Origin of the sequence: Brevundimonas sp. UBA4553 (assembly GCF_002387245.1) — a bacterium.
Classification (GTDB): Bacteria; Pseudomonadota; Alphaproteobacteria; order Caulobacterales; family Caulobacteraceae; genus Brevundimonas.
The window spans coordinates 1-55278 of record NZ_DGLD01000011.1 but is presented as its reverse complement, the minus strand read 5'-3'; the positions used below and the strand labels follow the sequence as shown (position 1 = coordinate 55278).

Annotated in this window: 54 protein-coding genes and 1 pseudogene (1 of these 55 only partly in view); 19 read left to right on the top strand and 36 right to left on the bottom strand. The window is 67.9% G+C overall.

Annotation, left to right across the window (positions count from 1 at the left end; translation table 11 throughout):
- Together B4A39_RS07305 and B4A39_RS07300 are read left to right on the top strand one after the other, a co-directional pair.
- Nucleotides 1-1417, top strand: the 3' portion of a protein-coding gene (locus tag B4A39_RS07305) for a cation:proton antiporter (protein WP_312217482.1). Its footprint begins 443 nt before the window's first position; only the last 1417 of its 1860 coding nucleotides appear in the window; the start codon falls outside the window, past its left edge; it ends in the stop codon at nt 1415-1417.
- A gap of 228 nt (nt 1418-1645) precedes the next feature.
- A complete protein-coding gene (locus B4A39_RS07300) occupies nt 1646-2305 on the top strand; it encodes a TetR/AcrR family transcriptional regulator (RefSeq protein WP_292034847.1) in 660 nt (219 codons plus the stop codon).
- A gap of 117 nt (nt 2306-2422) precedes the next feature.
- On the opposite strand, the gene B4A39_RS07295 is transcribed toward B4A39_RS07300, so the two are convergent.
- Nucleotides 2423-3550, bottom strand: a complete 1128-nt coding sequence (locus tag B4A39_RS07295; protein ID WP_292034846.1) for an aromatic ring-hydroxylating oxygenase subunit alpha — start codon at nt 3548-3550, stop codon at nt 2423-2425.
- A 120-nt stretch (nt 3551-3670) separates the two neighbouring features.
- On the opposite strand from B4A39_RS07295, the gene B4A39_RS07290 reads away from it, so the two are divergent.
- The 3 genes from B4A39_RS07290 to B4A39_RS07280 all read left to right on the top strand — a co-directional run bounded on the left by B4A39_RS07290 (nt 3671) and on the right by B4A39_RS07280 (nt 7372).
- A complete protein-coding gene (locus tag B4A39_RS07290) occupies nt 3671-4594 on the top strand; it encodes an alpha/beta fold hydrolase (protein ID WP_292034843.1) in 924 nt (307 codons plus the stop codon).
- A complete protein-coding gene (locus B4A39_RS07285) occupies nt 4591-5211 on the top strand; it encodes a class I SAM-dependent methyltransferase (protein ID WP_292034841.1) in 621 nt (206 codons plus the stop codon). Before B4A39_RS07290 ends, B4A39_RS07285 begins: the two co-directional genes overlap by 4 nt.
- An 85-nt stretch (nt 5212-5296) precedes the next feature.
- Entirely contained in the window at nt 5297-7372 is a 2076-nt protein-coding gene (locus B4A39_RS07280) for a transglycosylase domain-containing protein (RefSeq protein ID WP_292034839.1), read from the top strand.
- A 9-nt stretch (nt 7373-7381) separates the two neighbouring features.
- On the opposite strand, the gene B4A39_RS07275 is transcribed toward B4A39_RS07280, so the two are convergent.
- From B4A39_RS07275 to B4A39_RS07265, 3 genes are all read right to left on the bottom strand, one after another.
- The gene (locus B4A39_RS07275; RefSeq protein ID WP_292034836.1) at nt 7382-8095 is read right to left on the bottom strand and encodes a M48 family metallopeptidase; all 714 of its coding nucleotides are present in this window, start codon (nt 8093-8095) and stop codon (nt 7382-7384) included.
- A complete protein-coding gene (locus B4A39_RS07270; protein WP_292034833.1) occupies nt 8061-9341 on the bottom strand; it encodes a polyhydroxyalkanoate depolymerase in 1281 nt (426 codons plus the stop codon). The genes B4A39_RS07275 and B4A39_RS07270 overlap by 35 nt, the downstream gene beginning before the upstream one ends.
- 96 nt (nt 9342-9437) lie before the next feature.
- On the bottom strand, nt 9438-10058 hold the full coding sequence (locus B4A39_RS07265) for an SCO family protein (RefSeq protein WP_292034830.1): 621 nt from the start codon (nt 10056-10058) through the stop codon (nt 9438-9440).
- Here B4A39_RS07265 and B4A39_RS07260 point away from each other — a divergent pair.
- Together B4A39_RS07260 and B4A39_RS07255 are read left to right on the top strand one after the other, a co-directional pair.
- Nucleotides 10039-11646, top strand: coding sequence for an ActS/PrrB/RegB family redox-sensitive histidine kinase (locus B4A39_RS07260; RefSeq protein ID WP_409449572.1), 1608 nt, complete (start codon nt 10039-10041; stop codon nt 11644-11646). The two genes, B4A39_RS07265 and B4A39_RS07260, sit on opposite strands and share 20 nt — an antisense overlap.
- A gap of 50 nt (nt 11647-11696) precedes the next feature.
- The gene (locus B4A39_RS07255) at nt 11697-12251 is read left to right on the top strand and encodes an ActR/PrrA/RegA family redox response regulator transcription factor (RefSeq protein ID WP_292034828.1); all 555 of its coding nucleotides are present in this window, start codon (nt 11697-11699) and stop codon (nt 12249-12251) included.
- A gap of 57 nt (nt 12252-12308) precedes the next feature.
- On the opposite strand, the gene mmcB is transcribed toward B4A39_RS07255, so the two are convergent.
- Genes mmcB through thpR form a run of 3 tightly spaced genes read right to left on the bottom strand, consistent with a single transcriptional unit; the run spans nt 12309 to nt 13884 of the window.
- Complete coding sequence (gene mmcB, locus B4A39_RS07250; protein WP_292034825.1) at nt 12309-12755, bottom strand: DNA repair putative endonuclease MmcB; 447 nt, start codon at nt 12753-12755, stop codon at nt 12309-12311.
- A 26-nt stretch (nt 12756-12781) separates the two neighbouring features.
- Nucleotides 12782-13348, bottom strand: a complete 567-nt coding sequence (locus B4A39_RS07245; RefSeq protein WP_292034822.1) for a GNAT family N-acetyltransferase — start codon at nt 13346-13348, stop codon at nt 12782-12784.
- Complete coding sequence (gene thpR, locus B4A39_RS07240; RefSeq protein ID WP_292034819.1) at nt 13345-13884, bottom strand: RNA 2',3'-cyclic phosphodiesterase; 540 nt, start codon at nt 13882-13884, stop codon at nt 13345-13347. The genes B4A39_RS07245 and thpR overlap by 4 nt, the downstream gene beginning before the upstream one ends.
- A gap of 125 nt (nt 13885-14009) precedes the next feature.
- Here thpR and B4A39_RS07235 point away from each other — a divergent pair, with 125 nt between their 5' ends.
- Nucleotides 14010-14759 (top strand): Bax inhibitor-1/YccA family protein, encoded by a 750-nt coding sequence (locus tag B4A39_RS07235; RefSeq protein ID WP_292034817.1) that lies wholly within the window; start codon nt 14010-14012, stop codon nt 14757-14759.
- Nucleotides 14760-14829: 70 nt separating this feature from the next.
- On the opposite strand, the gene B4A39_RS07230 is transcribed toward B4A39_RS07235, so the two are convergent.
- Complete coding sequence (locus B4A39_RS07230) at nt 14830-15168, bottom strand: DUF2794 domain-containing protein (RefSeq protein ID WP_292034812.1); 339 nt, start codon at nt 15166-15168, stop codon at nt 14830-14832.
- A 132-nt stretch (nt 15169-15300) separates the two neighbouring features.
- Here B4A39_RS07230 and B4A39_RS07225 point away from each other — a divergent pair, with 132 nt between their 5' ends.
- A complete protein-coding gene (locus B4A39_RS07225; protein WP_292034873.1) occupies nt 15301-16098 on the top strand; it encodes an enoyl-ACP reductase FabI in 798 nt (265 codons plus the stop codon).
- A gap of 4 nt (nt 16099-16102) precedes the next feature.
- Here the strand turns inward: B4A39_RS07225 and B4A39_RS07220 are convergent, their stop codons facing one another.
- Nucleotides 16103-16507 (bottom strand): VOC family protein, encoded by a 405-nt coding sequence (locus tag B4A39_RS07220; protein ID WP_292034810.1) that lies wholly within the window; start codon nt 16505-16507, stop codon nt 16103-16105.
- Between the two features lie 72 nt (nt 16508-16579).
- Here B4A39_RS07220 and B4A39_RS07215 point away from each other — a divergent pair, with 72 nt between their 5' ends.
- A complete protein-coding gene (locus B4A39_RS07215) occupies nt 16580-17749 on the top strand; it encodes a benzoate/H(+) symporter BenE family transporter (protein WP_292034806.1) in 1170 nt (389 codons plus the stop codon).
- Here B4A39_RS07215 and B4A39_RS07210 read toward each other — a convergent pair.
- The gene (locus B4A39_RS07210) at nt 17709-17876 is read right to left on the bottom strand and encodes a KTSC domain-containing protein (RefSeq protein ID WP_292034803.1); all 168 of its coding nucleotides are present in this window, start codon (nt 17874-17876) and stop codon (nt 17709-17711) included. The genes B4A39_RS07215 and B4A39_RS07210 overlap by 41 nt on opposite strands.
- Before the next feature lie 192 nt (nt 17877-18068).
- Here B4A39_RS07210 and B4A39_RS07205 point away from each other — a divergent pair, with 192 nt between their 5' ends.
- A complete protein-coding gene (locus B4A39_RS07205; RefSeq protein ID WP_114817138.1) occupies nt 18069-18242 on the top strand; it encodes a YegP family protein in 174 nt (57 codons plus the stop codon).
- Between the two features lie 45 nt (nt 18243-18287).
- Here B4A39_RS07205 and B4A39_RS07200 read toward each other — a convergent pair whose 3' ends face one another.
- The 4 genes from B4A39_RS07200 to ffh all read right to left on the bottom strand — a co-directional run bounded on the left by B4A39_RS07200 (nt 18288) and on the right by ffh (nt 21857).
- Nucleotides 18288-19007 (bottom strand): glutathione S-transferase N-terminal domain-containing protein, encoded by a 720-nt coding sequence (locus B4A39_RS07200; protein WP_292034794.1) that lies wholly within the window; start codon nt 19005-19007, stop codon nt 18288-18290.
- 81 nt (nt 19008-19088) lie between these two features.
- Nucleotides 19089-19622 carry a ribosome maturation factor RimM gene (gene rimM / locus B4A39_RS07195; protein WP_409449575.1) on the bottom strand — a complete coding sequence of 178 codons (534 nt, stop codon included), beginning with the start codon at nt 19620-19622 and terminating at the stop codon, nt 19089-19091.
- A gap of 105 nt (nt 19623-19727) precedes the next feature.
- On the bottom strand, nt 19728-20279 hold the full coding sequence (gene rpsP, locus B4A39_RS07190; RefSeq protein WP_292034790.1) for a 30S ribosomal protein S16: 552 nt from the start codon (nt 20277-20279) through the stop codon (nt 19728-19730).
- Between the two features lie 27 nt (nt 20280-20306).
- Nucleotides 20307-21857 (bottom strand): signal recognition particle protein, encoded by a 1551-nt coding sequence (ffh, locus tag B4A39_RS07185; protein WP_292034788.1) that lies wholly within the window; start codon nt 21855-21857, stop codon nt 20307-20309.
- A gap of 297 nt (nt 21858-22154) precedes the next feature.
- Here ffh and ppc point away from each other — a divergent pair, with 297 nt between their 5' ends.
- On the top strand, nt 22155-24851 hold the full coding sequence (gene ppc / locus B4A39_RS07180; protein ID WP_292034785.1) for a phosphoenolpyruvate carboxylase: 2697 nt from the start codon (nt 22155-22157) through the stop codon (nt 24849-24851).
- On the opposite strand, the gene corA is transcribed toward ppc, so the two are convergent.
- Nucleotides 24852-25817 carry a magnesium/cobalt transporter CorA gene (corA, locus tag B4A39_RS07175; RefSeq protein WP_292034781.1) on the bottom strand — a complete coding sequence of 322 codons (966 nt, stop codon included), beginning with the start codon at nt 25815-25817 and terminating at the stop codon, nt 24852-24854.
- Between the two features lie 189 nt (nt 25818-26006).
- A complete protein-coding gene (locus B4A39_RS07170) occupies nt 26007-28109 on the bottom strand; it encodes a M3 family metallopeptidase (protein WP_292034779.1) in 2103 nt (700 codons plus the stop codon).
- A 203-nt stretch (nt 28110-28312) separates the two neighbouring features.
- On the opposite strand from B4A39_RS07170, the gene B4A39_RS07165 reads away from it, so the two are divergent.
- The gene (locus tag B4A39_RS07165) at nt 28313-29176 is read left to right on the top strand and encodes a glutamate racemase (protein ID WP_292034777.1); all 864 of its coding nucleotides are present in this window, start codon (nt 28313-28315) and stop codon (nt 29174-29176) included.
- Between the two features lie 451 nt (nt 29177-29627).
- On the opposite strand, the gene B4A39_RS07160 is transcribed toward B4A39_RS07165, so the two are convergent.
- The 3 genes from B4A39_RS07160 to B4A39_RS07150 all read right to left on the bottom strand — a co-directional run bounded on the left by B4A39_RS07160 (nt 29628) and on the right by B4A39_RS07150 (nt 31217).
- Complete coding sequence (locus B4A39_RS07160) at nt 29628-30023, bottom strand: hypothetical protein (RefSeq protein WP_292034775.1); 396 nt, start codon at nt 30021-30023, stop codon at nt 29628-29630.
- A gap of 188 nt (nt 30024-30211) precedes the next feature.
- Entirely contained in the window at nt 30212-30517 is a 306-nt protein-coding gene (locus B4A39_RS07155; protein WP_292034774.1) for a hypothetical protein, read from the bottom strand.
- Nucleotides 30518-30713: 196 nt separating this feature from the next.
- Nucleotides 30714-31217 carry an S-type pyocin family protein gene (locus tag B4A39_RS07150; protein WP_292034772.1) on the bottom strand — a complete coding sequence of 168 codons (504 nt, stop codon included), beginning with the start codon at nt 31215-31217 and terminating at the stop codon, nt 30714-30716.
- Nucleotides 31218-31351: 134 nt separating this feature from the next.
- On the opposite strand from B4A39_RS07150, the gene coaBC reads away from it, so the two are divergent.
- Nucleotides 31352-32575: a bifunctional phosphopantothenoylcysteine decarboxylase/phosphopantothenate--cysteine ligase CoaBC gene (gene coaBC / locus B4A39_RS07145; protein WP_292034770.1), complete on the top strand. Its 1224-nt coding sequence runs from the start codon at nt 31352-31354 to the stop codon at nt 32573-32575.
- A 12-nt stretch (nt 32576-32587) separates the two neighbouring features.
- Nucleotides 32588-33037 (top strand): dUTP diphosphatase, encoded by a 450-nt coding sequence (gene dut, locus B4A39_RS07140; RefSeq protein WP_292034768.1) that lies wholly within the window; start codon nt 32588-32590, stop codon nt 33035-33037.
- Nucleotides 33038-33040: 3 nt separating this feature from the next.
- Here the strand turns inward: dut and B4A39_RS07135 are convergent, their stop codons facing one another.
- The 4 genes from B4A39_RS07135 to dnaK all read right to left on the bottom strand — a co-directional run bounded on the left by B4A39_RS07135 (nt 33041) and on the right by dnaK (nt 38005).
- On the bottom strand, nt 33041-33949 hold the full coding sequence (locus B4A39_RS07135) for a DMT family transporter (RefSeq protein WP_292034766.1): 909 nt from the start codon (nt 33947-33949) through the stop codon (nt 33041-33043).
- Nucleotides 33950-33954: 5 nt separating this feature from the next.
- Nucleotides 33955-34704, bottom strand: coding sequence for a 4-hydroxy-tetrahydrodipicolinate reductase (gene dapB / locus B4A39_RS07130; protein WP_292034763.1), 750 nt, complete (start codon nt 34702-34704; stop codon nt 33955-33957).
- Nucleotides 34701-35909, bottom strand: coding sequence for a molecular chaperone DnaJ (gene dnaJ, locus B4A39_RS07125; RefSeq protein ID WP_292034761.1), 1209 nt, complete (start codon nt 35907-35909; stop codon nt 34701-34703). Before dnaJ ends, dapB begins: the two co-directional genes overlap by 4 nt.
- A 185-nt stretch (nt 35910-36094) precedes the next feature.
- On the bottom strand, nt 36095-38005 hold the full coding sequence (dnaK, locus tag B4A39_RS07120; protein ID WP_292034760.1) for a molecular chaperone DnaK: 1911 nt from the start codon (nt 38003-38005) through the stop codon (nt 36095-36097).
- 269 nt (nt 38006-38274) lie between these two features.
- Between dnaK and B4A39_RS07115 the strand changes: the two genes are divergently transcribed.
- Both B4A39_RS07115 and B4A39_RS07110 read left to right on the top strand, forming a co-directional pair.
- A complete protein-coding gene (locus B4A39_RS07115; protein ID WP_292034758.1) occupies nt 38275-38898 on the top strand; it encodes an alpha-ketoglutarate-dependent dioxygenase AlkB in 624 nt (207 codons plus the stop codon).
- Between the two features lie 74 nt (nt 38899-38972).
- Nucleotides 38973-39878 carry a dienelactone hydrolase family protein gene (locus B4A39_RS07110; protein WP_292034756.1) on the top strand — a complete coding sequence of 302 codons (906 nt, stop codon included), beginning with the start codon at nt 38973-38975 and terminating at the stop codon, nt 39876-39878.
- Nucleotides 39879-39941: 63 nt separating this feature from the next.
- Here B4A39_RS07110 and grpE read toward each other — a convergent pair whose 3' ends face one another.
- Both grpE and hrcA read right to left on the bottom strand, forming a co-directional pair.
- Nucleotides 39942-40523, bottom strand: a complete 582-nt coding sequence (grpE, locus tag B4A39_RS07105; RefSeq protein ID WP_409449576.1) for a nucleotide exchange factor GrpE — start codon at nt 40521-40523, stop codon at nt 39942-39944.
- Between the two features lie 41 nt (nt 40524-40564).
- Nucleotides 40565-41653, bottom strand: coding sequence for a heat-inducible transcriptional repressor HrcA (gene hrcA, locus B4A39_RS07100; protein WP_409449577.1), 1089 nt, complete (start codon nt 41651-41653; stop codon nt 40565-40567).
- A 50-nt stretch (nt 41654-41703) separates the two neighbouring features.
- On the opposite strand from hrcA, the gene rph reads away from it, so the two are divergent.
- Entirely contained in the window at nt 41704-42420 is a 717-nt protein-coding gene (gene rph, locus B4A39_RS07095; RefSeq protein WP_292034752.1) for a ribonuclease PH, read from the top strand.
- A 67-nt stretch (nt 42421-42487) separates the two neighbouring features.
- The gene (locus B4A39_RS07090; RefSeq protein ID WP_292034750.1) at nt 42488-42937 is read left to right on the top strand and encodes a hypothetical protein; all 450 of its coding nucleotides are present in this window, start codon (nt 42488-42490) and stop codon (nt 42935-42937) included.
- Nucleotides 42938-43062: 125 nt separating this feature from the next.
- Here the strand turns inward: B4A39_RS07090 and pnp are convergent, their stop codons facing one another.
- The 11 genes and pseudogenes from pnp to B4A39_RS07035 form a co-directional block, all read right to left on the bottom strand.
- Complete coding sequence (pnp, locus tag B4A39_RS07085) at nt 43063-45297, bottom strand: polyribonucleotide nucleotidyltransferase (RefSeq protein ID WP_292034748.1); 2235 nt, start codon at nt 45295-45297, stop codon at nt 43063-43065.
- Nucleotides 45298-45597: 300 nt separating this feature from the next.
- The gene (gene rpsO, locus B4A39_RS07080) at nt 45598-45867 is read right to left on the bottom strand and encodes a 30S ribosomal protein S15 (protein ID WP_292034746.1); all 270 of its coding nucleotides are present in this window, start codon (nt 45865-45867) and stop codon (nt 45598-45600) included.
- 47 nt (nt 45868-45914) lie between these two features.
- Nucleotides 45915-46847, bottom strand: a complete 933-nt coding sequence (gene truB, locus B4A39_RS07075) for a tRNA pseudouridine(55) synthase TruB (protein ID WP_292034744.1) — start codon at nt 46845-46847, stop codon at nt 45915-45917.
- Nucleotides 46847-47308 carry a 30S ribosome-binding factor RbfA gene (gene rbfA / locus B4A39_RS07070; protein WP_292034743.1) on the bottom strand — a complete coding sequence of 154 codons (462 nt, stop codon included), beginning with the start codon at nt 47306-47308 and terminating at the stop codon, nt 46847-46849. The genes truB and rbfA overlap by 1 nt, the downstream gene beginning before the upstream one ends.
- 62 nt (nt 47309-47370) lie before the next feature.
- Nucleotides 47371-48063: a DUF2459 domain-containing protein gene (locus B4A39_RS07065; RefSeq protein WP_292034740.1), complete on the bottom strand. Its 693-nt coding sequence runs from the start codon at nt 48061-48063 to the stop codon at nt 47371-47373.
- Nucleotides 48064-48068: 5 nt separating this feature from the next.
- Nucleotides 48069-48593 carry a hypothetical protein gene (locus B4A39_RS07060; protein WP_292034738.1) on the bottom strand — a complete coding sequence of 175 codons (525 nt, stop codon included), beginning with the start codon at nt 48591-48593 and terminating at the stop codon, nt 48069-48071.
- A gap of 148 nt (nt 48594-48741) precedes the next feature.
- Nucleotides 48742-51777: a translation initiation factor IF-2 gene (infB, locus tag B4A39_RS07055; protein WP_292034736.1), complete on the bottom strand. Its 3036-nt coding sequence runs from the start codon at nt 51775-51777 to the stop codon at nt 48742-48744.
- A 79-nt stretch (nt 51778-51856) separates the two neighbouring features.
- Nucleotides 51857-52561, bottom strand: a complete 705-nt coding sequence (locus tag B4A39_RS07050) for an RNA-binding protein (RefSeq protein ID WP_292034735.1) — start codon at nt 52559-52561, stop codon at nt 51857-51859.
- Between the two features lie 18 nt (nt 52562-52579).
- Nucleotides 52580-54310, bottom strand: a complete 1731-nt coding sequence (nusA, locus tag B4A39_RS07045; RefSeq protein ID WP_292034733.1) for a transcription termination factor NusA — start codon at nt 54308-54310, stop codon at nt 52580-52582.
- Nucleotides 54310-54906: a ribosome maturation factor RimP gene (gene rimP, locus B4A39_RS07040; RefSeq protein WP_292034732.1), complete on the bottom strand. Its 597-nt coding sequence runs from the start codon at nt 54904-54906 to the stop codon at nt 54310-54312. The genes nusA and rimP overlap by 1 nt, the downstream gene beginning before the upstream one ends.
- 140 nt (nt 54907-55046) lie before the next feature.
- A pseudogene (locus B4A39_RS07035) lies at nt 55047-55278 on the bottom strand (chemotaxis protein); the annotation flags it as partial.

The window sequence follows — 55278 nt, the reverse complement described above, 5'->3', positions numbered from 1 at the left end:
GCTGGCCGCCCAGGGACGCGTCAACAGCGAGACCGGACGCGCCACCTTTGCGGTCCTTCTGGCTCAGGATGTCGCCGTTGCGCCCATCCTGATCACCGTCACCGTCATGACCACCCTGGCCCAGAGCGGATCTGCGATCGAACCTGCGGAACTGGGCCGCGCCCTGTTCACCCTGGCCCCCGCAGCGGGCGGTCTCTTTCTGATGGTCCTGCTGGGGCGGCTGGTGCTTCGTCCCATGTTCCGCTCGGTCGCCCGCGCCCAGCACCGGGGCGAGGGCCGTGAGCTCTTCGTCGCCGCCTCCCTGCTGGTCGTGGTCGTCGCCGGCCTCGGCGCCCAGGCGGTCGGTCTGTCGATGAGCCTGGGCGCCCTCGTCGCCGGCGTCCTGCTGGCCGAGACCGAGTTCCGGCGCGAGGTCGAGGTCGCCATCGATCCGTTCAAGGGCCTGTTGCTGGGCGTCTTCTTCATCGGCGTCGGCATCGGTCTGGATCTGGACGCAGTCGCGGCCGACCCGGCGACGGTGCTGGGTCTGGCCGGAGGCCTGATCCTGCTCAAGGCCCTGATCATCTATCTTCTGGCCCGCGCCTGGGGCCTGGCCGGACGGTCGGCGATCGAAACCGCCCTTGTACTGGGGCCGGCAGGGGAGTTCGCCTTCGTCATTCTGTCTACAGGACTGGTCGAAGGTCTGGCCACGCCGGAACTGACACGAAAGGCCATGCTAGCCGCCACCCTCAGCATGTTCGCCGTGCCGCTGCTGGCGGTTTTGGCCCGGTTCCTGACCCGCCGCGTCACACCCACCGTGGACGCCGAGATCAAAGCCTTGGCGCCCGACGCCGCAGCCTTGTCGGAAGAAGCCGTGCTCATCGTCGGCTTCGGCCGCGTCGGCCGGCTGGTGGGAGAGTTGCTGGCCGAGCATGGGCAGAGGTTCATCGCCCTGGACGCTGATCCGGCATCGGTCCGCGCGGGCCGCGCCGAGGGCTTCGAGGTTTACTACGGCGACGCCGCCAGACCGGAAATGCTCAACGCCTGCGGCCTGGGATCCGCGCGGGCGCTTATCGTCACCATGGATAGTCCGACTAAAGTCGATGAGGTGGTGAGAGCGGCCCGCGCGCTGCGCCCCGAACTGATCCTGATCGCCCGCGCCCGCGACGATCGCCACGCCGCTCGCCTCTATGCCCTGGGCGTCACCGACGCCGTGCCAGAGACCACCGAAGCCAGCCTGCAGCTAGCCGAGAACACCCTGGTCGATCTGGGCGTGCCCATGGGACTGGTTCTGGCCTCGATCCACGAGCGCCGGGACGGATTTCGCAAGGTGTTTCAGGCGGCCGCGCCCGACGGCCGAGGCGCCCGCCCGACCCGCGCCTTCCGCACCGCCCGATCAGCATCCGGACCGCGCCCGACACCAACAAAATCTACGTAATAATCCTTATGTTCATTGACGTTACGGCCAAGCTTCAGCAAGATTTCGCATCGGTTCGTGACCCATTTTGGTCAATGTTCGGTGATGAAAGTTCGTCTTCCCCCCAGGGACGTCGGTTGTCGTCTTGTGCGAGGTTCACGCCGAGGCGGCGCAGACCTGGCCTGACACGGCCTTCGTTCCACCAGACCGGCGGGCGTCATGCCCTTCCCGAGCCAGAGTAATTTACGAATGCGCGACATCACCCAGCCCGCCCCCGAGACTGTCGAGACCGAGGGCCAACCCCGGATGAATCGCCGTCAGGCGGCCAAGATCCGCACCCGTCAGAAGGTGCTGGACGCCGCCCGCGCTCTCTTCGCCGAGCGCGGGTACGACGCCGCCACCATCCGCGACATCGCCAAGGGCGCCGGAATGTCGACCGGCGCGGTCTTCGCCAACTTCCAGGACAAGGCCGAACTGTTCGAGTGCGTCTTCGCCGAGGAAATGGCTGGCCTGCTGCAGGACATCCAGACCGCCGCCGGTCACGAGGGTCGCGTGGCCGACCGTCTGGCCGAGGGCCTGACCGCCGGCTACCACCGCTCGCTGGAGCACCTGCCGCTGATGCAGGCGATGATCGCCCGCTCGTGGTTCCAGCCAGCCGCCGCCGACGAGCGCTCGCGCATGTTCGTCAAGCCGATCGTCCAGGCCATCGTCGCCGTGCTGCAGGGCGGCATCCGCGACGGCGAGTTGCGTCAGGATCTGGATCAGATGGTCATGGGCCGCATGATCTGGGACGTCTTCATCGCCAACTTCCGCTACGCCGCCTACGACAACTGGGGCATTGAGGAACTGACGCCGCAAATCCGCAAGCAACTGGACCTGATCCTGTCCAGCCAGCTCGCGCGCCAATAGCCGCTAGGGGCTGACGCGGCCCCGGACTGCTGAACAAAAAGGCCTCTCCCCAACGCGGGGAGAGGCCTTTTTCTTAGCCCCGGACACGGAGCCGGCTGACTGTGGCCAGCCCCGCGTTCAGCTCTTCCAGCGCAGAACCACTTCTTTGATGGGATTGATGAAACCGCGGCCCTCGGCGCGGCTTTTGATCCACTCACGCTTCAGCTGCTGATACCACTTGGCCTGCTTGTCGGCGTCGTCGATCCAGATCAGGGCCGGATCGTATTTCAACCCCTCGTTCTGCAGGTTCACCATCCCGCCGTCCTGCTTCAGAAAGGCGACGACGCCCATGCGCAGGAAGGGCTTGGCCACGTTGAACACCCAGTGGTCGGACCAGAATATCTGGGTGATGCGGGTCTTGTTTTCCGTCACCGGCGTCAGGCAGGTCAGGGCCAGCACCTGCTTGGCGCCCACCTGGATATGCTCCCAGCGATAGCCCGGCAGACGGAAGGTGATCTCGGTCGCCGGAGCCCCGCCCAGGATTTTATAGAGGCGGCTGTTCGACGACGGCGCGTGACGCACCATGGCCCAGCCATAGTCACGCGGCGCAAAGGTCTTGGCCTTCTCGTGCATCGAATGTTCCGACCGCCACCACCACTGCTGGTGGACAAAGGGGCCGTGGGCCGGATCCATCAGGCCGACGACCGCGTGGTCGATATGACTGTCGAAATCCATGGCCTCGACCAGCTTGGCCTCGCCCTCGGCGCCGGGGAAGAGCGGCGGCTCGTGGTCCGGTTCGGACGGGTTGCGCGCGTCCGACGCCATCCAGACAAAGACCAGGCCCTGGCTCTCGCGCACCGGATAGGATCGCACCCGGATTCGATTGGCCTCAAAGGCCTGATCCTCGACCAGGGACGGAATGGCGGCGCAGACGCCGTCGGGGCGGAAGCGCCATCCGTGATAGGGGCACTCGATCGTCTCCCCCTCGCCCGGCTTCTCGACCAGACGCCCGGCCGACAGCGGCGCGGCGCGGTGGGGGCAGATGTCGCGCATGGCGTAGACCTCGCCCGCACGCGTCCGGCCGATCAGCACCGGCTCGTCCATCACCTCATAGCGTTTCAGGCTGGCCACCGGCACGTCGCGCGCCAGGGCGACGAAATACCAGGCGTCGCGCACGAAGCCCTTGCCAAAGGCGGTCGGGGGGGCCTTGGCTTCGGGCGCAGCGGAAGCGGTGGACGGAACGGGTTCGGCGACGACTGGCTTCATACCGCCTCTCTATCAAGAGACACCGCCCCTGTCGTCGGCGTCGATAAGGGATCACAAAAAGAACTTTACATTACAAAGTATCGTATCTATATCGGAAGTCATCACTCGGGGAGCCACGCCATGAAACATCGCACCGCCTTCGCCGCCGCCCTTCTGGTTCTCGCCTCGGCCCCGGCCGCGCTCGCTCAAGATGGCCATGTGAACCATGCCGCTCACGGCCACGCCCACGCCCCCTTCGCCTCCGACCGTATCCACGTCGCCGTCGAGGGCCAAGGCCCGGACGTCATCTTCATCCCCGGCCTCAGCTCCTCGCCCGCCGTGTGGCAGGGAACGGTCGACCATCTGAACGGCGCCTACCGCGTCCACCGCGTCCATGTTCAGGGCTTCGCCGGCGCGCCGGCCAAGGGCAACGCCAGTGGTGCGGTCGCCGCTCCCGTGGCCGAGGAGATCGCCCGCTACATCCGGGAGCAGGGGCTGAACAAGCCCGCCGTCGTCGGCCACTCCATGGGCGGCACCATGGGCATGATGCTGGCCGCGCGGCATCCCGATCTGGTCGGCAAGCTGATGGTCGTGGACATGGTCCCCTTCATGGGCGCCATGTTCGGTCCGCCCGGAACCACGGCGGAAGGCGTCGCGCCCATCGCTGACCAGATCTTCACCGCCCAGTCGACCGCACCGCGCGACCAGTATCTGACCCAGGCCAAAGCCGCCGTCACCGGCATGATCAATACCGAGGCCGCCCGCGCCGGTCCCTTGCAGGACGCCGAGACCAGCGACCAGCAGGTTTCCGCCGCCGCCTTCCGTGAACTGATCGTCACCGATCTGCGCCCGGAACTGTCCAAGATCACCGCCCCGGTCGAGGTGCTGTATGTCAAGTTCAACGACCCGCGCATGACCGACGCCATCACCGACACCATCTATCAGATGTCGTTCGCGACCCTGCCGGGCGCCCAGCTGAAGCGCATCGACGACAGCGCCCACTTCATCATGCTGGATCAGCCTCAGGCCTTCTACACCGACCTCGACGCCTTCCTGACGAAGTGACCCATCCCGCCGCAGATCGGATCGTCGGTCTGTATCAGGACAAGGCCGCAGACTGGATCCGTGACCGGGGCGCCGTCCTGCGTCAGCACGAGGGAGACTGGGACGAGGTCGCTTGGCTGGATCGCTTCACGGCGGGTTGGCCGTCCGGCGGGCGCGTTCTGGACGTCGGCTGCGGCTCCGGATGGCCCATGGGCGCGGCCCTGCTGAGGCGCGGCTTCGACGTGATCGGCCTGGACGCCTCGCCCGGCCTGATCGACCATGCCCGCCGGACCCTGCCAGCAGGCGACTGGCGCCTCGGCGACATGCGCGACGGCCTGCCAGAGGGCGACTTCCACGGCGTGCTGGCCTGGCACAGCCTGTTTCACCTGACGCCGGAGGCGCAGGTTCACGTATTGCCCGCGCTCGCCGCCCGCGTGGGCGAGGGCGGGCAGCTGATGTTCACAGCCGGCCCCGCCCACGGCGAGGCGATCGGCGAGTGGTGCGGAGAGCCGCTCTATCACGGCAGCCTGGCGCCTGAGGTCTATCGCCTCGTGCTGACCGGGGCTGGATTGACCGTCGAGAACAGCGGGGCTCAAGGCGTCTGGCTGGCCCGGCGCGCCATTCTTTCGGCGAAATAGATGCTCACGCTCATGTGAACTCAAGCGGGGCGTTTTCTGCGGCCGCGTGACCGGCTAGGGTCTCGTCGCTGCAAGAGGGACTTTCATGGCGCGTAAAGACGGCGGACCTGACCGCAATGAGCAAGGCGGCGGCAAGAAGCGTCGGTCCTTCCTCGGCAACCTGCTCTACTGGGGCGCCGTGCTGGCGGTTTGGGGCCTGATCTTCGCGGTCGTCTTCTTCGCCATTTTCGCGCGCGATCTGCCGGACACCTCGACCCTTTACGACGTCGAGCGCCAGCCCTCGATCACCTACCTGGACCGCTCCGGCGCCCTGATCGCGGTGCGCGGCACCCAGATGGCTCCGCCGGTCGATCTGGACGCCCTGCCCGACTATGTCCCAGCCGCCTTCGTGGCCATCGAGGATCGGCGCTTCTACCACCACCCCGGTTTCGACCCGATCGGCATGAGCCGCGCCATGGCGCTGAACCTCAAGGCCGGTCGCGTGGTGCAGGGCGGCTCCACCATCACCCAGCAGCTGGCCAAGAACCTGTTCCTGACGCCCGATCAGAACATGAAGCGCAAGGTTCAGGAACTGATGCTGGCCGTCTGGCTGGAGATGAAGTTCACCAAGAAGGAAATCCTCGCCCTCTACCTGAACCGGGTCTACTTCGGCGCCGGCGCCTACGGCATCGAGGCCGCTTCTCAGCGCTACTTCGACAAGAGCGCCGACAAGCTGACGGTGGGCGAAGCCGCCCTGCTGGCCGGCCTGCTCAAAGCGCCCTCGCGCTACTCCCCGGTGTCGGAAAGCGAGCGCGCCGCCACCCGCGCCAATGTTGTGCTGAATGAAATGGTCGAGGTCGGCGCCATCACCCCCGCGCAACGCGAGGCGGCCGTGGCCGAGCCTGTCCGCGTCTCGCGCACCCTGGCCAGCCAGCACGCCCAGTATTTCATCGACTGGCTGGACAAGCAGATCCGCGGCCTGGTCGGCGAACCGACCGAGGACATGGTGGTCGAAACCACTCTGGACCTGACCCTGCAGACCGACGCAGAGCGCGCCGTGCGCCGCACCCTGGACCGTGACAAGGGCCGGGGAGTCGAACAGGCCGCTTTGGTCGCGCTGGACGGCGAAGGCCGGGTCCGCGCCATGATCGGCGGCGGTTCCTACGCCGACAGCCAGTTCAACCGCGCCACCGACGCCCGTCGTCAGGCCGGTTCGGCGTGGAAGCCTTTCGTCTATCTGGCGGCGGTCGAGGCCGGCTACACCCCGACCACGCCGGTCGTGGACCAGCCCGTGACCATCGGCGGCTGGTCGCCGCGCAACTATTCCGGAAACTTCTCAGGCCAGATGACCCTGGCCCAGGCCGTGGCCCAATCCACCAACACGGTCGCCGCCTATGTCGCCGATCAGGTCGGCCGCGACAGCGTGGCCCGCGCCGCGCGCCGCCTGGGCGTCACCAGCGAGATCGGCCTGCAACCCTCCATGGCCCTGGGCGCCGTCGAGGTCAGCCCGCTGGAGATGGCCCAGGCCTATGACGCCTTCGCCAACGGCGGCAAGCGGGTCCGGGCCTATGGCATCAGCCGCATCCGCACGCCGTCGGGTCGCGTCATCTACAGCCACGGCGCCGGCGAGAACGGTCAGGCGATCAACAATCCGTCGCTCTACTACATGAACCAGATGCTGCGCGGTGTGATCACCTCGGGCAGCGGTCGCTCGGCCGCCATCGGCGGGCGCGACATCGCCGGCAAGACCGGCACGACCTCGGACTACAAGGACGCCTGGTTCGTCGGCTACACCGGCGGCTTCGTCGCCGCCGTCTGGGTCGGCAAAGACGACAACAAGGCCATGCGCGGCGTGACCGGCGGCTCGTCCCCCGCCGCCATCTGGCGGGGCTTCATGGAGGCGGCCCTGCCCAAGCTGGCGGTCCAGCCCATCCCCAACGGCCCGCCCCTGCCCGAGGGCTGGGTCGCGCCCGACCCGATCGGCGACATGATGGGCCAGGTCCAGGACCCGTACGCTCAACCCGTGGACAGCGAGCCGGGCCCGGCCATCGTCGATGGGCAGCCGATCCCGACCCCCGCGCCCCTGCCCAATGATCAGCCGGTGGTGCGGCCCACCTCCCCCCAGCCGGCGCCCAAGGAAAGCCCCCGGGGCGAAAACAGGCCGGAAGCCGTCTTCTTCTAGAGGATCGCCCTAGCGCCCCACGGCGTGCAGCGCCGCGCCGTGGTCGCGCAGCCATTGGCGGAAGGGCCGATGGTCGCCGACCAGTCTATGCACCACCGCCCAATAGGCCGGGCTGTGGTCGGCGTGGACCAGGTGGGCGACCTCGTGCGCGGCCAGATAGTCAGCCACCTCTGACGGGGCCATGATCACGCGCCACGAATAGCGGATCGAACGGTTGTGCGGGCTGCACGAGCCCCAGCGCGAACGGGTGTCGACGATCGACACCTTGACCGGTTTCTGACCCAGCGATTTCAGGTGCACCTCGGTGCGCGCGACCAGAAACTCACGCGCCGCGCGCTTGAACCAGTTCTCGACCCGGCGTGAGAAGGCCTCGCCTTCACCGCCCGAGCGGATCACCGGCCCCTCCGGCGTCTCGACCAGACGCGCCGCCCCGGCCCCGCCGACCGCTTCCAGCCGCACGATCCGCCCCAGCCATGACACCTCGCCGCCGGGCTCCAAGGGGGCGCCCACGACCCTCGCGGCCAGGCGATCCCTGATCCAGTCCGACTTGGTGCGCGCAAAGGCCACGACCTCGGTCAGCCGTCGCTCGGACGGAGCCACGGCCACGGCTTCGCCGGCGCGGGCGTCGATCCGGATGGACAGCCTGCGTGCGCGGGGATTCACCGACAGGCGAAGGGCGCCTCCGCCCTCAAGCGGCAGCCGCTGGCCGTTCCGATACTGCACTCAGGCTCTCGTTCTGGGCGATGAAGTCGCGCACGCGCGGATAGATTTCGTCGCGGAAGCGGCGGCCGTTGAAGACGCCGTAGTGGCCCACGCCCGGCTGGACGTAGAGCAGGCGTCGCTCGTCAGGGATGTTCGGCGTCAGACCGTGCGCGGCCTGGGTCTGACCCACGCCGGAGATATCGTCCTTCTCGCCCTCGACCGTGGCCAGGCCGATGTCGGTGACGGCCGACAGGTCCACGCGCTTGCCCCCATGCTCCAGAAGGCCCCGCGCCAGCAGGTGCTGCTGGAAAACGATGTCGATGGTCTGGAGATAGAACTCCTCGGTCAGGTCCAGCACCGACAGATACTCGTCGTAGAACTGCTCGTGCTTCTCGACCCCGTCGCCGTCGCCGTCGACCAGGCTTTCGAAGTAGCGACGATGGGCGTCGATGTGCTTGTCCTCGTTCATCGACATGAAGCTGTAGAGCTGGACGAAGCCCGGATAGACCCGCCGTCCAAAGCCCGGATAGGGCCAGGGCACCGTGTGGATCATGTTCGACTTGAACCAGGTGAAGGGCTTTTCCTCAGCCAGTTGATTGGTCACCGTCGGCGACAGGCGGGCGTCGATGGGCGAGCCCATGAAGGTCATGGAGGCGGGCCGGTTCGGGTCGTTCTCGGCCGCCATGACCGCGCAGGCCGCCAGAACCGGCGGTCCCGGCTGGCAGACGCCGACGACATGAGCGCGCGACCCGATGGCGGTCAGCATGGCCCGGACGTGGTCGATGTAGTCGTTGAAGTCGAATCGGCCTTCCAGAACCGGCACCTGCCGGGCGTTCTCCCAGTCGCTGACACAGACGTCATGGTCCTGCAGGAAGCCCTCGACCGTGCCGCGCAGCAGGGTGGCGTAGTGGCCCGACAGCGGCGCCACGATCAGGACGGCGGGCGCGTCAACAGGCTTGCCCGCCCGTTTCAGATCACCAGGATCCCGCCTGAAGCGGACCAGCCGGCACCAGGGCGAGGACCAGACCACCTGCTCGGTCGTGCGCACCGCGTGACCGTCGACGTCCAGCGTCTCCAGCCCCCAGGCCGGCTTGCCGTAGCGCCGCGTCAGGCTCTCGAACACCTCGGCCGAGGCGTAGGCCGTGCGGCCGATGGCCGTGTCGGAGGCGGGATTGAAGGGCGACGTCCAGAACTGCCGGGCCATCTGGGCTCCGATCCGGAACGGCGTCGCCGAATGGTAGGCGAGTTCGTGAAATGCGTAGAGCATGAAACCCCGATGCGGCCCCCGCCGATGCGGCAGTGCAGCATATAACGCATCTCGACGCAAAACAGACCAAGGTCGCCCTCGATCAGGGAAAGGTGATCAGCCGCGCTCCATGGCGTTTTCGATCAGCCTGACGGTGCGGTCCGGCCCCAGGTCGTGCGCCACAGCGCTGCGGAACTGGCCATCCGGTCCCATCAGGTAGACGGTCAGGCTGTGGTTCATCGTATAGGTCTCGCCCTCGCCGACCTTCTGGTAGAAGGCGCGGTATTCCTTGGCGACCTGGGCCGTCTGTTCCGGTGTGCCGGTCAGGCCGACGACGCCCGTGGGGAAGCCGTCCGACGACAGATAGTCCTTCAGCAACTGGGGCGTGTCCCGCTCGGGGTCGATGCTGACGAAGACGATCTGCAGATCCTTGGCCTTGTCGCCCATGCGCTCCTGCACCGCATTCAGAACGCCCAGCGTGGTCGGGCAGTAGTCGGGGCAGTAGGTGAAGCCAAAGAAGACCAGGGTCCACTTGCCGTTCAGGATCGACTGGTCGACGACCTGCCCGTCCTGATTGGTCAGGGTGAAGGGACCGCCGACGCTCGGCTGGCCGGTTCCGCTCTCGGCCACCTGGGCCGATTGTTCGCGGCCCTTGACCACGACCATGGTGATCAGGCCCAGGGCCAAGGCGATGACCGCACAGGCGGCGGCGAACAGAATGACAGGACGACGCGGCATCGACTTCTCCTCGGACGGCGAGGATGCGGCCGTCAGCTTGACGGTCTATAGAAGAGGCGTGAACAGCACAGAAGCCCCCTCCCTGTCGCAGGCCGTGAAGGTCGCGGGCCGCCCCGGCGCCATGGAGGCCCTGCGCGAGCGGCCGCGACGCGGGCGCGGTCTGTCGCTGCGCACCCTGATCGTGCTGCGCTGGCTGGCCGTATTCGGCCAGACCTGCGCCATCCTGACCGCCTATTTCGCCCTGCACTTCCCTCTACCTCTATGGGAGTGCCTGCTGACCATCGGCGCCGGGGTGGTGATGAACCTGGCGACCATGGCGCGGGCGCGGCGCATCGACGGCAGCCTGCCCAACGGGCCGCAGACCGCGGCCCAACTGGGTTTCGACATCCTGCAGCTAGCGACCTTGCTGGCCCTGACCGGGGGCCTGGACAATCCCTTCTGCCTGCTGCTGGTCGCGCCGGTGACCATCGCCGCGGCCTCGCTCCCGTCGCGTCAGGCACTGGTCCTGGGCGTCATGGCCCTGATCGCTTTGGCGGTCCTCTTCTCCTGGTCCCTGCCCCTGCCTTGGCGCCTGCACGAGCATCTGGTCCTGCCACCCCTCTATCGCTTCGGCATGGGGCTGGCGCTCGCCACCGGCGTCCTCTTCACCTCGGGCTATGCCTGGAAGGTCGCCGCCGACGCCGAGAAGCTTGAACTGGCCCTGGCCACCACCCAGGACGTGCTGCAACGCGAGCAGAGGCTGGCGGCTTTGGGCGGCCTGGCCGCCGCCGCCGCCCACGAACTGGGCACGCCGCTGGCGACCATCCAGGTGGTGGCCAAGGAACTGTTGCGCGCCTCGCCGCCCGACAGCCCCGTGGCCGAGGACGCCGCCCTGATGCTGCAGCAGGCCGAGCGTTGCCGTGACATCCTGAAACAGCTGTCAGCCCAGCCCGAGGAGGGCGACGCCCTCTACGCCGACGTCGACCTCAAGGCCCTGCTGGAAGAGGTGGTCGAACCGCACCGCGGCTTTGATCTGGACTTCCAGACTGCCGTGAAGGTCCCGCCCGGCCAGCCCCTGCCCCGCGTCCACCGCCTGCCCGAGGTCATCCACGGCCTGTCCACCCTGATCGAAAACGCCGCCGACTTCGCCAACAGCCGGGTGCGCGTCACGGCAATCGTCGACGCGGGCTGGATCGAGATCGACATTCTCGACGACGGTCCCGGCTTTTCGTCCGAAATCCTGCCCCGTCTGGGCGAGCCCTATGTGACCAGCCGCCCCCAGGCCAAGGCCCGCCGCGCGTTGGCGGCCCAGATCGCCGCCGCCTCGGACACCCCGCGCAAGGCCGGCCGCAGGGCCGCCGCACCGCCCCCGATCACCGCCCCCATCGCCCCCAGCCAGGGCGGCATGGGACTGGGCTTCTTCATCGCCCGCACCTTGCTCGAACGCAGCGGCGGCAAGGTCTCGGTCGGCGCGGGAGACGGCGAGAAGGGCCAGCCGAGGGGGGCCCGCGTCACCGTCCGCTGGCCGCGACAGGCGCTGGAAGTCGCCGAGCCCGATCTTCAGGCGCCGGGGTCCCAGGTGGAACCTGATGTCGCAGTCGGGAGCTAAAACCTTGACCATGCCGCGCGGACGCACGACCTGAAGGTCAGGAGAACTGAATGTCCGAACTCGAAGCCCGTATCGCCACCCTGCCCGACAAGACCCTGCTGCTGCTCGACGACGACGCGGCGCTGCGCACCCGGCTGGGCCGGGCGCTGGAGGCGCGCGGCTTCGACGTGAACCTCTCGGGGTCGGTGGCCGAGGCCAGCGACGCCCTGCGCGTCTCGGTCCCTGCCTTCGCCGTGCTGGACATGCGGCTGGAGGACGGCAACGGCCTCAAGGTGGTCGAGGCCATTCGCGAACGCCGCGAGGACGCTCGCATCGTCATGCTGACCGGATACGGCGCCATCGCCACGGCGGTCGCGGCGGTCAAGGCCGGCGCCGTCGACTATATGCAGAAGCCCGCCGACGCTGACGACGTGGTCAAGGCCCTGCTCTCGGTCGGCGAAGCCCCCGAGCCGCCCGAAAACCCGATGAGCGCCGACCGGGTGCGCTGGGAGCACATCCAGCGGGTCTATGAGCTGTGCGACCACAATGTCTCGGAAACCGCCCGCCGCCTGGGCATGCACCGCCGGACCCTGCAACGGATTTTGGCCAAGCGCGCGCCTCGATAGAGCGCGCCATTTCGGCGGCTGAGGGGCCTTCTGCGCTATTGAGAACTCGGTAAGGCCCTAGTCCCGCATCGTCCTGAGCGCGCCTAGCCGCGCGAAGGCCAGAGTCAGCGCCTTCCTGCGTGCCGGGGCCAGCGGCGTGACGGGCGCCTCACGCACCACCGCCCCGCCGAAGCCGTCAGCCACGATCAGACCGGGTTCGTCGGGCAGTACCGTTTGCGGAAACTCCGGCGCCACGGCGAAGTAGAAGGCGTCGCAATAGGGTCCGTATTCCTGCCATTTGCGGTCGACGCGATAGTCGTCGACGCCCGACTTCACCTCGCAGATGACGATGTCGCCTTTCGGCCCCAGAGCCATGACGTCGGCGCGCCTGCCGTTGGGCAGACAGACCTCCAGCAGGGGCGCGTAGCCCATGTCCAGCATCAATCGCGCCGCGCCCCGCGTCACCGACAGGGTGGTCTCAGGGCGGCTGAAGACCAGTTCGAGATGAAGCGCGGAGGCGGCCATGTCGCCTTTATGTTCCGCCTATGTTCCTATCGCAAGCGCTGCCGGTTCTCGCGCCACGCTTCCCGCGTCTGGCCCCACAGATTGACAGGGTGATGCTGGAACGGCGGCGGCATGGTTCCAGGACCGCGATTGGTCGAACCCAGCCGCCGCGCCACCTTTTCCGAGCCGCGATTATCCGGGTCGATGCAATGGATCACGTCCGTCCAGCCCAACATGTCGAAGGCGTAGTCCATGGTCGCCGCCGCAGCCTCGACAGCATAGCCCCTGCCCGTGGCGTCGCGGTGCAGGCTCCACCCCACCTCGCGACCCGGCCAGTCATAGGGATGAAGCGGTCCGATCCGGCCCATCCAGTTCCCCGTCGCCTTCTCGATCAGCGAGAACATCCCTTCGCCGTGCAGGGCCCACATGCCCGCCACCGCCGCCATGCCGCGCCAGACCTCGTGCTTCGACTGCACCCCGCCGATGAAGCGGGTCGTTTCGGGATCGCTCATGAAGTCGGCCCAGCGCGGGAAATCCTCCAGCGTCGGCGGACGCAGGAACAGGCGCTCAGTCTCCAGCGTCGGTCCCAGAGAAGAGGTCGGACGCTCGATCACAGCAGGTACTCCCGTTCCAGAGAATAGACGCTGCCGTCGCCGGTCAGGACGCTGGAATAGAGGCCGAAGCGGTCCACCCGGATCGGCGGCGAATGCAGCAGGTTGTGGCCCGCGATCCAGGCCCCGATGCGATCCGGGTTCGCCTGGGGCTTCAGATAGGCCAGCGTCACATGGGGCCGGTATTCGCGTTTCTCCGGCGGCACGCCCGCCCTCTCGCCGGCCGAGCGGCAGCGCCCGGCCAGGACATTCAACGGCTCCGAGCGTTCCAGACCGGCCCACAGGGTATGGGTGCGGTGGGCGTCGCCGAAAGCCCCGACGCCGTTCAGGGTGATCTCGAATGCCCCGCCGCCCTCGGCTCGGCTCAGTTCCGAGGCCAGGTCATCCGCCGTGCGCTCGGACGCCTCGCCATAGAAGGCCAGGGTCACATGCAGGGCGTCCAGCGGCCGCCAGCGCGCGCCCGGCAGGCCGGACTGACGGCGTTGAAGCGTCTCGGCGACGTCTTCGGGGATCGAGATGGCGGTGAACAGACGCAGCATGCGACCCTTGGTAGCGGGCGGAACGACCGTTCGGAAGACGGGTTTTCCTTGCAAGGCGGAGCGTCCGTCCCGATATTTCCGGTCAAGGTCGGCATTTGCCGTCCACTTGGGAGACTACTTTCGCGATGAGCGACTTCAACAACGGTTATGCGCGCCCGCTTCCGCAGTCGGCGGACATGTCCGTCGACGCCGGTCTGCGCGCCTTCATGCTCGGCGTCTACAACAAGCTGGCCCTCGGCCTCGTGGTCGCGGGCGTCCTCGCCTACGTCACCGGCAACGTGCCGGCCGTGCAACAACTGCTGTTCGCCCGCACCGACGACGGCCGCATCGGCCTGACCCTGCTGGGCATGATCATACAGTTCTCGCCGCTGGTCCTGCTGTTCGGCTCGATGTTCTTCATGAAGAACCCGACGGCCAAGGGCGTGAACCTGCTCTACTGGGCCGTGGTTTCGACCATCGGCGCGGGTCTGGGCGTCCTGTTCCTGCGCTACACCGGCGGTTCGCTGGCCTCGACCTTCTTCGTCACGGCAGCGGCCTTCGCCGGCCTCAGCCTGGTCGGCTACACGACCAAGAAGGACCTGACCGCCATGGGCAGCTTCCTGATCATGGGCGTGATCGGCCTGATCATCGCCTCGATCGTCAATATGTTCATGCAGTCGGGCGCGCTGTACCTGATCATCTCGGCGCTCGGCGTCCTGATCTTCTCGGGCCTGATCGCCTATGACACCCAGCGCCTGAAGATGACCTACTACGCGCTCGGCGGTAACCAGGAAGCCATGGGCGTGGCCACGGGCTTCGGCGCCCTGAGCCTGTTCATCAACTTCGTGAACCTGTTCCAGTTCCTGCTGGCCTTCATGGGCGGCAGCCGGGAATAGGCCTCAGGTAGCGCGCAAGCGCGATAGGCCCAAAAGATCGAAAGCCCCGGCGGAAACGTCGGGGCTTTCTCTATTCCACCACGCTGAACTTGCGGCTGTCGAACACCCGCAGCACCTGGGCCAGGTCTCGCCCACGCTTCAGCACGTGGCCGCCCTCGCCGATCACGGCCCACTGACCCTGCTTCAACCGCAGCGCCGGACGCTTTTCGATCCGGTAAAGCGGCGCGTCGCCCGAGCGGCGGAAGATGGCGAACTCCGCCACCTCCTTGTGGCCGATCATGGCGTAGTCGCGCCATTCGCCAGCGGCGACCATGCGGCCATAGACCCGCAACACCAGCCCCAACTCCTGCCGATCAAAGAAGACCGGACCGGCTTGCGGGGCGTCTGAACTGTGCGGATCAAGACTCATCGTCCTTCAACTTAAGGCGGCCCGCGCCGAACGCCAGCGGCGCCGCGACTTGTCACCTGCCCGCCACGCGTCCAAAAGGCGGATCAAGTTCAGATACGGAGACGACCCATGGCGACGAGCGAAGGCTGGGATATGCCCACCGGCGACCTGATGAAGGGCAAGAAGGGCCTGATCATGGGAGTGGCCAACTCCAGTTCCATCGCCTGGGGCATCGCCTCGCAGCTGGCCGCCCAGGGCGCCGAGCTGGCCTTCACCTACCTCGGCGAGGGGCTTGAGCGTCGCGTGCGCCCCCTGGCCGAAAGCGTCGGCGCCAAGCTGCTGATCCAGGCCGACGTCACCGACGACGCCTCGATGGACAAGGCTTTCGAGGAGCTGGAAAAGGAGTTCGGCACGATCGACTTCGTCGTCCACTCGGTGGCCTTCGCCAACAAGGACGAGCTGAAGGGCTCCTTCGTCGACAACACCACCCGCGACAGCTTCCTGCTGGCCATGAACATCTCGGCGTTCAGCTTCGTCGATGTGGCCAAGCGTTCGGCCAGGCTGATGCCCAACGGCGGATCGATGATCACCCTGACCTACCTGGGTTCGGAACGGGTCATCCCCAACTACAACACCATGGGCGTGGCCAAGGCCGCCCTGGAAGCCGCGACCCGCTATATCGCCCGCGACCTGGGTCCGAAGAACATCCGCGTCAACGCCATCTCGGCGGGCGCCATGCGCACCCTGTCGCTGGCCGGCATCTCGGGCGGACGCGGCCTGCACTCCAAGTCGGCGCAGTTCTCGCTGATCAAGGAAGAGACCTCGATGGAAGGCGTCGCCGGCGCCGCCCTGTGGCTGTGCTCGGACCTCGGCCGCTCGACCACGGGTGAAGTCGTCCACGTCGACGCCGGCTTCCACGCCGTCGGCCTGCCGGACGACGTCGAAGGCTAAGTCTTCAACCGGCCGCTGAGCCCCGGCAGCAGGCTTCGATATTGTTGCCGTCCGGGTCCAGCACGAAAGCCCCGTAGTAGTCCCCGGCCCCTTCACGGGGGCCGGGCGCGCCGTTGTCGCGGCCGCCGGCCGCCAGCGCCGCCTGATAGAAGCCGTCCACCATCGCCTTGTCCTCGGCGACGAAGGCGACGTGCATCTGATTCAACCCGGCGCGCGATCCTTCCACCCAATAGGAAGGCCGCAGGGTTCCAATCCACAGATAGGGGATCGGCTGCCCGGCGCTGTGGCCGAACAGGAACGACTCCGGCGAGTTGCTCTTCGTCTGCAATTTCAGAGCGCCCGCCACAGCATCATAAAAGCGGCGAGCAACCTTCAGATCCGAGACGACGATTCCAGTGTGATCCAGCATGACCGGCAAACGGAAACACGCGCAGCCGGTTCCTTCTTTGCGATACGCGGACGCTCCGCTTAACGTCCAGCCATGAGTTCCTTGCGCCTGCCGCCCCTCGCCAGCTTCTCCGCCGCCGCCGTGGCGACCGTCATCGGTTTCGGCGGCACAGTGGCCCTGGTCGTGCAGGCGGGGCAGACGCTGGGGGCCTCGCCCGCCCAGATCATCTCCATGGTCACGGCGCTCTGCCTCGGCATCGGCCTGCCTGGCGCGGTGCTGAGCTGGCGGCTGAAGATGCCGGTCGTCCTGGCCTGGTCCACGCCGGGCGCAGCCCTGCTGGCGGCCTCGACGTTGGGCCTCGGCTGGTCAACCGCCGTCGGCGCCTTCGTCATCGCCGGGCTGCTGATGGTGCTAACCGGGCTGATCCCGGCGCTGGGGCGGCTGGCCGAGCGCATCCCCGCCGCCATCGCCTCGGCCATGCTGGCGGGCGTCCTGCTGCCCTTCTGTCTGAAGCTGTTCCTCGTCTTCCCGACAGACATGGCGCTGGCGGCGGGCCTGCTGGCCGTCTTCCTGATCATGCGCCGGGTCGCCCCCGCTTGGGCCCTGCCCGCGGTTCTGGTCGCGGCCTTCGCCGTTCTGGCCCTGCGCGGTCAGGTCGGCCTGCCCGCCGGAACCGGCCTGTTCGGCGAACTGTCGCCGGTGATACCCGCCTTTGACTGGAAGGCCGCGATCAGCCTGGCCCTGCCGCTCTATCTGGTGACCCTGGCCTCGCAGAACCTGCCGGGCCTGGTGGTGCTGAGGGCGGCGGATTACGCCCCGCCCGCCGGCAAGCTGATCTTCTGGGGCGGTCTGACCAGCACGCTTCTGGCCCCCTTCGGCGCCCACGGGGTCAATCTCGCCGCCATCACCGCCGCCATATGCACTGGTCCCGAGGCTCATCCCGATCAGGACCAGCGCTGGACCGTCGGCGTTATCTACGGCCTGATCTACCTGGTGGTCGCCCTGTTCGCTGCGCCGCTGGCCGGGCTCTTCATCGCCATGCCGACCGGCGCGCTAGCGGTAATCACCGGCCTAGCCCTCATCGCGCCTCTCACCGGTTCGTTGACCAGCATGATGAGCGTGACCGAGGACCGCGAGGCGGCGGTGCTGACCTTCGCCGCCACGGCTTCGGGCGTCGCCTTGTTCGGGGTCGGCTCCGCTTTCTGGGGCCTTGCGGCAGGCTTTACGGCCCTGGCCGCGCGCCGCTGGATCCGGCCGCGCTGATCACCCTGCGATAGCGGAAGTGGTCCCGGATATGAGCCCCGAAGAACCGCCCCTTGGACTCGGCCTCAGCCAGTTCTTCGACCAGTTCGAGCGGCACGTCGTCGTAGTCATAGACCGCGCCGGACACGAAACTTACCTTAGCCTGCGCGCGGTCTCGTCATAGCTGTAGAGGCGGATGACGGTGGAGGACATGAAGCCGTAACGAGCCGGCGTGCCAGCGGCTCCGTTCACACGCCTGTGTTCTGATCACGATTGACCGCCAGCCTGCCTGTGGCAGCTTGACCATAGGCCGCTCCCCGGCCTGAACAGCGAGGCGACCATGGCGCACAAGTTCGAAGTCTATCAGGACAAGGCCGGCGAGTTCCGCGTCCGGTTCAAGTACAATTCCGAGATCATCTTCTCGACCGAGGGCTATTCCGACAAGTCGGGCGCCAAGCGCGCGATCGAGTCGATCAAGAAGCATGTCGGCGACGCCCCGACCGAAGAAGTCTGAGTTCTGCGGGGGCGCGGCGCCTTCGCCCGCCCCCGCTGTCTCGTCTTACGGCCGCGCCGGGATGTTCAGCCCCCGCTGCACCGCCGGACGGGCCAGACCCCGCTCCAGCCATGCCGCCAGGTGCGGGAAGTCGGCGAACCCGACCAGATCGCCCGCCTCATAGAAGCCGATCAGATTGCGCACCCAGCCCAGGCTGGCGATGTCGGCGATGGTGTAGTCGTCGCCCATGATCCAGTCGCGCGGCGCTCCACTCTCATTGGCCAAACGCCCTTCCAGAACCCCCAGCAGACGACGCGATTCCGCGACATAGCGGTCCCGCGGACGCTTGTCCTCATACTCACGCCCGGCGAACTTGTGGAAGAAGCCGACCTGCCCGAACATCGGGCCGATCGCCGCCATCTGGAAGAAGACCCATTGCAGGGCCTCGTAACGCGCCGCCGCATCAGCGGGCAGGAAGCGCCCGGTCTTCTCCGCCAGATAGACCAGGATGGCCCCGGATTCGAACAGGGCCAGGGGCTTCCCGGCCGGGCCGTCCGGATCAATGATGGCAGGGATCTTGCCGTTGGGGTTCAGCGACAGATAGTCGGGCGTCCAGGTCTCGTTCTTTGTGATGTCGACCAGATGCGGCTCATAGCTCAGACCCAGCTCTTCCAGCAGGATCGAGACCTTGACCCCGTTCGGGGTCGGCAAGGAATAGAGCTGCAGCCGGTCCGGATGTTGGGCTGGATACTGGCGGGTGATCGGGAATGCGGACAGGTCGGCCATGGGGCGCTCCGGGCGGGTTGAGTCTTCCATGTTGGAAGCCCGACCGCGCGTCGCAATAGCCACCGGCGCGGTGGCGGTCGATCAGGCCTCGTCGCGCTCGTCCACCTCGGTCGGACGCACGATGCGCAGCCAGCCGTCGGCGATGCGCAGGTCCGGCGCCGCCTCGCGGGTGAAGGGCAGATACCAGGTCGGACCGCCCTCCTTCGGGGCGATCTCCAGCATGTCCGAAGCGCCGAAATTCTGCACAGACTTGATCGTGCCGACCGCCACGTCGTCCAGATCGCGGGCTTCAAGTCCCACCAGATCGGTCAGGTAGAACTCGTCTTCTTCCGGTTCGGGCAGACGGTCGCGCGGCACGAACAGCTTCTGGCCGCGCATGGCGTCAGCCTGTTCCTTGGTGGCGATCTCCTTGACCCTGGCCACCACGCCCGCCTTGTCCGGTCGCGCCGAGAGCAATGTCAGGGCCGGCGTTCCGTCGGCCTTCAGCAGGGGCTGATAGGCCATCAGGGCCATGGGATCGGCGGTGAAGGCGGTGATGCGCACCTCGCCCTTCACGCCGAAAGCGCCGCCGATCTGGGCGACGAGGATCATCTTGTTTTCGTCGCTCATCGACAGGCTCCGTTTCGCATTTCCACGCGCCAGATAGCAGAAAAGCAGCGCCCGGGATCGGGCGCTGCTTTCCATTTCCGCATCCCGGCCGGAACCGGGAAACCAAAGGCCTTAGCCTTCAGCCTTGTCTTCGGTCGCTTCAGCAGCCGGTGCTTCAGCGGCGGCTTCCTCAGCAGCAGCTTCAGCCGGAGCTTCTTCAGCAGCCGGGGCGTTCTTGGCGGCTTCGGCAGCGGCAGCGGCTTCTTCCTTGGCGCGGGCGGCGGCTTCAGCAGCCTCGACCTTGGCGGCGGCTTCAGCTTCCAGACGGTCAGCCTCGCGCTGGGCGCGCTCGGCGGCGCGTTCCTGGGCCTTCTTGCCCGGGGCGCCCTTGTTCGGGTTGTTCGACTGGGTCCAGGTCACCTTGCCGACCAGGACTTCGTCTTGCGACTGGCTGATGAAGCGCGCGACGCGGTCGGTCGGCTGGGCGCCCTTGGCCAGCCATTCCGAGATGCGGTCGGCCTTCAGGACGACGCGCGGCGTGGCGCTATCTTTGGGCAGCATCGGGTTGTAGCTGCCGACGCGCTCGATGAACTTGCCGTCGCGCGGAGCGTGCGAGTCAGCCACGACGATGTAGTAATAGGGGCGCTTCTTGGCGCCGCCGCGGGCCAGACGAATCTTCAGCATTTTCAGTCTCTTTCTAGAAAGTCGAAATCAGTTCTTTTTCGGGAAGCCCGGCAGGCCCGGAAGGCCTCCCGGAAGTTGTCCGCCGCCCAGTCCGGCGAGCCGGTCCTGAATGGCTTTCATTTCGTCGGCGCTGGGTTCGGCCATCTTGCCGCCGCCCAGGGCCTTCAGGCGAGCCATGTCGGGACCGCCGCCCATGCCGGGAAGACCCGGCATTCCGCCGCCGCCTCCGCCAAGACCGCCCATCATGGCGGCCATCTTCTGCAGGTTCTTGCCGCCGCCCTTGGACAGCGACTTGACCATGTCGGCCATCTGCCGGTGCTGTTTCAGCAGGCGGTTGATGTCCTGAACCTCGACGCCAGCGCCAGCGGCGACGCGCTTCTTGCGGCTGGCGTTGAGCAGGTCGGGCTTCTTGCGCTCGGCCTTGGTCATGGAGCTGATGATGGCTTCCTGACGGGCGATCATCTTATCGTTGACGTTGCTGTCGGCCATCTGGGCCTTCAGCTTGGCCACGCCGGGCAGCATGCCCATGATGCCCTGAAGCCCGCCCATCTTCTTCATCTGCTGCAGCTGGGCGGCCAGATCGTCCAGATCAAACTGACCCTTGGCCAGCTTGCGGGCCATCTTCTCGGCCTTGGCCTGGTCCAGCTCGCCCGCAGCCTTTTCGACCAGGGCGACGATATCGCCCTGACCCAGGATGCGGCCGGCTACACGGCGGGCGTCGAAGACGTCGAGGGCGTCGACCTTTTCACCAGCGCCCAGATACTTGATCGGCAGGCCGGTGACGGCGCGCATCGACAGCATGGCGCCGCCGCGACCGTCGCCGTCGGCGCGGGTCAGCACCAGGCCGGTCAGCGGCAGGCGCTCGTGGAAGGCCGCGGCGGTGCGAACCGCGTCCTGACCCGTCAGGCTGTCGGCGACCAGCAGGGTCTCGACCGGGTTGGCGACGCGAGCGACCTCGGCCACCTCGGCCATCAGGGCCTCGTCCAGCGTGATGCGGCCGGCGGTGTCGAGGATCAGGACGTCGAAGCCCTGGAGTTTGGCGGATTGCAGCGCGCGCTTGGCGATCTCGACCGCCGACTGGCCCGCCACGATGGGCAGGGTCGCGACCTCGATCTGCTGACCCAGGGTCGCCAGCTGCTCCATGGCCGCCGGACGACGCGTGTCCAGCGAGGCCATCATGACCTTCTTGCGATCGAACTTGGTCAGGCGCAGCGCCAGCTTGGCTGAGGTCGTAGTCTTGCCCGAGCCTTGCAGGCCGGCCATCAGGATCACGGCGGGCGGCGTGGCGTTGGTGTTCAGCGGAACCGGCTCTTCGCCGCCCAGCATCTCGACCAGACCGTCATAGACGATCTTGACCACCTGATCGGCCGGCTTGACCGAACGGATGACCTCTTCGCCCGTCGCCTGTTCCTTGGCGCGGCTGATGAAGTCCTTGACCACCGGCAGGGCGACGTCGGCCTCGAGCAGGGCGACGCGGACTTCGCGCAGCGCTTCCTCGACATCCTTTTCGGACAGGGCGCCGCGGCCGGTGATCCGGTCGAATACGCCTGTCAGCCGCTCGTTCAGAGCCTCGAACATTCAAAACCTTTCATGCGCGAACCCTGACCTCCATAGAGAAACGACCTCTGGCGACGATCACGTCGGCAGAGGGTCCTCGCCATCCTCGTCCCGATCGAGCGGGGGTCGTGATGGAGGAGGCGCAGGTTCAATTGCGCCGGAAGCCGCGGCTTATGGAGCATCCACAGGCAAATGTCGACTCCCGCATCGGCGTCGCGACAACCACACAAAGGGTTTCAGCGTTGACCATGGGGACTAGGCGGCTCGGATTCCGCTGATACGGTTCCGCTTCCAGCCTCCCCGCTGAAGGACAATGCGATGATTCAGGCCGCCGACGACCGACTGCGCGACGAGGTTCGCCTGCTGGGCGCCCTGCTTGGCGAGGTGATCCGCGACGAAGGCGGCCAGGAACTCTACGACCGGATCGAGGCGGTGCGTCAGGCCTCGGTGGCCTATCACCGCGACCCGGCCTCGCACGACGCTTCGCAGCTGGAAGCCCTGCTCAAGGATCTGTCGCTGGATCAGGCCATCGGCCTGACCCACGGTTTCGCCGCCTTCTCCTTGCTGGCCAATGTCGCCGAGGATCGGGCGGGCAAACGTCGGGCTCGCGATCAGGCTGTGGCCGGCGAACGCGCCGACACTCCCGAAGGGGCGCTGAAGCGGCTGGACGCAGCCGGCGTGGACCGGGCGGCTGTGCGCGACCTGCTGAGCCAGGCCCTGATCTCGCCCGTCCTGACCGCCCATCCGTCCGAGGTGCGCAGAAAGAGCGTCATAGATCGCATCGGCGCCGTCGGCGCCCTGCTCGACGGCTGCGACCGCGACGGCGTCGCCTGTTCGCCGACGGCGCTGAAGGCGGGGCTGCGGCGCCAGATCGTCATCCTGTGGGCCACGCGGCTGACCCGCGCCTCGGGTCTGGTGGTGCAGGACGAGATCAACACCGTCACCGACTGGCTGCAACGCATCTTCCTGCACGTCGCCCCGGCCCAGTTGGCCGAGTGGCGCGCCCTGCTGGACGCGCCCGACCTGCCGCCCTTCCTGCGCATCGGCACCTGGGTCGGCGGGGACCGCGACGGCAATCCCAATGTCGACGCCGAGGTGCTGGCCGCCGCCTTCCGCACCCAGTCGCGCGCCGTGCTGCGCTTCTATCTGGAGGAGGTGAACGCGCTGGGCGAAGAGCTCAGCCTGTCCGCTGACCTGACCACGGTCACCCCCGAACTGACAGCCCTGGCCGAGAGCTCGGCCGACGCCTCGATCCAGCGCGCGGACGAGCCCTATCGCCGGGCGCTCAGCCGCATCTACGCCCGGCTGTCGGCGACCCATCTGGCCCTGACCGGCGGCCCCGCCCCCTTGCCCGCCTCATTCGAGGCCCCCGCCTACGAGGGTCCCGACGCCTTCCGCGCCGATCTGGCCGTGCTGCACGACAGCCTGGTCCGCACCCACGGCGCGGTTTTCGCCGACGACCGTTTGGCGCGGCTGATCACGGCCGCCGACGTCTTCGGCTTCCACATGGCGACCCTGGACCTACGTCAGAACTCGGACGTGCACGAGCGGGTCGTGGCCGATCTGCTGAAGGTGGCCGGCGTCTGTCCCGACTACGCCGCCCTGGACGAAGAGAGGCGGCTGGCCTTGCTGGCGCGCGAGCTCGAAAGCCCCCGCCTCCTGTTTTCGCCTTACGCCCCCTATGATCCCGAGACCCTGAAGGAACGCGCCATCCTTCAGGCGGCGGCTCAGGCCCTGGCCGCCTTCGGCCCCCAGGCCATCCGCACCCACATCGTCTCCAAGACCGACGCGGCCTCGGACATGCTGGAGGTCTATCTGCTGCTCAAGGAAGTCGGCCTCTACGACCCGGCCGATCCCGCCGCCTGCCCCATCCAGGCCGCCCCCCTGTTCGAGACCATCGACGACCTTCGCGCCTCGCAACCGACGCTGGAGCGGGTGCTGGCCGAACCCTCCGCCCGCGCCGTGGCCACCGCGCGCGGCGTGCAGGAGGTCATGATTGGCTATTCGGACTCGAACAAGGACGGCTCCTACCTGACGTCGGGCTGGGAGTTGCACGAGGCCTCGCGCGCCCTGCTGGAGGTGACCCGCGCGGCGGGCGTCCGGCTCCAGCTGTTCCACGGTCGCGGCGGCGCCGTCGGACGCGGCGGCGGGTCCAGCTTCTCGGCGGTGTTGGGCCAGCCCGCCGGAACCGTGGCGGGCCGCATCCGCGTCACCGAACAGGGCGAGGTCATCGCCAACAAGTACGGCGAGCCCGAGGTGGCGCAGCGCAACCTCGACGCCCTGACGTGCGGGACCCTGCTGGCCTCGCTGGGACCGCAGACGGATGGCGGCTACAGCGCCGAACACGGCGCAACCGCGGCGCGCCTGTCGGCGGCCTCGATGAAGGCCTACCGCGCCCTGGTCTATGAGACGCCGGGCTTCGTCGACTATTTCCGCGCCGCCACGCCCATCGCCGAGATCGCCGACTTGAAGATCGGGTCGCGCCCGGCCTCACGCTCGACCTCGACCGCCATCGAAGACCTGCGCGCCATTCCCTGGGTGTTCAGTTGGTCGCAGTCGCGGGTCATGCTGCCCGGCTGGTACGGCTTCGGCTCGGCGGTTCAGGGCGAAAACCCCGACGAGCTGCGCGACATGGCCGCCGCCTGGCCCTTCTTCCGCACCGTAGTCCAGAACATGGAGATGGTGATGGCCAAGGCCGACATGGCCATCGCCCGGCGCTACGCCGGACTGGTCCCAGACTCAGCCCTGGCCGAGTGCATCTATGGCGCCATTCTTGAGGAGTGGAACCGCACCAGGGCCGCCGTTCTGTCGATCACCGGTCACGACGACCTGCTGGGCGGCCAGCCAGAGCTGGACCGGTTGATCCGCCAGCGCATGCCCTACGTCGAGCCGCTGAACCACGTCCAGATCGAACTGATCCGCCGCCGCCGCGCCGGCGACGACGATCCGCGCGTGCGCAACGGCATCCTGCTGGCCATCAACGGCGTGGCCGCGGGCCTCCGGAACAGCGGCTGATCACAGCCATTTGGTCCGCTTGAAGGTCACGTAGAGGCCCAGGCAGATGGCGACGATCAGCCCCATCACCGCCGGATAGCCATAGGTCCAGCGCAACTCCGGCATGTGGTCGAAATTCATGCCGTAGATGCCGGCCACGGCCGTCGGCGTGGCCAGGATGGCGGCCCAGGCGGCCAGCTTGCGGGTGATGACGCCCTGTCGCTGCTGCTCCAGCAGGTTGGAGACCTCGAACACCGAGGACAGGATGTCGCGCAGCGCCGCCGCCCGGCTGGAGACGCGCCGCACATGGTCGGCCACGTCACGGAAATAGGGACGGACCTCGCGGTCGATGCAGGGCAGGTCCAAGGACTGCAGCCTGTTGGCCACCTCCTCCATCGGCCCCAGAACGCGACTGAACTTCAACAGCTCACGGCGAAGCTGGAACAGCCGCTTGATGTCGGCGCGCGACAGGAAGCTGTCCAGCGCACGCTGTTCCATCTCCAGCACGCTGTCCTCGATGTCATCGACGATGGGCACATAGCCGTCGACGATGAAGTCCAGCACTCCGTGCAGGATGAAGTCGGCGCCGTGCCTCAGTTGCAGCGGCGAGGCCTCCAGCTGGGCGCGCAGCTGGGTATGGGCGCGGGCCGAACCATGGCGGATGGTGATGACGTAGCGCGCCCCGACAAAGACGTGGGTCTCGCCGTAGAGGATGGCGTCATCGACCTTCTGGGCCGTGCGGGCGACGATGAACAGCTCGCCGCCATAGACCTCGATCTTGGGCATCTGATGCGCCGACAGGGCGTCCTCGACCGCAAGAGGATGCAGGCGGAAGCGCCGCACCAGCCCCTCGAACTCCTCGTCCGTCGGTTCGTAGAGGCCGATCCACAGATACTCGCCCGGCTTGAGGCGCAGCCCTGCGTCTGTCAGCGGCGCCTCCCGCACGCGTTTGCCGTCCTTGTAGACATAGGAGGCGACGACCGACATCCGAACCTCATTCCTGTTGGGCCGCGGTCAGAAGGCTCCGCCTTCTCGACCCGACGCGGCCCGTGACACGGCCAAGGCTTACGCCACCTCAACAGAAATAGAAAAGGCCCGGCGGATTGCTCTGCCAGGCCTTTCCGATTTTAGCGCCTAACGGGCCTCAAGTAGCCCGAAGGGCGGTAGGCCCACTTCTTACGAAACAGGGAACCCGCGCACCTTCAGCAGGGCGGCCACGTCGGGGTTGCGACCGCGGAACTGGCGATAGGCGTCGCCGCGGTCCGTGGTGTTGCCCGGCGCCAGGATGATCGACTTGAAGCGGCCGCCGATCTCTGGATTGAAGACGTCGCCGGACTCCTCGAAGTAGGCCCAGGTGTCGGCGTCCATCACTTCCGACCACAGGTAGGAGTAGTAGCCGGCCGAGTAGGCGTCCGAGGTGAAGAGGTGGTTGAACTGCGGCAGGCGGTGCCGCATCACGATCTCCTTGGGCATGCCCAGACGGTCCAGCGAGGCCTTCTCGAAGGCCGCGATATCGGTCGGCGGCGTCGCCTGGGTGTGCAGGTCCATGTCGACCAGGGCCGAGGACAGGTAGCTGACCGTGGCGTAGCCCTGGTTGAAGGTCGACGAGGCCTCGATCTTGTCCACCAGCGCCTGCGGCATCGGCTGCTTGGTCTCGACGTGCTTCATGTAGCCGTCGAGGATCGGGCGGCTCAGCACCCAGTGCTCATGCACCTGCGACGGGTATTCCACGAAGTCGCGCGGCGTGTTGCCGAACGACGGATAGGTCACCACCGACGAGAAGTAGTGCAGGGCGTGGCCGAACTCGTGGAACAGGGTCTCGGCGTCGTCGAGCGAGATCAGCAGGGGCTGACCTTCCTCGGCCTTGACGAAGTTGTTGTTGTTCGAGGCCAGGATCGGCTTTGCGCCGGTCAGGGTCGAGAAGGACCGGTAGGTGGTCATCCAGGCGCCCGAACGCTTGCCCGGACGGGCGAAGTCGTCGGCGTAGTAGAGACCGATCAGCTTGCCGGTGGCCTTGTCGGTTACCTCATAGGTGGTCACGTCGGGCTCGAAGGTCGAGACCGTCCCCTTGGCCAGCGGCTTGAAGACGAAGCCGTACAGGCGCTCGGCCATGTAGAACGACGCCGCGCGGACGGCGTGCAGTTCGAAGTAGGGCTTCAGCTCGTTCTGATCGAGGTCATACTTGGCCTTGCGGACCTTCTCGGCGAAGTAGAGGTAGTCCCAGGGCTCGATGTCGAAGCCGGCGATCGCCTTCATGTCGGCGACCTCCTCGGCCACGCGGGCCTTGGCCGGGGCCCAGACGCGCATCATCAGCTCGGACGCCGCGGCCGGGGTCTTGGCCATGGTGTCCTGCATGCGCCAGTCGGCATGGTTGCCGAAGCCGAGCAGCCGGGCGCGCTGCTGACGCAGGGCCACGATCTGGGCGATGGTCGACTTGGTGTCGTTGGCGTCGCCGTTGTCGCCGCGCTTGACGAACTTCTTCCACACCTGCTCGCGCAGGGCCCGGTCGTCGGCGAAGGTCAGGAAGGGGTCGACGCTGGAGCGGGTGTTGACGATGGCCCAGCCTTGGACGTTGCGCGTGCGCGCGGCGGCGGCGGCGGCGGCCTTGTTCGAGGCGGGCAGGCCCTTCAGGCCGGCTTCGTTCGAGATGACGGTCCAGGTGTTCTCGTCGGCCACAACCTTCTGGCCGAAACCGGTGAAGGCGTTCGACAGGGCGGTGTTGATGCGGCCCAGCTCGGCCTTGCCGGCGGCGTCCAGGGCGGCGCCGTTGCGGACGAAGGCGTCGCGGCTGCGCTCGGCCAGACGGGTCTGCTGGGCGTTCAGGCCAGCGGCGGCGGCGCCGTCGGCCACGGCCTTGATGCGGGCGAACAGCTTCTCGTTGAAGGTGATCTCGTCCGAGGCGGCCGAGAGGATGGGCGACAGCTCGGTCTCGAGGGCGTCCCACTGGTCGCCGCCGATGTTCGAGGTCATGACGCTGAACACGTTCATGGCCCGGTCCAGCGGCTCGCCGACCAGCTCCATCGCCACCAGGGTGTTGGCGAAGGTCGGGGCGTCAGGGTTGTTGGCGATGGCGGCGATGTCGGCGCGTTGCAGCTCGATGCCTTCCAGGATGGCTTCGCGCATCTTGGGCGCGGTCACCTTGTCCCAGGGGGGGACGCCTTCATAGGGGCCGGTCCAGACCTGCAGCAGCTCGGCGCGCGGCGTGGCGGCGGGCAGGACGGCGCGGGCGATGCGCGCTTCGTCAGCGGTCGACAGGGAAGCGGCGGTCGGTCCCGTCATTCCGTTCTCCATGGCGCCGGCGGAGGCGCAACCCGTCAGGGCGAAGAGGCTCGCGCCCCCGATGAGAAGATGGCGTCTGTGCATCCAGGTCTCCCAACCATAGCGGTTCTGACATCCCCGGAACCTTCGCCCGGACCGTCGTATGCGCCTGATGTAATCCTAACCATTGGACGACGGAACCCCACGGGTCTAAAGGCCGCGTTATGGCGATAGGCGTTTTCGACTCCGGCGTGGGCGGACTGACGGTCCACCGCGAACTTGTGACCCGCTTTCCGACGCGGGACTTCATCTACCTGGGCGACCAGGGACACGCCCCCTATGGCGGTCGCGGCGGCGAGGACATCGTCGAGCTGACGCGCGCGGGTTGCGAGCGCCTGTTCGAGGCGGGCGCCTCGGTCGTGGTCCTGGCCTGCAACACCGCCTCGGCCATCGCCCTGCGCCGTCTGCAGCAGACCTGGATCCCGGGTATGCGCGAGAAGCTGGGCCGTCCGGTCAACGTCCTGGGCATCATCGTCCCCACCATCGAGGCGGCCACCGGCCTGCCCTGGTCCTACGAGGCCGAACGCAACGGGCGGATGGAAGGCCAGAAGAAGGAGGCGATCGACATCACCGGCGTCTTCTGCACCGCCGCCACGGCCATGAGCCGCGTCTACGAGATCGAGATCGACAAGCGCCGAGAGGACCTGGCCGTCTTCACCGAGCCCTGCCCCGGGCTGGCCGGCCTGATCGAACTGGGCGCCCCTGCCGAAGAACTGAAGGTGGTGGTCGACGACCACGTCGACGCCCTGCGCCGCCGCATCGGCCGCCACCCGGACAAGGCCATTCTGGGCTGCACCCACTATGAGATCGTCGCCGACCTGTTCGCCGCCGCCCTGCCCGCCGGGGTCCAGGTGATCAGCCAGCCCGCCGCCGTGGCCGACTCGCTGGAACGCTATTTCGCCCGCCACCCGGAATACGACCTGGGGACCTCGGCCCGCCGCGACTTCCTGACCACCGGGACGCCCGGTCCGCAGTCTGACCTGGTGGCCCAGTTCTGGGGCGCGCCCCTGACCTTCGACGCCGCCTGAGCCGACGGGGGGCCGATTGCACCGTGGCGTGAAAAAAACAGTGCAACTCGTGCAATAGGGCCGAAGCGGAGATCGGGCGGTCCTTGTCGATCCGTTCGACCTCCTCCCGCCAACGCCAGACTCTGTCAAAGACCAGAGCGCATCCTAGCAGCGCGCTGAACTGCGGCGCGTTCAAGCGGGGTTTCACGGCGCAAACGCCCGCTGCGGCTAGGTTGAAGGCGTCGGTGAAAAGAATATGGCGCGCATTCGGGGTCGTCGCTTCGCCAGACGCAAGCCCCCCGCTCGCCGCCCGCCTCGGACCTGATCCAAAGATGACCGCCCCTGGAGGCGAGCTTCGGACTCGGGGCAGGTCGCGACCACCAGACAAAGCCGACGAAATCGCCGCCAAGGACGCTTGGATGGCGGCGCGCCTATTTCCGCTTCGCGACTCGTTGCGGACGCTCAAATCTGCTTAGCGGGGAACACGTTCGTCGGATCGCGACTTGGCGCCGATCTCGAAAACGCCCCACAAGGCGAACGGAGAGCAAAAACAGAAGGTGAGTATAACCGAGAGTAGCAAGGCCTTTTGGTTGCTGAGCGGAATAAACGACATTGCAAATATGGAAGTCACTGCGGGCCCGAAAAACAAAATCAGCCACCAACCATTCTTGCCTCTAGCCCTAAGTCGTTGATCGAACAGGATCAGAATGTAGGCGAAAAACAGAACTCCAAATGCCAGTGACAGGACTTCGGAGGCGGCTTTTGGCAACAGGCTGAAATAGTCCGCGAGCCATAAGGCTAGGACACCGATGCTAGCGCAGATGGCGAGTCTTGGCCCTGTGAGAGCCTTGAAAATAGGCGTGCGCATTAGTTCTCCCGATCTAGGGGCAGATCCTAGCCTGCATCCCAAGTAATAGCGGGATGCTGTCCGCTTCCCACCCCTAGCTGAAGCTGGCGATGTCCGTTTTCTGGCGATCAGCGGAATGTCTGCTTTCAGGCCGGGCGCCTATTTCGCAAGTCGACCCATAGGGGACGTTTGGCAGGTCCGCTCGAGTGTCAGATACGACGGCGAATGAACGTCCATTGTTCAGGGCTACGCCGCAACCGTGCAAGCTGACCTTCAGTCAAACCGAAGGTGTCGATTACATACCGGTCTGTGACTTCGTTGGCTTCATCGGCGGAGTTGCCTCGCACATCCGGCACCGTGCTTTGAAGTTCGACCAAGCGTTTTGTGTTTGGTTCGTAAATCACAAAAGCCTGCCACCCCTCCCTCCGCCCACTCCAGCCATCGACCACGTCGATCACCGCGTCGAGATCGAGGATGGACTGTTGCCCGTTTAGATCAGTGAAATCGCAAGGCATCATTTTGGTCAGTCAAACCCCAAGGTCATCAGGTTTCCATCTCATCCCAACAGTCTGGCTGGTCTAACGGCCGCTTTCGACCCGTTGCGGACCTACACGGAGGCGGGGTGACGCCGCTAGGCCCCGGTAGTCTCGGTCTGCTTCCCACCCTTGCCGGACATTCGCCGGGTCTGCTTCCGTCGTCCAGGCGCTGAGCCTATTCCTCGGCGCGCGCGCCTGAGCGGCGCTGACCGAAGGTCGGGGCCCGCTCCTTCTGCTGCGCCCAGTAGGCCGGACCGTCGTCGGGCTTGAACATGGTGCGCGGCACCCCGTCGCGGTCCACCACGGCGAAGGTGTTGGTCGAGGCCTGATAATAGCGGGTGTCGCCGTTCGGGCGCTTGACCGTTTCGGTCCCCTTGGGCGTCGCCTCGGTGAAGGCCAGCACCTTCCTCAGATAGTCGTCCGCCGACTTCGCCCCGAATGCCGCGCCGTTGCGTTCATACAGACGCTGGATCTTGGCGTCGGCGGTTTCGCGCCGGTTGGCCGTGACTGACGGCCTGGCTTCGGGCGCCGCCTCCGCCTCGGCGTCGGGCGCCGCCGCCGAGATGAGGGTCACCGGCTCGGCCGCCGACCGGTCGCGCGTCTCGACCGCCGAGCCGCCGCTGTCGCACCCGGCCAGAGCCAGCGCCGCACAGACGCCCGCTATCATCTGAAATCGCATGGGTCACCCTCCCTGAAGAACCCGGTGAACGCAGGTATGCACAGTCCGATCGTTCCCGCAATGTTCCTACTGACATTTATGTCGGGATGTCCGGCTGTCTCGACGGCGTCATGCGGTCCCGCTAGAGATTCCTCATGACCGCATCCTCGCTTTCCGGCCGCAAGGTCCTGCTGATCGTCGGCGGCGGCATCGCCGGCTACAAGGCATTGGAGCTGACGCGCCTGCTGAAGAAGGCCGGGGCCGAGGTGATGAGCCTGCTGACCCCCGCCGGGGCCGAGTTCGTCACCCCCATGTCGCTGGCGGCCCTGACCGGCCATCCCGTGCGCCAGGCCCTGTTCATGCCCGAGGACGAGACGGCCATGGGCCATATCGAGCTGTCGCGCTGGGCCGATCTGGTGGTGGTGGCGCCGGCGACGGCGGGCCTGATCGCCAAGGCCGCCAACGGCCTGGCCGACGACTTGGCCTCGACCACCCTGCTGGCCACCGACAAGAAGGTGCTGCTGGCTCCGGCCATGAACGTGCGCATGTGGCTGCACCCGGCGGTTCAGGCCAATGTCGAGCGGCTGAAGAGCTTTGACGGCTTCCACGGCGTGGCCGTGGTCGGACCCGACGAGGGCGAGATGGCCTGCGGCGAGTTCGGCCCCGGCCGGATGGCCGAGCCGGCCGTCATCCTCGACGAGATCGCCCGTTTGCTGGCCGGCCCGGACGGCCGCCCGCTGACCGGCAAGACCGCCGTCGTCACCGCCGGGCCGACCTTCGAGCCCATCGATCCGGTGCGGGGCCTGACCAACCGCTCCAGCGGCAAGCAGGGCTATGCGGTGGCCGCCGCCCTGGCCGAGCTGGGCGCCGAGGTGACCCTGATCTCCGGCCCCGTGGCCCTGGAAGCCCCCGTCGGCGTCACCCGCCTGTGGGTCGAGGCCGCGACCGAGATGAAGGCCGCCGTCGAGGCCCATCTGCCTGCCGATATCGCCGTGATGAGCGCCGCCGTCGCCGACTGGCGCGTGGACGGCGTCGCCTCCGGCAAGATCAAGAAGAAGCCGGGCGGCCCGCCGTCCCTGGCCCTGATCGAGAACCCCGACATCCTGGCCGGCGTCTCCGCGCCCGGACCGAAGCGGCCCGGGCTGGTGGTCGGCTTCGCCGCCGAGACGAGCGATCTGGAGGCCAACGCCCGCGCCAAGCTGTCGAAGAAGGGCTGCGACTGGATCGTCGGCAACGACGTCTCCGACGACGTCTTCGGCTCGGACGGCAACACCGTGACCCTGTTCACCCGCGACGGCGCCGAGCCCTGGCCGCGCCAGTCCAAGGGCGAGGTGGCGAGGAAGATCGCCCAACGCATCGCCGATCACTTCAAGGCCTGAGAGACTTTCCTGATGACCACCGTCCGCGTCGAACGCCTGCCCCACGCCGAGGGCCTGGCCCTGCCCGCCTATGAGACGACGGGATCGGCGGGCATGGACCTGCGCGCCGCCCTGCCCGAGTTCGAACCGGTGGTCCTGGCGCCGGGCGAGCGCCGGCTGATCCCCACCGGCCTGAAGATCGCGCTGGAGCCGGGCTATGAGGCCCAGGTGCGGCCTCGCTCGGGCCTGGCCCTGAAGCACGGCGTCACCTGCCTGAACGCCCCCGGCACCATCGACAGCGACTATCGCGGCGAGGTCGGGGTCATCCTGATCAACCACGGCCAGATCCCCTTCGAGATTCAGCGCGGCGAACGCATCGCCCAGATGGTGATTGCGCCCTACGCCCAGGCCGTCATGGCCGAGGTCGAGGCCCTGGACGAGACTGCGCGCGGCGCGGGCGGCTTCGGCTCGACCGGCCGCTGAGGCTCAGACCGCCGAACCCGACGGCGGCGTGATCTCGCGGCTCAGCACGCGCTCGCGCCAGGCGGTGTAGAGGCCGCTGCCCACGATCAGGGCGGCGCCCGCCAAGGTCGCGGTCGTCGGCACGTCGCTGAGCAGAAGCCAGCCCAGGATCACGGCGCCGACCATCTGCAGGTAGTCGAGGGGCGCCAGGGTCGAGACCGGGGCGTGCTGCAGCGAGGTGGTCATCAGCAGCTGGGCCAATCCGCCCGCGAGGCCGCCCGCCGCCAGGATGGCGATCACCCGCCAGCTGTGACTATGGCCGTCGATCAGGGCGAGAGCCCCGCCCACGGTGGCGCAGGCGACGAAGAACCAGAAGACGATGGCGGTGGCCTTCTCCGTCCTGCCCAGCTGACGCAGGGTCACGGTGACCGAGGCGGCGACGAAGGCTCCGCCCAGGGCGAACAGCAGACCAGCCAGCGGCGGCGCGCCCTCGGCGCCGGGCCGCACCATGATCAGGACCCCGAGGAAGCCCAGGGCCACCGCCGTCCAGCGGTGCGGCCCGACCTTCTCCTTGAGGAAGAGGATGGACAGCAGGGTGGCGAAGATGGGGGCGGTGAAGCCGATGGTGGTGGCGTCGGCCAGGGGTAGCAGCCGCAAGCCCTGGAAGATCAGCAGGATGCCCGTCACGCCCAGGCCGCACCGCCAGACGTGGACCATGGGCCGGCGCGTCGAGATCGCGGCCAGTCCCCCCCGGCTGCTCAGGATCCAGATCAGCACGATCGGCAGGCCGAACAGAGAGCGATAGAAGACCATCTCCCCGGCCGAGACCGGCTCGAGCGTCGCCCCCCACTTCATCAGGGCGTACATCAGGGAGAAGCTGAGGGCCGAGGCGAGCCGCAGCGTCATGCCATAGCTGGCGCCGTGCCGGATCATCCGCCTCAGGCCTGGCGGAAGCCGAGCACGTCCTGCATGTCATAGAGGCCCGGGCGGCGGTTGCGCACCCAGGCGGCGGCGGCCACGGCGCCCTTGGCGAACAGCGACCGGTCGATGGCCGAGTGCGACAGGGTCAGCAGTTCGTCGTCCGAACCGAACAGCACAGTATGCTCGCCGATGACGCCGCCGGCGCGCAGGGAGGCGAAGCCGATCTTGCCCGGCTCGCGCGGGCCGGTGATGCCGTCATAGGGGGCGGTCTTCAGGTCTTCCAGATCGCGGCCCCGGCCGTTGGCGGCGGCCTCGCCCAGCATCAGAGCGGTGCCCGAAGGGGCGTCCACCTTGCGCCGATGATGGGTCTCCAGCACCTCGATGTCCCAGTCGCGACCGTCCAGACGCTGGGCCGCGTGCTCGACCAGGCCGATCAGGATGTTGAGGCCCAGCGAGAAGTTGCCGCTGCGCACGATGGCGATCTTTTCCGCCGCCGCCTCGATCAGGGCGTCCTGTTCCGGCGACAGGCCGGTGGAGCCGATGACCAGGGCCGGCCCGCCGCGCTCGGCGCAGGCCCCGGCCAGCTCGACCGAGGCTTCAGGCGTCGAGAAGTCGATGACCACGTCGCACAGGTTCAGGTCGGGCGTCTCGCCGCGATCGAACCGGGTGGCGACCACCACGTCCTCACGGGCGTCCAGAACCTGCGAAACGGCGCGGCCCATACGGCCCCGGGCGCCGGAGATGCCGGCGTGGAAGATGTCGCTCACGCAGTCTCTTTCGGATTGTCAGCGTCGCCGCCCAGAATATCGGCCCAGAACCGCTTGGCCTTGCCGGCGAAACTGGAGTTGCGCGGATTCTGGCTCTCTCCGAACGAGGCCGCAAGCTCCTGCATCAGTTCCTTCTGACGCGGGGTCAGGTCGGTCGGGGTCTCGACGAACAGCTCGACCACCAGATCGCCGCGCTGGCGGCCGTTCAGGTGGGGCATGCCCTTGCCCTTGATGCGGACGGTCTTGCCGGTCTGGGCGCCGGCCGGCACCTCCACCGTGGCCTTGCACTTGCCGTCGCAGGCGTCCGACACCAGGCAGGGGGCGTCGACGACCCCGCCCAGCGCCGCCACCGTCATCGGCACGGGCACCGTGACCAGCAGGTCCAGGTTGTCGCGCTCGAACAGTTCGTGGTCGTGCACCGACAGGAAGACATAGAGGTCGCCGCGCGGACCGCCGCGCTGACCAGCCTCGCCCTCGCCCGACAGGCGGATGCGCGAGCCATCGTCGACGCCGGCCGGCACCTTGAGGCTGAGCTGGCGGTTCTTGCGGACCTGGCCATGGCCATGGCAGGTCCCGCAGGGGTCGGCGATCATCTCGCCCGAGCCGCCGCAGCGGGGGCAGGTGCGCTCGACCTGGAAGAAGCCGTTGGCCTGGCGCACGCGCCCGGCGCCGCCGCAGGTGGAGCAGATCGTCGGCTTGGTCCCGGCCTTGGCGCCCGAACCGTCGCAGACCTCGCAGGTCATGGTGGTGGGGACCGCGATCTCGACCTCGGCGCCCTTGTAGGCCTGCTCCAGGGTGATCTCGAGATCATAGCGCAGGTCCGAGCCGCGACGCGGTCCCGCCTGCTGCTGGCGCCCGCCGCCCCGGCCGCCGAAGGCGTCCCCGAAGGCGTCGCCGAAGACCTGGGAGAAGATGTCGTTGATGTCGTGGAAGCCCTGTCCGCCGCCGCGTCCGAACGGGTCGCCGCCGCCGCCGCCGCCGTTCACGCCCGCATGGCCGAACCGGTCATAGGCCGCGCGCTTCTGATCGTCCGACAGGACCGTATAGGCCTCGGAGATCTCCTTGAACTGGGCGAGGGATTCTTCCGAGCCGCCGTTGCGGTCGGGGTGGTGAACCATGGCCAGCTTGCGATAGGCCGATTTCAGGCCCGCCGCGTCGATGGTCCGCTCGACCCCCAGAATTTCGTAATAGTCACGCTGCGCCATCAGGCGTTCGTCCTCTTACTGTCCCGCCGTGTCCGCCGTCCGTGTTGAGCCTCGGATCGTGCGATCGCGGATGACCGGGAGATCACGCCTGCTGACATGGGCGCCCGGTCGAATGATGCAAGTTTTATGAAACGGCCCCGCCTGCCGTCTGGCAAGCGGGGCCGGTCGTCATAGGCCGCGTTTCGTTACGCGTTCTTCTTGTCGTCGTCCGCGTCGGACACTTCCTCGAACTCGGCGTCGACCACGCCGTCGTCGGCCGGAGCTTCCGACGCGCCGTCTTCACCGGCGCCCTGCTGGGCCGCATACATGGCCTCGCCCAGCTTCATCGAGGCCTGGGCCAGGGTGTTGGTCTTCTCGCGGATGGCTTCCGGGTCCGAACCGTCCTTGGCCGACTTCAAGTCGTCCAGGGCGGACTGGATGGCCGCCTTGGTCGCGTCGTCGACCTTGTCGCCGTGTTCCGACAGGGCCTTCTCGGTCGAGTGGATCAGGCTGTCGGCGCCGTTCTGGGCCTCGACCAGTTCCTTGCGGGTCTTGTCGGCCGCGGCGTTGGCCTCGGCTTCCTTGACCATCTTCTCGATGTCGGCGTCCGACAGGCCGCCGTTGGCCTGGATGCGGATCGACTGCTCCTTGTTGGTCGCCTTGTCCTTGGCGGTCACGTGGACGATGCCGTTGGCGTCGATGTCGAAGGCGACCTCGATCTGCGGCATGCCGCGCGGCGCCGGCGGAATGCCCATCAGGTCGAACTGACCCAGGACCTTGTTGTCCGACGCCATCGGGCGCTCGCCCTGGAAGACCCGGATCGTCACGGCCGACTGGTTGTCGTCGGCGGTCGAGAAGACCTGGCTCTTCTTGGTCGGGATGGTGGTGTTGCGCTCGATCAGCGGGGTGAAGACGCCGCCAAGGGTTTCGATGCCCAGGGTCAGCGGGGTCACGTCCAGCAGCAGCACGTCCTTGACGTCGCCTTGCAGCACGCCGGCCTGAACGGCGGCGCCCAGGGCGACGACTTCGTCAGGGTTCACACCCTTGTGCGGCTCCTTGCCGAAGAAGGCCTTCACGGCTTCCACGACCTTGGGCATGCGGGTCATGCCGCCGACCAGAACGACCTCGTCGATGTCGCCGGCCTTCAGACCGGCGTCGGCCAGGGCCTTCTTGCAGGGCTCGATCGTGCGCTGGATCAGGTCGTCGACCAGGGCTTCCAGCTTGGCGCGCGACAGCTTGATGTTCAGGTGCAGCGGGCCCGAGGCGTTCATGGTGATGAACGGCAGGTTGACCTCGTACTGGGTGGTCGAGGACAGCTCCTTCTTGGCCTTCTCGGCCTCTTCCTTCAGGCGCTGCAGGGCCAGCTTGTCGGTCCGAAGATCGACGCCCTGCTCCTTCTTGAACTCGTCGGCCAGGTAGTCGACCAGACGCAGGTCGAAGTCCTCGCCGCCCAGGAAGGTGTCGCCGTTGGTGGACTTCACCTCGAAGACGCCGTCGCCGATCTCGAGGATCGAGACGTCGAAGGTGCCGCCGCCCAGGTCGTAGACGGCGATCTTCTGGCCGTCATGCTTCTCAAGGCCATAGGCCAGAGCAGCGGCGGTCGGCTCGTTGATGATGCGCAGGACTTCCAGACCGGCGATCTTGCCGGCGTCCTTGGTCGCCTGACGCTGGGCGTCGTTGAAGTAGGCCGGAACGGTGATGACGGCCTGGGTCACGGTCTCGCCGAGATAGGCCTCCGCGGCCTCCTTCATCTTGCCGAGGGTGAAGGCCGAAACCTGTTGCGGGGAATAGTCCTTGCCGTGGGCGCGCACCCAGGCGTCGCCCGTCGGACCCTTGACGATCTCGTAGGGCACCATGCCCTTGTCCTTGGCCACCACCGGGTCATCGAAATTGCGGCCGATCAGGCGCTTGATGGCGAAGAAGGTGTTGGTCGGGTTCGTGACCGCCTGACGACGCGCAGGCTGGCCGACGAGCACTTCGCCGCTGTCCTGGATCGCCACGACCGACGGGGTCGTGCGGTTGCCTTCGGCGTTTTCGATGACCTTGGGGTTCTTGCCGTCCATGACGGCGACGCACGAGTTGGTCGTGCCGAGGTCGATGCCGATGATCTTGGCCATGAGCTTGTCTTTTCACTCCTTGCGGCGGGCGATGCGGCGGCCTTCGAAAAGCGCCGCGCGTGACCGCCCCCAGTTGGGCTGAAAGCCGTTCCGGACGTCCGGTCGGGCGGGTTGAATGGTTTCGGTCGAAAGCCCCAAGAATTACGGGGTTTCTTCCAGACTGGCCCGGATATGGGAAAGACCGCAGGGGCTGCAAGGGTTTCGTGCGGTTCGAGCCGGATTCGGTGGCGTTTCGTGACGGTCGCGGTCCGACGGCCTACATTTGACGCATGAACCGCCCGTCTTTCCGCGAAACCCCGACCGGCCTGCCCGGCTTTCGCCTGTGGCCGGGCGCGCTGGACGCAGGCGCGCAACAAGCCCTGTTGAACGAGGTCCTGGCGGCGGCGGAGGCGGCGCCCTTCTATCGCCCGGTGACACCGGGCGGGCGGCCGTTTTCGGTGGAGATGACCGGGCTGGGGCCGCTGGCCTGGGTCTCGGACCGCGCGGGCTATCGCTATCAAACGACCCACCCCGTCACCGGCCAGCCCTGGCCGGCCATGCCGCAGAGCCTGCTCGACCTGTGGGACGCCCTGACCGGCTGGCCTGTCCCGCCCGACGCCTGTCTGGTCAACCTCTATCGGGGCGAGGCGAAGATGGGCCTGCATCAGGACCGCGACGAAGCCGACCTGACCGCGCCGGTCCTGTCGGTGTCGCTGGGCGATACGGCGGTGTTCCGCATCGGCCCCGCCGAGGGCGGCAGGACCCACAGCCTCAAGCTGGCCTCGGGCGACGTCTGCGCCCTGACGGGACCGGCCCGGCTGGCGCGGCACGGGATCGACCGGTTGCTGGCGGGATCGTCCCGGCTGGTCCCCGGCGGCGGGCGGATCAATCTGACGCTGAGACGGGCGCGCTGATCGGGACTCGACGGGGACGTCAAAGCCGGGCCACAGTCCCGTCCTCACTTGTGACGCCGCACCGGAGACCCGCGATGACCCTGATCACCCGGCCCGAAGGCCTGAGCCCCGACCAGATCGCCCCCAGCCGCCGCAGCCTGGGCGTGGCCGCCCTGGGCGGCGTGGCCTTCGCCGCCTACGCTCCCGCCGCCCTGAGCCAGTCCGCCAGCCCCGTCACGACCGACAGCGCCGGCCTGACGACCGCGACCGTCTCCTACCGCTCCGCCGACGGTTTCGATCTGCCCGCCTATGTCGCCCGGCCCGAAGGCGACGGGCCCTTCCCCGTGGTCATCGTGGTGTCCGAGATCTTCGGCGTGCACGAATACATCCGCGACCTCTGCCGCAGGCTGGCCAAGGCCGGCTACGCCGCCGTCGCCCCGGCCTTCTTCGTGCGCGAGGAAGACCCTGCGCCTCTCAGCGACATGGCGCGCATCCAGCAGATCGTCGCCAAGGCCGGTTACGAACAGGTGATGGGCGACATCGAGGCCACCCTGACATGGCTGGGTCAGCAGGCCTGGGCCAGGGCCGACAAGGTCGGGATCACCGGCTTCTGCTGGGGCGGCAAGGTGGTGTGGCAGGCCTGCGCCCGCTTCGACGCCCTCGACGCCGGGGTGGCCTGGTACGGCCGCCTGGCCCCCGCCGCCACGGCCACCGATGAGCAGAAGACGGCGGGCCGTCCCTGGCCGATCGATCTGGCGGCCGACCTGAAGGCTCCTGTGCTGGGCCTCTATGGCGGGCAGGACGGCGGAATTCCCAACGACACGGTCAAGGCGATGAACGACGCCCTGGCCGCAGCGGGCAAGGCGGACAGCGAGATCATCCTCTACGACGACGCCCCGCACGGCTTCCACGCCGACTATCGGACCAGCTACCGCGAGGCGGATGCGAAAGACGGCTGGCGGCGGCTGCTGGCCCTGTTCGAGGCGCGGCTGAAACACTGACCCGCTGACAAAAAAGGCCCGGAGCGTCCGCCCGGGCCTTTCTCGTTCTCACTCGGCCGAGGCTCACGCCTTGGCGTCGAAATTCCCGCCGGTGGTGTTGGCTTCCGAATAGGCGCCGCCGGCCGGGCCGGAGCCCTTGGCCGCGACCGCCACCATGGCCGCGCGCACGGTGCGGCCGAACAGGGCGTAGCCCGGTTGCAGGGTCTGGATCACCGTGCCGCCCGGCACGCTGTCCGACGGCTGCTCCATCACGGCCTGGTGCAGGTGCGGATCGAAGGCCTCGCCCGGCTTGGGCGCGACGCGGGTCAGGCCGTTGGATTCGAACGCCGACAGCAGCGACTTCTGCGTCAGCTCCAGGCCGGTGACCATGGCGGCGGCGGGTCCTTCAGCGTCCTTGGGCGCCGACTGCAGGCCGCGCTCCAGCGTATCGGCCACGCTCAGCAGATCCTTGGCGAAGCGCTGGATGGCGTAGGCGCGGGCGTCGTTGGCCTGGCTCTCGGCGCGGCGCTTGGTGTTCTCGGCGTCGGCCACGGCGCGCAGGGCGCGGTCCTTCCACTGGTCGCGCTCGGCGATCAGGGCGTCGACCACGGCCATGTCGCCGTCGCCCGCGCCTTCCGCTGCGGCGTCGACGGCGGCCTCGCCCATGTCCTGCTCGAGTTGGTCCCGGGTCTCGTCGTTGATGTCGTTCACGTCTCTTGTCCGTCCAGAATCCGGCCCAGCACCCGGGCGGTGTAATCCACCAACGGTATGACACGGGCATAGTTCAGTCTTGCAGGGCCGATGACGCCGATGGCGCCCAGCATCCGCTGCCGACCCGTCATATAGGGCGCCGCGATCACGGCGGAACCCGAAAGCGAAAACAAGCGCGTTTCCGCGCCGATGAAGATGCGCACGCCCTGGGCCGCGCCAACCCCGTCCAGCAGGCCGATCAGCTGTTCCTTCTGCTCCAGATCGTCGAACAGGACGCGCACCCGCTCCAGATCCTCGACGGCCCGGGCGTCCTGCAACAGGTTGGCGCGCCCACGCACGATCAAAGCCCGGTCGCGCTCGCCCCCGCCGGACCAGGCGGCCAGACCGTCCTCGACCAGACGGGCGGCGGCGGCGTCCAGCTCGCGTCGGGCGGCCGTCAGTTCGGCGTTCATCTCGGTGCGCGCCTCGGCCAGGGGGCGACCCTTCAGCCGGGCGTTGAGGAAGTTGGAAGCCTCGGTCAGGGTCGAGGGCGTCACCCCCGCCGACAGGGGCATCAGCCGGTTCTCGACCGTGCCGTCGTCGCCGACCAGGACCGCCAAGGCCTGATCATGGCCCAGGGCCACGAATTCGACGTGCTTGACCCCCGCGTCGCGCACCGGACTGGCGACAATGCCCGCCCCGCCGGCCAGACCGGACAGGAGGTTGGTGGCGGCGTCCAGCGCCTCTTCGAAGTTGCGCCCCTTTCCGGCCAGCCGGGCGTCGATCTCGCGCCGTTCGTCCTGACCGATGTCGCCTACCTCCAGCAGACCGTCGACGAACAGGCGCAGGCCCGCATGGGTCGGCACCCGCCCCGCCGAGGTGTGCGGCGAGGCCAGCAGGCCGGCCAGCGTCAGGTCCTGCATGGTGTTGCGGATCGAGGCCGGCGACAGGGCCAGGCCGCCGCGCGAGATGGTGCGCGACCCCACCGGCTCGCCCGTCTCCAGATAGGTCTCGACGATGCGGCGGAAGATGTCCCGCGCGCGCGCGTCCAGCGTCCCCAGACCAGCGGGGGCGCTTCCGAACGGCGACGGATGGGGGGCATACAGGCTCACGCTTTCAGGATAAGCACGCCCCACTCAGGTTCCAAGGAAATCCCATGCGCCCGTCCGAACGCACCCCCGAACAACTCCGCACCGTCACGCTGGAAACCGGCGTCAACCGCTACGCCGAGGGCTCGTGCCTGGTTTCGTTCGGCCACACCAAGGTGCTTTGCACCGCCTCGATCGAGGAAAAGGTCCCGGGCTGGATGCGCAACACCGGCCAGGGCTGGGTCACCGCCGAATACGGGATGCTGCCCCGCGCCACCCACACGCGCGGTCGTCGTGAAGCCGCCGCCGGCAAGCAGTCGGGCCGCACCCAGGAAATCCAGCGCCTGATCGGCCGCTCCCTGCGCGCCGTGGTCGACCTGAAGGCCCTGGGCGAGCGTCAGGTCCTGATCGACTGCGACGTCATCCAGGCCGACGGCGGCACCCGCACCGCCTCGATCACCGGCGCCTGGGTGGCCATGGCCACGGCCCTCAACTACCTCAAGGACGAGGGCGTGCTGAAGGCCGACCCGATCATCGATCAGGTCGCCGCCGTGTCCTGCGGCATCTTCAACGACCTGCCGGTGCTGGACCTCGACTATGAGGAAGACTCCACCGCCGAGGCCGACAGCAACTTCGTCCTGACCGGCGCCGGCGGCATCGTCGAAATTCAGGCCACGGGCGAGAAGCGCGGCTTCAGCCGTCCCGAGTTCGACCGCCTGTTCGAGCTGGCCGGCATCGGCTGCGGCGAACTGTTCGCCCTGCAGCGCGCAGCTCTGGGTCGGTAATATCGAGGACTAGGCCGCGAGGGCCGATCGGGGCATGGTGCAGTCTTCTGCGAACGGAGACCTGCTCATGCGCCCCGCCCTCGCCGCCTCTCTTCTGGCCCTGACGGCCGCCCTGCTGACCGGATGCGGTCAGCCGCAGACTGATCCCGCCGAGGCGCCGCCCGCAGGCGTCGACACCCGGCTGTCGCAGGAACCGATCGACGCCGTACCGATCAAGGAGGCGCCGCCGCCCGCTCCGGTCGCCCCGCCCAAGCCCAAGACCGAACCCGCGCCGGAAGCCGCCACGCCCGAAGCCGAGACGCAGGCCGTCACCCCCGTCGGCGAGCCGGGCTCCTGTCTGGCCGAGATCGGCGAGGCCCGGGCGAAAAGCCTGGTGACGCGCTGCATCGCCGTCAGCCCCGCCACTCGCCCGCCGTGCAACACCGCCAACCCCTGCGCCCTGATCCAGGGCGAGATCGACCGCGCCTGCGCCATGTACGGCCCGGACGAGCAGAAGCCGAAGGAGTGCGCGGCCTAGGCCGGGACGCCGCCTCTCCTTCCCCATGAGGGGGAGGGAGAACCCGCGCTCAAGCAGCCAGCCAAGAAAAAAGCCCCGGCGGAGCGATCCGCCGGGGCTCTTCATTTCAACCGTGAGGCTGTCGCTTAGTCGCGACGGCGACGGCCGCGATCGCCACCGCGATCACCGCCTTCGCGCTTCGGACGGCCGCCGGTGTCTTCCGACAGCGGGGCTTCACCGCGTTCAGCGCGCTCGGCGTTGATCTTGTCGGTGATGTCCTCGCCCGTGGCCTGATCCACGACCTTCATCGACAGCTTGGTCTTGCCGCGATCGTCGAAGCCCAGGAACTTGACCTTGACCTCCTGGCCTTCCGACAGGACGTCGGCCGGGTTGGCGACGCGTTCCAGAGCGATCTGGGACACGTGGACCAGACCGTCCTTGGCGCCGAAGAAGTTCACGAAGGCGCCGAAGTCGACGACCTTGACCACCTTGCCGGTGTAGATCGCGCCCATTTCCGGCTCGGCGGCGATGGAGTTGATCCAGTTCTTGGCGGCGTCGATCTTCTCCTGGTCGTTGGCGGCGACCTTGATGGTGCCGTCATCGCCGATGTCGATCTTGGCGCCGGTCTTCTCGACGATCTCGCGGATGACCTTGCCGCCCGAACCGATCACTTCACGGATCTTGTCGACCGGGATCTTGATCGTTTCGATCTTCGGAGCGTGTTCGCCCAGCTCGGCGCGCGGGGCGTCCATGGCCTTCGACATTTCGTCGAGGATGTGCAGACGACCGGCCGAAGCCTGCGTCAGGGCCTGCTCCATGATCTCCTTGGTGATGCCGGCGACCTTGATGTCCATCTGAAGGCTGGTGATGCCTTCCGAGGTGCCCGCGACCTTGAAGTCCATGTCGCCCAGGTGATCTTCGTCACCCAGGATGTCCGACAGGATGGCGAACTCGCCGGACGGCTCCAGGATCAGACCCATGGCGATGCCCGAGACCGGACGGACCAGCGGCACGCCGGCGTCCATCAGGGCCAGCGACGAACCGCAGACCGTGGCCATCGAGGACGAGCCGTTGGACTCGGTGATCTCGGAGACCAGACGGATGGTGTAGGGGAAGTCTTCCTTGGTCGGCAGCATCGGACGGATCGCGCGCCAGGCCAGCTTGCCGTGACCGATTTCGCGACGGCCGGGCGAACCCATGCGGCCGGCTTCACCCACCGAATAGGGGGGGAAGTTGTAGTGCAGCAGGAAGGACTCCTTGTAGGTGCCCGACAGGCTGTCGATGTACTGCTCGTCCTCGCCGGTGCCGAGCGTGGCGACGACCAGGGCCTGGGTTTCGCCGCGCGTGAACAGCGACGAACCGTGGGTGCGCGGCAGGACGCCGACTTCCGAAACGATGGCGCGGACCTTGTCGAGGGCGCGGCCGTCGACGCGGTGGGCGTTCTCGATAATGTCGCGACGCAGGACTTCGGCTTCGCATTCCTTGAAGGCGGCCGAGAACTTGGACGAGTCGACGCCCTCGGGGTTCTCGTCGGTCTTCACCAGGGCGGCGGCGGCGGTCTTCTTGGCCACGTCGACGCCCGAACGGCGCTCATACTTGCCCGGGTGGGCGTAGGCCGACTTGATGTCCTCGCCGACCAGCTTCTTGATCGAGGCGACGACGTCGGAGTGGTCTTCGGCCTGGAAGTCGAAGGGCTCCTTGGCCGCGTGTTCAGCCAGTTCGATGATGGCGTCGATCACCGGCTGCATGCCCGCGTGCGCGAACATCAGGGCCTCGAGCATCTTCTCTTCCGACAGCTCCTTGGCTTCCGATTCGACCATCATCAGGGCGTCCTGGGTGCCGGCGACGACCAGGTCGAGCGCGCTTTCACCCATGGTGTCGATGGCGGGGTTCAGGACCAGCTCGCCGTCGATCAGGCCGACGCGTGCGGCGCCGATCGGACCCATGAAGGGCACGCCCGAGATGGTCAGGGCGGCCGAGGCGGCGACCATGCCCAGGACGTCCGGGTCGTTTTCCATGTCGTGCTGCAGCACGGTGATGACGACCTGGGTCTCGTTCTTGAAGCCCTTGACGAACAGGGGGCGGATCGGACGGTCGATCAGGCGCGAGACCAGGGTCTCTTTTTCCGACGGACGGCCTTCACGCTTGAAGTAGCCACCCGGGATCTTGCCGGCGGCGAACGTCTTCTCTTGGTAGTTGACGGTCAGCGGGAAGAAATCCAGGCCCGGCTTGGGCTGGCGGCCATAGACGACGGTGGCCAGGACCACGGTCTCGCCGTAGGTCGCCAGAACGGCGCCGTCAGCCTGACGGGCGATGCGGCCGGTTTCCAGCGTCAGCGGGCGGCCGGCCCACTCGATCGTCTTGCGTTTGATATCGAACATTTTTCTTCTTTCGTCTCCCGCGGGCGTATTCCCGACGGGGGTGTGTGGAGCCTTGGGCTGTTCAGTCCCTCGGTCCCCGAAAACCCGGTCGCGCCATCGCGTCCGGAGGGATGGAGCAAGGGCCGTCCTGGCCCTCGCGTCTGCGCCGTTGAAAGACCTGCGGCGCGCAGGAAGCTCGTTGGTTGGAGCCCTTCCCGAGGCGAACCGCGTCCGCTTCGACAAAAGCCTCCTAGGTGCGGAACGAGGCGCGGACGTGTCCGCCCGCGCCTCGAGAAATCTATCCGCTGCCGGTCGGCCGCCTTAGCGACGCAGGCCCAGCTTGGCGATCAGAGCGGTGTAACGCTCGCGATCGACCTTGGTCAGGTGGTCCAGAAGACGACGACGCTGCGAGACCATCTTCAGAAGGCCGCGACGCGAGTGGTTGTCTTTCTTGTGGGTCTTGAAGTGCTCGGTCAGGTTGGCGATGCGTTCCGAAAGGATCGCGACCTGAACCTCGGCCGAGCCGGTGTCTCCAGCCGAACGAGCGTTGTCAGCGATGACTTCGCCCTTGCGTTGAGCCGTAATCGACATCGAGAGTCTCCATGTTGGAGCCCTGTCGCGCCGTCCGAAAACGAGCGCTAGGGGAGATTGAAAACGCGGTCGGGTTCAAGCCGACCGGCCCGCAGGGTGCAGAGAGCGACCAGGGTCTCTCCCACGAAGACCGATACCGTGCGCGAACCGGCGGAAAGCTGGCTCTTCAAGGTCTCGACCTGACGGGGGAGCAGAACGATCGGCCGTCCCTGCCTCAGCGAGAAGGCGTCCTGTTCCGTGACGGCCAGATCCGGGATGTCGTCCAGAGCGGTCGAAACGGGCAGCAGGCCTTCCAAGGCGGCGCCCTTATGCGCCAGATCGACGAGAAAATCCAGAGTGACGGCGTTCGCGGTCGAGAACGGCCCCACCCGCTCGCGCCGCAGGGCCGAAACATGCCCTTCCGCGCCCAGCATGGCCGCCAGATCGCGGGCCAGGGAGCGGACATAGACGCCCTTGCCCGTGTGCATCGTGATCTCGACGTGATCGGCGTCCGGGGCGTCGGTCACCGCCGCCTCGTGGATCATGACCTTGCGCGCGTCCAGTTCGAACTCGGCGCCGTCTCGCGCCAGGTCATAGGCGCGCTCGCCGTTGACGCGGATGGCCGAGAACTGAGGGGGGACCTGATCGATCTCGCCCACGAACGACGGCAGGGCCGCCTTCACCGCCTCCAGCGTCGGCCGCACGTCGGACCGGGCGATGATCTCGCCCTCGCGGTCGATGCTGTCGGTGGAGATGCCCCAGTGGATGGTGAAGCGATAGACCTTCTCGGCGTCCATCATGAAGGGCACCGTCTTGGTCGCCTCACCCAGAGCAATGGGCAGGATGCCCGAGGCCAGGGGATCCAGGGTCCCGGCGTGGCCGGCCTTCTGGGCGTCGAACAGGCGGCGGACCTTGGTCACCGCCTCGGTGGATCCCATCTCGAAGGGCTTGTCCAGGCAGACCCAGCCGTTGACGATCTCGCCCTTCTTGCGACGGGCCATCAGGCCTGGCCTTCGTCTTCGTCGCTGTCCGGAGCCGCCACGTCGGCGCGCACGCGCGGATCGTCCATCAGCCGGTCGATATGGCTGGCCGCGTCGAAGCTCTCGTCGTGGCGGAAGCGCAGGTCGGGGGTGAACTTCATGTCGATGTGGCGGCCCAGCTGACCGCGCAGGAACTTGGCGTGGGCGTTCAGCGCCTTGATGATCTCGCTCTCGTGGCCCGCGGTGACCGCCGCCTCGACGCCCGCGCCCAGGGGCTCGACAAAGCAGGTGGCGTGCTTGAGGTCCGGCGACAGGCGCACCTCGGTCACGGTGATCGACACGCCCAGCAGGGCCTCGTCGTGGATCTCCTGCTCGCGCAGCACGTCGACCAGGGCGTGGCGGATCAGTTCGCCGGCGCGAAGCTGGCGCTGCGAAGGCCCCATCGGACCAGTGGCGTTGCGGGTATGCTGTTTGCGGCTCATGGCGCGCCTCCTTGTTCGCTCGCCGGGGATCGGACGCCGGCTGAAAAAGCGAAGGGCGCGGTCTAGTCTCGGACGGTCTGCAAGTCCAGCGTGGCCGCGCGATCAGCGGTCCGCATCACCTCGCCCGACGTCACGGCGCGCCAGGGCCGGATCGGCAGGCCGGCCGCCAACAGCAGATCCGCCGTCCAGTGGTTGCACAGGTGGCCGATCCAGAAGGTCTCGCGACTGGCGAAGAAGCGGGCGTCGTCGCCGGGCCGCGCCGCGGCCAGGACAGGGCGGCCCGCCGGATCGGTCGCCAGCGAGGCCTGCACCCGCGCCCGCAAGGCCCTCATCCCCGCCGGGGAGAGCCGCAGCGCCCGACGATCCTCGGGCCGAAAACGGCGCGTCGGGTCTTGCGCCTGCGGGTCCAGCATGACGACCGAGGCGTTGCCGGGTCTGAGAAACGCGCGGGCGCCGTCGGCCAGACGGCCCGAGATCGGGCTCTGATCGACGTAGAAGGTCGCATCGCCCCATCCGATCAGCACCCAGCCGCCGGGCGCCAGCGACGCCGTCGCCTCGGCCAGGACCCCGCCCCCCTCCATCAGGGCCGCGCGCGGCACGGCCAGGTCGGTGTGGAAGCCGTTGTCGAGCAGATGGACCGTCACCGCCGCCTCGCCCGGCCGGGCCGGATAGAGGGCCGGGTCGCCCGGCCGGGTCAGGGTCCACAGGGCCGCCGCCAGACCGATCAGGGCCGCGATCAGGAACCGGCCCGGCATTCCGGTCAGTTGGGACCGTAGGAGATGGGCGCATCCCGGGCCGGCCCCGGCCCCTGTTGCGTCGCCCATTCGCCGCGATAGTCGTAGTTGAGCTGGACGCAGTGACGGTACTGGCCGTCGCTCCAGCGGCCGACGGCGTGCATGGTCATGGGCCGCCCGGCCTTGACCCGGCCGATGACCACCCAGCTTTCGTCCGCGCCGGGGCACAGGGCGCGGGCCAGGCCGCGACCGTCGCCTTCCTGCACGATGGCGTAGACGCCGCTTTCGCTCGCGCCCGCCGGCAGGGCGCGGCGCACCGCGTCCGGCCCGCCGCGCTCGAAGCGGGCCGACCCGCGCGAGGTGCTGGAGAACAGGTTGCGCACCGCCACGGCGCCGAACAGGCCGCGCTCGACTTCCAGCGTCACGCCGCGCGTCAGGGCCTGGGTCGTGCGATCGCGCGCGTCGAAGGCCAGGAAGCGGGTGTCGGCGGCGGCCGTTCCCGCCAGGGCGGAGGCGGCGACAAGGGCCGAGATCAGGATGTGGCGGCGCATGGCGACCCTTCGATGAACGCCCCCCGGCGACGGGGCGACCCTAGAGCCGACCTCCGCGAAGGTGAAGCCTTCTTGCGGTCGCATCAAAGACAAAGGGCGCGGTCCCTTGCGAGACCGCGCCCTGAGGCTTTCGTCAATCCAGCGAGCCCTAGTCGAGGGTGCGCTTGACCTCTTCGACGGTGAAGCACTCGATGTAGTCGCCTTCCTTGATGTCCTGGAAGCCCTGGAACTGCATGCCGCACTCCTGGCCCGAGGGCACCTCGTTGACCTCGTCCTTGAAGCGCTTGAGCGTGTTGAGCACGCCCAGTTCCAGCACAACCACGTCGTCGCGGATGATGCGGACGCGAGCGCCCTTGCGCACCACGCCTTCGGTGACGCGGCAGCCCGCGATCTTGCCGATCTTCGAGATATCGAAGACCTGCAGGACCTTGGCGTTGCCCAGGAAGGTCTCGCGCTGAAGCGGCGCCAGCATGCCCGAAAGCACGCCCTTCATGTCGTCCAGCAGGTCGTAGATGATCGAGTAGTAGCGGATCTCGACGCCTTCGCGCTCTGCCAGGTCGCGCGCCTGCTTGGAGGCGCGGACGTTGAAGCCGAGGATCGGCGCACCGGCCGACTTGGCCAGGTTGACGTCGCTTTCGGTGATGCCGCCGGCGCCCGAATAGACGGTGCGAGCGCGAACCTCGTCGTTGCCCATCTTGTCCAGCGAGCCGACGATGGCTTCGGCCGAGCCCTGCACGTCCGCCTTGATGACGACCGGCAGTTCGTTGACCTTCTTGGACTGCAGCTTCGACATCATGTCGACCAGAGACACCGAGCCGCCCGAAACCTGGTTCTTCTCGCGGCGCGCACGCTCGCGATACTCGGTCAGTTCGCGGGCGCGGCCCTCGTTCTCGACCACGGCGAAGACATCGCCCGGCGAGGGGGCTTCCGACAGGCCGAGAATTTCGACCGGAACGGAGGGACCGGCTTCGGTCAGTTGAGCGTTGCGTTCGTCCAGCAGGGCGCGCGCCTTGCCCCAGGCGGAGCCGGCCACGACGATGTCGCCACGCTTCAGCGTACCGCGCTTGACCAGGACGGTGGCGACCGGGCCGCGGCCCTTGTCCAGCTTGGCCTCGATGACCACGCCTTCAGCCGAACGGTCCGGGTTGGCCCGCAGGTCCATGACCTCGGCCTGCAGCAGGATGGCGTTGATCAGACCGTCGAGATTGGTGCGGTTCTTGGCCGACACCTCGATGATCTGGGTGTCGCCGCCCAGGCTTTCGGAGATGACTTCATACTGCAGCAGCTCGTTGACGATCTTCTGCGAGTTGGCGTCCGGCTTGTCCATCTTGTTGACCGCGACGATCAGGGGCGCGTTGGCGGCCTTGGCGTGACGGATGGCTTCGATGGTCTGCGGCATGACGCCGTCGTCGGCGGCCACGACCAGCACCACGATGTCGGTGACATTGGCGCCGCGCGCCCGCATCGCCGAGAAGGCGGCGTGGCCCGGGGTGTCGAGGAAGGTGACGCGTTGGCCGTCTTCCAGTCGCACCTGATAGGCGCCGATGTGCTGGGTGATGCCGCCGGCTTCGCCGCCTGCGACGTCAGTCGTGCGCAGGGCGTCGAGCAGCGAGGTCTTGCCGTGGTCGACGTGGCCCATGATGGCCACGACCGGAGCGCGCAGGGTGGTGGCGCCCTCGTCGTCGGCCTCGGCGATGAAGCCTTCTTCGACGTCGGATTCCGACACGCGCTTGACGGCCATGCCGAACTCTTCGGCCACCAGTTCGGCGGTGTCGGAGTCGATCACGTCGTTGATCTTCATCATCATGCCCTGACGCATCAGGAACTTGATGATGTCGACGCCGCGGACGGCCATCCGGTTGGACAGCTCCTGCACGGTGATGACGTCGGGAATGACCACCTCACGCGGCCGGTTCGGCGCATCGGTGGAACCGCCCTTGCGCTTTTCCTTCTCGCGTTCGCGGGCCCGGCGAACCGAGGCCAGCGAGCGCATGCGCTCGGCGGTGTCGCCGTCGCCGGCGACCGACTGGATGGTCAGGCGGCCTTCGCGGCGCTTGGGCTCGCCACGGGTGCGCGACACGGCCTTGCCGGCGTCGGAGAAACGCTTGTCGCGGTCGTCCTCGGGACGGATCGGGCGACCGAAGCCGGTCGTCGGCGCGCGGCTGGGGCGCGCCACGTCGGGCGTGGCCGGCGGGGCGTTCGGGGCCGGACGGCCGCCGGGACCCGTGCGCGACGCGCCCGGACGGGCGGCGCCGGGGGCGGGCTTGGGATTCAGCGCGGAATAGCGAACGGTCTGGCTGGCGGCCGGGCGGCCGCCCTGCGGACGATCACCCTGGGGACGGGCGCCCTGCGGACGATCCGAGGCCTGGGGACGGTCCGAAGCGGGACGGTCGCCCTCGCCCATGGCCTGTTCGCGCGCCGAGCGGCCGCCGAAGGCGGGACGCTCGATCGGCGCGCGGCCGGTCGGGATCTTGGGGGTGCGCTGGCCGAAGTTGACCACCGGGCGCGCCGGGGCGGCCGGGCGCGGAGCCGGGGCCGCAGGCGCGGGGGTCGGGGCAGGCGTCGGCGCGGCGACGATCGGCTTCGGCAACTCGACCTTGGGCAGGGTCACCTTGGGCGGAACCGGCTTGGCCGGGGCGGCCGGCGGCGCGGCGGCCGTCAGCTTGGCGGCCTCGGCGCGGGCGGCGTCAGCGGCGGCCTGGGCGGCGGCGGCTTCGGCGCGGGCGGCGGCGGCGGCCTTGTCGGCGGCGGCGGCCTGGTCGCGCTGGGCGGCTTCGCGGGCGGCCTTCTCGGCCACGGCGGCGCGTTCACGCTCGGCCTGGGCCTGGGTGGCCAGGGCGATGGCGCGACGACGAGCTTCCTGCTCCTCGACCGACAGCGCGCCGCCGGCGGGACCGCCGCGAGGCGCGTTGGAGCGCGGCGCGGCTGCGCCGCCCTGTTCGGCGCGCGGACGCGAGACGTCAAAGCCCTGCGGACGCTGATGTCCGGGGGCGGCGCCGGCGCGGCGCTTCGTCTCGACGACCACGGTCTTGGAGCGGCCGTGGCTGAAGCTCTGCTTCACGGTGCCGGTCGAGACCGATCCCGCGGCGCGCGGCTTCAGGCTCAGCGGAGCGCGCGGCCCCGTTTGAGAAGGCGCGTCTGCAGTGGTCTTGCCGTCTTCGGTCTTGTCGTTTTCGTCGCTCATCCGGTCGCTTTACTCGGGGCGGAGAATTCCGCCGTCGTCTCGTCAAACACCCATAGCCGGGCGTGGTCCCGCTCCCTGGTCAGGAAACAGGTCCTCGCCCGCCAAAAGCCTCAGGCTCTCGTTCCGGGATCTCTTCCCGGTCGTCCTCGGCGCCGTCGCCGGAGCCATTCCGGCGCCAGCTCTCTGGACGCAGAGGCCGAAATCCCGCCAGCCGCTCGACCTCAATGGTCCAGCGATCGGCTCGCCCGCCTTGCAGCAGGACGGCGTGTATCGCATTTTCCAGCCCAAGGGCCAAACTCAAATCGTCCGCCGTGAAAGCGCCGCAGATTTTGGGCGCCGGAGACGGGTGTTTCGCAAGGGCCAGAAGCTTGCCCCGGCCGTCGGCGGACCCGTCCGCCGCCTCGATGACCCAGGCCGCCCGGCCGCCACGGATGGCGGCGGCGCTCTTTTCGAAGCCAGAGATAAGCACGCCTTCGCGCCGGGCAAGACCCAGCTGGTCCAGACAGCGCCGCACCAGCAGCTTCTCGACCAGATCGGCCAGGTCAGACGCCGGTTTCAGCGGCGCCTTGGCCGAGCGGGCGAACAGGTTCTTCTTCACCGCCGCCTCGATCGAGGCGCGGTCGGCGGCGACCCAGAGGCCGCGGCCGGGCAGCTTGCGAGCGAGATCAGGGGCCACCGAGCCGTCCGGCGCCGGCACGAAGCGGATCAGGCGAGATTCATCGAGAACCTGGCGGGTCACCAGGTCCTGACGGTCTCTATCGATCAGCGCCTCGTTCGGGGTCATGGACGGCTGCGGCTCCCATCACGCGTCTTGGGTCGGCTCGAGGTCCTCATCGAGGGCCCCTGCATCACCATCAACGGCTTCGACCTCGTATTCGGCGCCCTCTTCACCGGCTTCGGCGAAGATTTCTTCCTCATACTCGGGCTCAGGCTCCGGCTGCGGCAGTTCCGAAGCGTCGATCCAGCCGGCGGCCACGCGGGCCTGCAGGATCAGCAGTTCGGCGTCCTGCTGCGACAGGTTGAAGCTTTCCAGCACGCCCGTCAGCTTCACACGCTCGCCGTTCTTGATCTCGTAGCCGCCGCGGATTTCGTCCGTGGCCAGGTCGGCCAGGTCCTCGACCGTCTTCACGCCGCCTTCGCCCAGGGCGACGGCGATGGCGCCCGTGACGCCCGGAACGTCCAGAACCGCGTCTTCGACGCCCAGGGCGACGCGCTTGGCGTCCAGCTCGGCGGCCTTGCGGTCCAGGAATTCGCGGGCGCGGGTCTGCAGCTCTTCGGCGGTGTCCTCGTCGAACCCTTCGATCTCGGCGACTTCGTAGGATTCCACGAAGGCCAGGTCCTCGATGGTGGCGAAGCCTTCGGTGACCAGCAGCTGGGCGATCGTCTCGTCCACATCCAGGGCTTCCTGGAACAGGGCGGTCCGCTCGGCGAACTCCTTCTGGCGACGCTCGCTATCCTGCGACTCGGTGATGATGTCGATCTGCCAGCCGGTCAGCTGCGAGGCCAGGCGCACGTTCTGGCCGCGACGGCCGATGGCCAGCGACAGCTGTTCGTCCGGCACCACGACTTCAACGCGGTCGGCGTCTTCGTCCATGACCACCTTGGCCACTTCGGCCGGGGCCAGGGCGTTGACGATGAAGGTGGGCTCGTCGTCGTTCCACTGGATGATGTCGATCTTCTCGCCCTGCAGTTCGGCGACGACCGCCTGAACGCGCGAGCCGCGCATGCCGACGCAGGCGCCGACGGGGTCGATCGAGCTGTCGTTCGACAGAACGGCCATCTTGGCGCGCGAACCGGCGTCGCGGGCGGCGGCGCGGATCTCGATCACGCCGTCGTAGACTTCCGGCACTTCCTGGGCGAACAGCTTGGCCATGAAGCCCGGGTGGGCGCGGCTCAGCATGACCTGCGGGCCCTTGGCCTCGGGACGGACGTCGTAGATGTAGGTGCGGACGCGGTCGCCGACGTTGAACACCTCGCGCGGGATCGACTGATCGCGGCGCATGATGCCTTCGCCACGACCCAGGTCGACGATCGTGTTGCCGTATTCGACGCGCTTGACCGTGCCGTTGACGATCTCGCCGACGCGGTCCTTGAACTCTTCGTACTGGTTGGCGCGCTCGGCCTCGCGGACCTTTCCGGTCACGACCTGGCGGGCCATCTGGGTCTGGACGCGGCCGAACTCGAACGGCGGCAGAACCTCGATGTACTCCTTGCCGACCTCGGCTTCCGGATCGCGCTTGGAGGCGTCGTTCAGGCGCACCATGGCGCTGTCGTTGAATTCTTCCAGTTCGTCTTCCGGCTGCCAGTCGTCGGGGACGATGGTGACGTGACGCGTCAGCGACAGCTCGCCGGTCTTGTGGTCGATCTTGGCGCGGATGTCGTGGTGGGCGCCATAGCGCGACTTGGCGCCCTTCTGGATCGCCTCCTCGATCGCCTCGATGACGATTTCCTTGTCGATGTTCTTCTCACGCGCGACGGCGTCGGCGATCGAGAGCAGTTCGAGACGGTTGGCGGAAATACCGGTGACGGCCATCAGGCGTTGTCCTTGGTCGAGGTCGGAGTGTTGTCTTCAGTTTCAGCCTCGCCTTCCGGCAGGCCGTCGTCTTCGGGTTCGCCGCGCGCCGCACGCAGGGCCGCGCCCCGCTTCAGCAACTCGTCGGTGAGCACCAGCTTGGCGTCCGCGACCCATTCGAACGGGATCAGGGCCGTGTCCTCCTCGCCGTCCAGATCGATGGCGACGTTGTCGCCCTCGGTCCCGGCCAGGATTCCCTTGAAGCGCTTGCGGCCCTCGACCATCCGGTCGGTCTCCAGGCGCGCCTCGAAGCCTTCGAACAGCTGGAAGTCCAGCAGGCGGGTCAACGGGCGGTCGACGCCCGGCGACGACACTTCCAGCAGATACTCGCCGCTGATCGGGTCGGCGGCGTCGAACACTTCCGACACGGCGCGCGACAGACGGGCGCATTCCTCGACCGAGATGTCGTTGTCGCTGACGCGCTCGGCCATGATCTGCAGGCGACGCCGCAGGGTGCCGCCCATCAGGCGCACGCGCACGACGGCCAACCCCAGGCTCTCGGCCACGGGGTCGATCATCTCCAGCAGGGCGCGGTCTTCAGCGGTCTTGGCGCGCAAGGGTCAGGTCCAAATACAAAAGCGGCGGTCCGTCCGGGCCGCCGCTTGAAACGACGCCGTTGGACGCCGGTCTAACGATGTGAGCGGTCATATAGGCGAAAGCGAGGGCCGTGTCAGCCCCCGCTTTCGCCTTGGCCGATTCAGAACTCCTCCCAGCCGTCCGACACCAGGGCCAGGGCCGGTTTGCGCGCGCCGCCGGAGCCGCTGCGCAGCGCGGCGACGGTCTGGGCCACGGGTTGCGGGGCGCGGACGGGGGCCGGGGCGGGTTTCGGGGCGGCCGCGACGGGAGCGGCCTGGCCGGTGCGGAAGCGCGACACCGAGGCGGCCAGGACGTCGGCCTCCTGGGCCAGCGAGTGGCTGGCGGCGGTGGAT

What these genes read in the sequence shown, in the direction of transcription:
- B4A39_RS07270 (WP_292034833.1), bottom strand. Translation starts at nt 9,341, where the DNA reads ATGCTCTACGCATTTCACGAACTCGCCTACCATTCGGCGACGCCGTTC.
- B4A39_RS07295 (WP_292034846.1), bottom strand. Translation starts at nt 3,550, where the DNA reads ATGAAGCCAGTCGTCGCCGAACCCGTTCCGTCCACCGCTTCCGCTGCG.
- rbfA (WP_292034743.1), bottom strand. Translation starts at nt 47,308, where the DNA reads ATGAGCCGCAAACAGCATACCCGCAACGCCACTGGTCCGATGGGGCCT.
- B4A39_RS07115 (WP_292034758.1), top strand. Translation starts at nt 38,275, where the DNA reads ATGAACCGCCCGTCTTTCCGCGAAACCCCGACCGGCCTGCCCGGCTTT.
- B4A39_RS07065 (WP_292034740.1), bottom strand. Translation starts at nt 48,063, where the DNA reads ATGCCGGGCCGGTTCCTGATCGCGGCCCTGATCGGTCTGGCGGCGGCC.
- B4A39_RS07050 (WP_292034735.1), bottom strand. Translation starts at nt 52,561, where the DNA reads ATGACCCCGAACGAGGCGCTGATCGATAGAGACCGTCAGGACCTGGTG.
- infB (WP_292034736.1), bottom strand. Translation starts at nt 51,777, where the DNA reads ATGAGCGACGAAAACGACAAGACCGAAGACGGCAAGACCACTGCAGAC.
- dnaK (WP_292034760.1), bottom strand. Translation starts at nt 38,005, where the DNA reads ATGGCCAAGATCATCGGCATCGACCTCGGCACGACCAACTCGTGCGTC.
- B4A39_RS07255 (WP_292034828.1), top strand. Translation starts at nt 11,697, where the DNA reads ATGTCCGAACTCGAAGCCCGTATCGCCACCCTGCCCGACAAGACCCTG.
- nusA (WP_292034733.1), bottom strand. Translation starts at nt 54,310, where the DNA reads ATGGCCGTCACCGGTATTTCCGCCAACCGTCTCGAACTGCTCTCGATC.
- grpE (WP_409449576.1), bottom strand. Translation starts at nt 40,523, where the DNA reads ATGGGCGAGGCCGCCGTCGACGCCGCAGCGGAAGGCGCGGGCGACGGC.
- B4A39_RS07200 (WP_292034794.1), bottom strand. Translation starts at nt 19,007, where the DNA reads ATGGCCGACCTGTCCGCATTCCCGATCACCCGCCAGTATCCAGCCCAA.
- B4A39_RS07160 (WP_292034775.1), bottom strand. Translation starts at nt 30,023, where the DNA reads ATGCGCACGCCTATTTTCAAGGCTCTCACAGGGCCAAGACTCGCCATC.
- ppc (WP_292034785.1), top strand. Translation starts at nt 22,155, where the DNA reads ATGATTCAGGCCGCCGACGACCGACTGCGCGACGAGGTTCGCCTGCTG.
- B4A39_RS07280 (WP_292034839.1), top strand. Translation starts at nt 5,297, where the DNA reads ATGGCGCGTAAAGACGGCGGACCTGACCGCAATGAGCAAGGCGGCGGC.
- B4A39_RS07290 (WP_292034843.1), top strand. Translation starts at nt 3,671, where the DNA reads ATGAAACATCGCACCGCCTTCGCCGCCGCCCTTCTGGTTCTCGCCTCG.
- B4A39_RS07230 (WP_292034812.1), bottom strand. Translation starts at nt 15,168, where the DNA reads ATGAGTCTTGATCCGCACAGTTCAGACGCCCCGCAAGCCGGTCCGGTC.
- B4A39_RS07260 (WP_409449572.1), top strand. Translation starts at nt 10,039, where the DNA reads ATGACAGGACGACGCGGCATCGACTTCTCCTCGGACGGCGAGGATGCG.
- ffh (WP_292034788.1), bottom strand. Translation starts at nt 21,857, where the DNA reads ATGTTCGAGGCTCTGAACGAGCGGCTGACAGGCGTATTCGACCGGATC.
- B4A39_RS07225 (WP_292034873.1), top strand. Translation starts at nt 15,301, where the DNA reads ATGCCCACCGGCGACCTGATGAAGGGCAAGAAGGGCCTGATCATGGGA.
- B4A39_RS07215 (WP_292034806.1), top strand. Translation starts at nt 16,580, where the DNA reads ATGAGTTCCTTGCGCCTGCCGCCCCTCGCCAGCTTCTCCGCCGCCGCC.
- dut (WP_292034768.1), top strand. Translation starts at nt 32,588, where the DNA reads ATGACCACCGTCCGCGTCGAACGCCTGCCCCACGCCGAGGGCCTGGCC.
- pnp (WP_292034748.1), bottom strand. Translation starts at nt 45,297, where the DNA reads ATGTTCGATATCAAACGCAAGACGATCGAGTGGGCCGGCCGCCCGCTG.
- rph (WP_292034752.1), top strand. Translation starts at nt 41,704, where the DNA reads ATGCGCCCGTCCGAACGCACCCCCGAACAACTCCGCACCGTCACGCTG.
- rpsO (WP_292034746.1), bottom strand. Translation starts at nt 45,867, where the DNA reads ATGTCGATTACGGCTCAACGCAAGGGCGAAGTCATCGCTGACAACGCT.
- coaBC (WP_292034770.1), top strand. Translation starts at nt 31,352, where the DNA reads ATGACCGCATCCTCGCTTTCCGGCCGCAAGGTCCTGCTGATCGTCGGC.
- B4A39_RS07150 (WP_292034772.1), bottom strand. Translation starts at nt 31,217, where the DNA reads ATGCGATTTCAGATGATAGCGGGCGTCTGTGCGGCGCTGGCTCTGGCC.
- B4A39_RS07205 (WP_114817138.1), top strand. Translation starts at nt 18,069, where the DNA reads ATGGCGCACAAGTTCGAAGTCTATCAGGACAAGGCCGGCGAGTTCCGC.
- B4A39_RS07110 (WP_292034756.1), top strand. Translation starts at nt 38,973, where the DNA reads ATGACCCTGATCACCCGGCCCGAAGGCCTGAGCCCCGACCAGATCGCC.
- B4A39_RS07170 (WP_292034779.1), bottom strand. Translation starts at nt 28,109, where the DNA reads ATGACGGGACCGACCGCCGCTTCCCTGTCGACCGCTGACGAAGCGCGC.
- B4A39_RS07265 (WP_292034830.1), bottom strand. Translation starts at nt 10,058, where the DNA reads ATGCCGCGTCGTCCTGTCATTCTGTTCGCCGCCGCCTGTGCGGTCATC.
- rpsP (WP_292034790.1), bottom strand. Translation starts at nt 20,279, where the DNA reads ATGCTGAAGATTCGTCTGGCCCGCGGCGGCGCCAAGAAGCGCCCCTAT.
- thpR (WP_292034819.1), bottom strand. Translation starts at nt 13,884, where the DNA reads ATGCTGCGTCTGTTCACCGCCATCTCGATCCCCGAAGACGTCGCCGAG.
- corA (WP_292034781.1), bottom strand. Translation starts at nt 25,817, where the DNA reads ATGTCGGTCGTCGCCTCCTATGTCTACAAGGACGGCAAACGCGTGCGG.
- B4A39_RS07060 (WP_292034738.1), bottom strand. Translation starts at nt 48,593, where the DNA reads ATGCGCCGCCACATCCTGATCTCGGCCCTTGTCGCCGCCTCCGCCCTG.
- B4A39_RS07235 (WP_292034817.1), top strand. Translation starts at nt 14,010, where the DNA reads ATGAGCGACTTCAACAACGGTTATGCGCGCCCGCTTCCGCAGTCGGCG.
- mmcB (WP_292034825.1), bottom strand. Translation starts at nt 12,755, where the DNA reads ATGGCCGCCTCCGCGCTTCATCTCGAACTGGTCTTCAGCCGCCCTGAG.
- B4A39_RS07300 (WP_292034847.1), top strand. Translation starts at nt 1,646, where the DNA reads ATGCGCGACATCACCCAGCCCGCCCCCGAGACTGTCGAGACCGAGGGC.
- B4A39_RS07155 (WP_292034774.1), bottom strand. Translation starts at nt 30,517, where the DNA reads ATGCCTTGCGATTTCACTGATCTAAACGGGCAACAGTCCATCCTCGAT.
- dnaJ (WP_292034761.1), bottom strand. Translation starts at nt 35,909, where the DNA reads ATGGCGCAGCGTGACTATTACGAAATTCTGGGGGTCGAGCGGACCATC.
- B4A39_RS07135 (WP_292034766.1), bottom strand. Translation starts at nt 33,949, where the DNA reads ATGATCCGGCACGGCGCCAGCTATGGCATGACGCTGCGGCTCGCCTCG.
- truB (WP_292034744.1), bottom strand. Translation starts at nt 46,847, where the DNA reads ATGGCCCGTCGCAAGAAGGGCGAGATCGTCAACGGCTGGGTCTGCCTG.
- B4A39_RS07090 (WP_292034750.1), top strand. Translation starts at nt 42,488, where the DNA reads ATGCGCCCCGCCCTCGCCGCCTCTCTTCTGGCCCTGACGGCCGCCCTG.
- B4A39_RS07220 (WP_292034810.1), bottom strand. Translation starts at nt 16,507, where the DNA reads ATGCTGGATCACACTGGAATCGTCGTCTCGGATCTGAAGGTTGCTCGC.
- B4A39_RS07165 (WP_292034777.1), top strand. Translation starts at nt 28,313, where the DNA reads ATGGCGATAGGCGTTTTCGACTCCGGCGTGGGCGGACTGACGGTCCAC.